The sequence below is a fragment of the Leifsonia sp. 71-9 genome (assembly GCF_001898805.1).
Classification (GTDB): Bacteria; Actinomycetota; Actinomycetes; order Actinomycetales; family Microbacteriaceae; genus Leifsonia.
Genome location: NZ_MKVJ01000017.1, coordinates 223,737 through 279,523 on the forward strand (window position 1 = coordinate 223,737; position 55,787 = coordinate 279,523).

Sequence of the window (55,787 nt, forward strand, 5' to 3'; positions counted from 1 at the left end):
GCGACATCCAGATCGGCGCGCTCACGGCCTTCCTGCAGTACCTGCTGCAGATCCTCACCGCGGTGATGATGGGCGTCTTCATGGCGATGATGATCCCGCGCGCGATCGTCTGCGCCGAGCGCATCGACGAGGTGCTGAGCGCGGTCCCGTCGCAGGGGCAGGGCGCGCACGCCGCCGAGCTCCCCGCCGACGGCCGCGTGGAGATCGAGGGCGTGACCTTCGGCTACCCCGGCGCCGAGAAGCCGGTGCTCAGCGACGTGTCGTTCACCGCAGAGCCCGGGAGGATCACCGCCATCGTCGGCTCGACCGGCTCCGGCAAGAGCACGCTGGTCTCAGTGATCGCCAACCTGTTCACTCCGCAGATCGGGCACGTGCGCATCGGCGGCGTGGCCGTCGACGCGCTCAGCCGCCAGCAGCTGGCCGGCCAGCTCGGCCTGGTGCCGCAGCGGCCGTACCTGTTCTCGGGCACGATCGCCAGCAACCTCCGCTTCGGCCGTCCCGACGCCACGGACGAGCAGCTGTGGGAGGCGCTGCGCATCGCCCAGGCCGAGGACTTCGTCCGCGCCAAGGAGCACGGCCTCGACGAGCGCATCTCCCAGGGCGGCACGAACGTCTCGGGAGGCCAGCGCCAGCGGCTCTGCATCGCCCGCGCGCTCGTCGCCCAGCCGAAGGTGTTCCTCTTCGACGACTCGTTCTCGGCGCTCGACGTCGCGACCGACGCCCGCCTGCGCGCCGCGCTCGCGGAGTCGACTGGCGACGCGACGGTGATCGTCGTCGCCCAGCGCGTCTCGACCATCCGGGAGGCCGACTCGATCGTCGTCCTCGACGACGGCCGGGTCGTCGCCCGCGGCACCCACGACGAACTGCTGGAGACGAGCGAGACGTATCGCGAGATCGTCGAGTCCCAGCTGAGCCTGGAGGTGGCCTGAGATGGCACGCGACAAGAAGACGAAGCGCGGCGCTGCCGCCGCGACCGAGGCCGACCGCGCCGCCCGCGAGAGCGCCGTCGAGGCGACCCTCGAAGAGGTCGACTACGAGTACACGCCGGGGGAGTCGGACGGCGACATGTTCGGCGACGCCACGGCGCGCAAGGCCGAGAACTTCTGGCCGTCGTTCAAGCGCCTCCTGGGGCTGCTCGGCGCCGAATGGGTCGGGATGACCTGGGTCACCCTGCTCGTGGTGATCTCGGTCGCTCTCGTCGTGATCGCGCCGCGGATCCTCGGTCAGGCGACCGACGTGATCTTCTCCGGCGCCGTCGGGACGATCGACGACAAAGGCACACTGATCCCGGGCACCGGGATCGACTTCGTCCAGCTCGGCCGCCTGCTGATGATCGTGCTCGCCATGTACATCGTGGCGTCGCTCCTGCAGTGGTGGCAGGGCTACATCCTGAACGCCCTCGTCATGCGGGTGGTCTACGGCCTGCGCCGCGACATCGAGACGAAGCTCAACCGCATCCCGCTGCGCTACTTCGACGCCCGCCAGCGCGGTGACCTGATGTCGCGCGTGACGAACGATGTCGACAACATCCAGACCGCGCTGCAGCAGGCGTTCTCGCAGCTGATCCAGTCGGTCCTGATGGTCGTCGGCATCGGGATCATGATGTTCATCGTGTCGTGGCAGCTCGCGCTGATCGCGCTGATCTCGATCCCGCTCTCCGGCATCATCGCCGGGGTGATCGGCAGCCGGTCGCAGAAGCTGTTCAAGCAGCAGTGGGCGTCCACGGGCAACCTGAACGGCCACATCGAGGAGTCGTACTCGGGTCTCGACCTGGTGCGCGCCTTCGGCCGCGACGGCGTGATGCTGGAGGAGTTCGACGGCCGCAACCAGAAGCTGTACCGCTCGATGGTCGGCGCGCAGTTCGTCTCGGGCATGATCATGCCGGCGATGAACTTCGTCTCGTACCTGTCGTACGTGCTGATCGCCGTCGTCGGCGCGCTCCGCGTGGTGTCGGGGCAGATGACGATCGGCGACGCGACCGCGTTCATCCAGTACTCCCGCGAGTTCTCGCAGCCGATCGGGCAGATCGCCGGCATGGCCAACATGCTGCAGTCCGGTGTCGCCTCGGCGGAGCGCACGTTCGAGTTCCTGGACGCGGAGGAGCAGACGCCCGACCACGAGACGCAGCACCTCCCCGAGCGGGCGGACGGCCGCGTCGAGCTCGTCGACGTCGAGTTCTCCTACGACCCGGAGACGCCGCTCATCGACGACCTCAGCCTCTCGGTGAAGCCGGGGCAGACCGTCGCCATCGTCGGGCCGACCGGTGCGGGCAAGACCACGCTGGTCAACCTGATCATGCGGTTCTACGAGCTGAACGGCGGCTCGATCCGTCTCGACGGCATCGATACGACGGACCTCTCACGGTCGGAGCTGCGCGGACAGGTCGGCATGGTGCTGCAGGACGCCTGGCTGTTCTCGGGCAGCATCCGCGAGAACATCCGGTACGGCCGCCTCGACGCGACCGACGAAGAGGTCGTGGAGGCCGCCAAGGCCACCATGGTCGACCGCTTCGTGCGCCAGCTGCCGGAGGGCTACGACACCGTCATCGAGTCCGACGGCGGCAACGTCTCGGCCGGTGAGCGCCAGCTGATCACGATCGCGCGGGCGTTCATCGCGAACCCGTCGCTGCTGATCCTGGACGAGGCGACCTCGTCGGTCGACACCCGCACCGAATTGCTCGTGCAGCACGCGATGGCGGCGCTCCGCACCGACCGCACGTCGTTCGTGATCGCGCACCGGCTCTCCACCATCCGGGATGCCGACACCATCCTGGTGATGGAGAACGGCAGCATCGTGGAACAAGGCGACCACGCGACGCTCCTCGAGCGGCGCGGCGCGTACTACGACCTCTACATGACCCAGTTCCGCGGCGCCGCCGCGGAGGCCGAGCCCGAGCCCGAGTCAAGCGCGCAGCCGGCCTAGTCCTCAGCCGCCGAGCACAGCAAAAGTGCGCTGTTCCGATACGGAACAGCGCACTTTTCCTGTGCTCGGCGGCCGGCTAGGCCAGGGCGCCGATGGCGAAGCTGACCGAGCCCTGCTCGTCGACCTGGGCGTCGAGCACCTTGTCGTCGAGCGCGGCGGCGGCTCCCTGCTCCAGGAAGAGGCGCGCGCCTCCCGCGTCGACGATCTGGTCGGCGGGGTCGGGTGTCTCCGACACGGCGGCCGCGAAGGCCGTGTGCTCCGGGTTGCTGCTGCTGATGCGCAGTCCCGCGTCGTCGGCCGGCGACTGGTCGGTGAGGGTCTTGACGATCGTGCTGGCGTTCTCAGTGAGGGTGAGCATGCGCTCTCCTTCCGTTCGATGTCTCCAGGAGCCAGCCACGTTCCCGCGCCTCCGCCGGGCCCGCAACCCCGAGGCGCGCCTTTGCCAGGAAACACTCACGAAGGCTCGGCAGGAGCGCCGATCCGCGCCAGAATGAGGGCATGACGGACTCTCACGACTGCTGTGCGCCGTCCCGGGCCGACCTGTTCCTCGGCGTCCGGGCGCAGTCCGCTCCCGATCCCCACGCCGAGCACGGCCGCCATCCGATCGCCCAGGCGACAATCCCCGCCCAGACCTTCACGATGGGCGACGCCCACGGTGACGACCGCTGGCACGACGGCGAGACGCCGTTGCACGCGGTGACGCTGGAGGCCTTCGCCATCGACACGACGAGCGTCACCAACGCCGCCTTCGCCGCCTTCGTCGACGCGACCGGCTATCGCACCGAGGCGGAGACGTTCGGCTACTCCGCCGTCTTCCACCTCGCGCTCGCGGCCGACGACGCGGACGTGCTCGGGCAGCCTCCCCAGACCCCCTGGTGGCTCGGGGTGGCCGGCGCGGACTGGCGCCACCCGGGAGGCCGTCACTCCGGCATCGAGGGGATGGAGGACCACCCCGCGGTCCACCTGAGCTGGAACGACGCCGTCGCCTACTGCGAGTGGGCCGGCCGGCGCCTTCCGACCGAGGCCGAGTGGGAGGCCGCCTCGCGCGGCGGCCTAGAGAGCGCGCGATACCCGTGGGGCGACGAGCGCGGCGGCGTCGAGGAGGAGCCGGGAGGCTGGCGGGCGAACATCTGGCAGGGCACATTCCCGGAACGGAATACGACTGCCGACGGCTTCCTCACGACCGCCCCCGTCCACACGTTCGAGCCCAACGCGTACGGGCTGTGGCAGACCGTGGGCAACGTGTGGGAGTGGGTCGCCGATTGGTACGACCCCGGCTACTACGCGGTATCGCCCGGCACGGACCCGCGCGGGCCCGAGCGTGGGGCCCAGCGTGTCATGCGCGGGGGCTCGTTCCTCTGCCACGACTCCTATTGCAACCGGTATCGCAACGCGGCGCGGTCGTCCAACACCCCCGACTCGTCCATGGCGAACACAGGGTTCCGCACGGTCGCTCGCTGACCCCCTGATCGTGGGTCGCCGAGCGGCTACGACGCGGGCGCGCGCTCGGCTAGGCTCACCGCAGCGGTGCGTGCGCGCCGCAGTGCCAGTGAGGGCACCGAGGGGGGAGTCGCAGTGGGGGCACATCGCCGTCGCATCATCATGTCGGTCGTGGCGGGGGTCGCGGTCGCTGCGGCCGTCTCGGTCCCGATGCTGCCTGCTGCCGCGAACGTGCTTAACCCGCCGGCCGTCGTCGGTTACATCGACAGCATCGCGATCAGCTACGTGCAGGACTCGCCGTCGCCGTCGCTCCACGTCGCCGGGTGGGCGGGCGACCTCAACGACGGGTGGGAGAACGGGCGCGGCGCGGCAGCGATCGAGCTCGTCGCGACGCCGGCCGCCGGCGGTGCCACCACGACCATCGGGTGGGCGGAGCGCCAGGACTACGACATCCCCCGCGCGGATGTGCGCCGGGCGTACCCGCAGCTGGGCCCGAACCAGGGCTTCGACGTCCGCTGGGCGAAGGCCCCGAGCGTGGGTGCCCTGAACGTGTGTGCGCGCATGTGGAACCTCAACGCCGCGATGCCCCCGGGCGGATGGGTGCTGGTCGGTTGCGCGAGCGTGACCGTGCCCGCGACCCGCCCCTCGATCGCGAAGACGCCGTCGAGCGTGGTGGCGGGAACCCCCGTGACGGTGACGAGTGGGACGACCCAGGGGACGGACTCGTTCGCTTGGTGGGCCTGGAACCCTTCCGCGCCCGACCCGTCCGGCTATCCCCAGCCGATCCCCGGCGCGACCTCGGCCAGCTACATCCCGACGGCGCGGTACATCGGTAACGAGCTCCAGGCGGTGGTGACGACGCGCGTGCCCGGCCGCGCGCCCGTCGAGCAGTATCCGTACATGACCACGGTCGACTACCCCGACCACACCGTGGACCGGGTGGCGGGGAGCGACCGGTTCGGCAGCTCCGTCGCGGTGTCCCAGGCGGCGTTCCCGGATGCGGCCGCCGGTGTGCCCGTCGCGTACCTCGCGTCCGGTGTCGACTTCCCCGACGCACTGTCCGCCGGGCCTGCGGCGGCGGTGAAGCACGGGACCCTGCTGCTCACCATGCCCGGCGCACTCGATCCCCGGATCGCCGCCGAGCTGACCCGTCTGCATCCGCCTCTGGTGGTGGTAGCGGGCGGTCCTGCGGTGATCGCCGACGCTGTGCTCGACGCGGTGCGCGCCCTGCCGTTCGCCCCCGAGGTGCGCCGTGTCGCCGGCGCGGATCGCTTCGAGACGTCGCGGGCCGTGGCCCTGGATGCGTTCGGTGCTGCCGCTCCGTCGGTCTTCGTGGCGACCGGCCGCGGATTCGCCGACGCGCTCACCGCCGGTGCCGCGGCGGCGGCGGCCGGGGCGCCCGTCCTGCTCACCGACGGCGCACGGAGCACCGCCGACGCGGCCACGCAGGACGTCCTCGCCGGCTGGGGAACGCGCACCGTCTCCGTCGTCGGAGGCCCGGCGAGCGTTTCGGCGGGCGTGGCCGCCAGCCTCGGTCCCGCCATCTCGGTGACGCGGCTCTCCGGCGGGGACCGGTTCGGGACGGCGGCGGCCGTCGCGGCGGCCGCACCCGCGTCGTCGACCGCCTACTTCGCGAGCGGATTCGGTTTCCCCGACGCGCTCAGCGTCTCCGCCTTGGCGGGCTCGGCGCACGCGCCGCTCCTTCTGACCACGGGATCGTGCATCCCCGTCGTCGAGCTGCAGACCATGCTCGACCGGGGAGTGGACCGGTTCCGCATCATCGGCGGTGAGACGGTGCAGACGACCGACATCAACTGGGGGCGCCCCTGCTGATCCCGGCCGCCTGCGCGGGCCTCAGCCACCAAGCGCTGCGAGCAACTCGCGGTTGAACGCGGGCAGGTCGTCGGGCTTGCGCGACGAGATCAGGGTGAACGGTCCGTCGTCGACGACGACCTCCTCGTCCACCCACGTCGCTCCGGCGTTGCGGTAGTCGGTCTGGAGGCTCGGCCAGCTCGTGAGGCGGCGGCCGTCGACGACGCCCGCCTCCACCAGCACCCAGCCGCCGTGGCAGATCACCGCGATCGGCTTGCCCGCGGCCGCGAACTCCTGCACCAGTTTCACCGCGCCGGGGAAGGTGCGCACCTGGTCGCCGTTCGCGACGCCGCCGGGAAGCACCAACGCGTCGAAGTCGTCGGCCGAGGCCGCATCCAGCGTCACGTCCACCGGGAAGCGATCCGCCGGCGTCAGGTGCTCGAACGCCTGCACCTCTCCCGAATCCTTCGAGACCAGCCGCGGAGTGCCTCCCGCGTCGGCCACCGCCTTCCAGGGCTCGGTCAGCTCCGCCTGCTCGATGCCCTCGGGGCCCACCAGGAATGCGATCGTTCGTCCGTCTGCAGTCATGTCGTCTCCTTACGTCACCTCCACTGGTACGCCGGGGGAGCGGGAGAATGAACCCATGACGAGCATCCCCCAGGTCACTCTCAACGACGGCAGCAGCATCCCGCAGCTCGGTTTCGGCGTCTACAAGATCCCGGAGGCCGAGACGGTGGATGCGGTGCTCGCCGCGCTCGACGCCGGTTACCGGCACATCGACACCGCCGCGTTCTACGAGAACGAGCGCGGCGTGGGGGAGGGCGTGCGCCGCAGCGGCCTCGATCGGGGCGACGTGTACGTGACCACCAAGGTGTGGTGGACCGAGAACGGCTACGACTCGACCCTGCGCTCGTTCGACGCGAGCCTGGAGCGGCTCGGCTTCGACACGGTCGACCTCTTCCTCATCCACTGGCCGGCCCCGAAGCACGACAAGTACGTCGACACCTGGCGCGCGCTGGAGCGCATCCGGGAGGAGGGCCGCGCCCGGTCGATCGGCGTCGCGAACTTCCACACGCACCACCTCGACCGGCTCGCCGCCGAGACGGACGTCGTGCCTGCCGTCAACCAGGTCGAGCTGCACCCGTGGCTGCCGCAGGAGGAGGTGCGACGCTACGACCGGGAGCACGGCATCGTGACCGAGGCGTGGTCGCCGCTGGCGCGCGGTCGGGTGCTCGGCGACCCCACGCTCGACGGCCTCGCGCGGAAGCACGGGGTCACCCCGGCGCAGGTCGTCATCCGCTGGCAGCTGCAGCTCGGCAACGTCGTCATCCCGAAGTCGTCCACGCCCGCGCGCATCCGCGAGAACCTCGACGTCTTCGGCTTCGAGCTCGACGCGGACGACCTCGCGTCCATCGCCGCGCTCGAGACCGGAGAGCGGACGGGGAAGGACCCGGACGAGCTGGGCTGACCGGACGCCGGCGGCACCGGTCAGGCGACCGCGGAGCGGTGCGGCTTCCGGTCGAAGCGGCGCCCGGCCGGTCATGGACGGCTCAGTAGTCGTAGCCGTAATCGGTGTAGCTGCCGTAGTGCGTCAGGTCGCCGAACGCGGTGAGTGCGATGCCGAACCAGATCGCGACGAAGACGGTGGAGACGACGACGGCGGCGATCGCGGCGTAGCCGAGGATGACGGCGGTCAGGGCCAGGCCGCGGCCGGCCTCGCGGGTGCGCTTGATCGTGCTGAGGCCGATGTGTCCGAGCGCGAGGCCGAGGATCGGGCTCATGCAGACGGTGATGATCGACAGCAGCGCGAACACGTTGTGGCTGGCCAGCGGAGCCGATGTCGGCGCCGGAGCGGCGGGCGGGGCGAACGATGCGTCGGGGGCGACATACGCGGCGGGGGTCGGCTGCGGTTCGTGCTGGGCGGGGGAGTTCGGGGTTTTCATGGGTGATGGTCCTCCTGGGCCGTGTCGGTGGTCGAGGGGACGGCGATGAGTGGGTGGGGGCGGGTCGCCCGTCGCTGCGCCCGCGCCCGGCCCTGAAGCGACCGCGGTGGCTGACCGCGTCCCCGTACGCGCCCCCTCGGCTGTACGGCCCCCGCGGCCTGATCCAACCGTGCCCTACGCCTCGGACGGCCGGTGTGGGCCGTGGGAAATATCGGTAATCGACCGGGCAGAATGCCGTAACCGCCCGAGAGGGACCGGTCTCGAGCTGCGGCGCCAGCGTATCGACCGGCGGCCTCGTCATCTCGGCGGCCTCGCGAGCGCGGCGACCTGGTCATCCCGACGTCGCCGACGGGCGCGCACACTCAGACAGTGCTCGCCGGATACGCAATCGGGCCGCCTCGACCTCGCGTTTTCCGGCCGCGACTTCCGCAATTCGCGACGCCGTCGCCGTGTTCGCCGCAGGGAATGCCTACGCTTCTCGACGTGAAAGACCCGATCCCCGTCGCCCGGACCCGCGAGGCGCTCCTCCGCAGACCCGACGGAGTGAGTCTGCTGCAGGTGTTCCTCGTCGGCGGCGCGGTGCCCCAGACCGTCACGCTGCCGTCCCCTCGGCCGACCGGAGGTTCCGACCGGTATCGGCTCGTGCACAGCTCGCCGATGCGGCTGGAGTACGTGTGCGAGGAGACCGTCCCCGTCGCCGTGTGAGGACGGCCGGAGCGCGCGCGCCCGGCAGGGGCCGATGGATGCCGCCGCTGGTCAGCGAGGCACGTCGGCCGTTCGGCTCCGCGCCCGAGCGTCCGCACGACCTCGGCCGACCGGACGCCCTGCCAGCGTCGTGACCCAGCCTCCGGCGACGATGGCGGCGGCGACGAGCAGGAGCGGTGCTCCGCCGATGCCGTCGAAGAGCAGGCCGCCGGCGAAGGCGCCGACCGCGATGGCGCCGTTGAAGACACCGGACCACATCGCGGAGCTGCGTTCGACGAGAGCGGGGTTGGCGGTGCGGATCCACGCCTGCGTGGCGACGCCGATGGCTCCGTAGCCGACGCCCCAGAGCGTCAGGACCGCGAAGGCGCTCCAGATCGCGGCGACGGAGACGGGGAGGAGCGCGGTGCCCAGCGCGATGGCGCCGAGCGCGATCAGGAGCGCGCTGCGCGGGCGGCCGGCGGCGAGCGGGCCGATGACGGCGTTCCCGGCGATGCCGGCGAGACCGAACACGGCCAGCGCCGCCACGATGAGGGGCGGCGTGATGGCCGGGTTGGTCTCGAGCACGGGCCGGATGTAGGTGTAGGCCATGAAATGCCCGACCACCACGAGGGCGGTGATGGCGAATCCGGTCCGGACGCCGCGGTCGCGCCAGGGGAGCAGCATCCCCGAGAGGCGTGCGCGTTCGACGACGGGGAGTCGCGGCATCGCCACGAGGGCGGCGATCGCGGACGCGGCGCTCAGAGCGGCGACCGCCCAGAAGGCGGCGCGCCAGCCGGCGAGCCCGGCGATGAACGTTCCGGCGGGCAGGCCGAGGACCATGCCGATCGAGGTGCCGGAGAAGATCGCGGTCATCGCCCGTCCGAGGTGCGCCGGATCCGCCAGCCGCGGACCGAGCCCTCCCGCCGACGCCCACACCACACCCATCGAGACGCCGATGAGGACGCGGGTGACGGCGAACATCGCGAAGCTCGGGGAGAGCGCGCTCCCGATGTTCGCGAGCGTCAGCAGCGCGAGGAACCCGACGAGGAGCGTGCGCCGATCCCCGCGACCGGCGATCACCGGAGTGAGGGGAGCGACGATCGCCGCCAGGACGCCCGTGATGGTGAGGGACATCCCGGCGAGCCCGGTGTTCACCGCCAGGTCCGCGGCGATGGACGGGAGGAGCCCGACCGGCATCATCTCGGCGGTGACGACGGTGAAGGTCGACAGCGCCACCGCGAGCACCGGGGCCCACCGGAAGTCGGGGGCGGGAGGCGGGGTGGAGGGCGTCACGGGGTCGGTCCGCTGGGTCGTCATCGTGGGGGAGCTGCTTTCGTCCGGTCGGCGGATACATACGCCGCGTATGTGGATGACCGTATTCACATACGGCGCGTATGTCAATTCACATGCGCCGCGTATGCGAGCTAGACTGGAGGCCCACCCCGGACGACCCCCACCCCTGGACGACCCCACCCCGGACGACGGAGAATCGATGGCCGCGACCTCCACCGCGCAGAAGCCCGACCGCCGTTCGCGCGCCCAGATGATCGACCAGACCCGCGACCAGCTGTTGACCGCCGCGCGGGCGCATTTCGCCGAGCACGGCTACGCGGGCACCTCCATGGACGAGCTGACGGCGTCCGCCGGGCTCACCCGCGGCGCGCTCTACCATCACTTCGGCGGCAAGCAGGGGCTGCTCGAAGCGGTCGTGCGTCAGCTGGATGCGGAGCTGTGCGCCCAGCTGCGGACGATCCTCACCGGCCACGACGACCCGCTCGTCGCGCTCGACGAGCGCAGCCGCGCCTACATCGAGAAGACCCAGTCGGCCGAGTTCCAGCGGATCATGTTCACCGACGCGCCCGCCGTCATCCCGGACGCGGTGGAGGAGACGTCGGCGGCGTGCATCGCGACCCTGGCGGAGGTCGTCGCCGAGGCGCGGCAGCGCGGCATCGTCGCCGAGCACGTGTCGCCGGTGGCGATCGCGACCATGCTCAACGGGGCGCTCGCGGATGCGTCGCGCTGGGTCGCCGCCGCCCCGGAGGCCGACGAGAGCAGGCGCCGCCGGGTCGCGACCGAGTCGGCGTCCGCCCTCATCGGAGGCCTCCGCACGAACCGGTGACCGCAGCGACCCCGCGCTACTCGCCGGTCGGGTGCGCCCCGATCACGTCGAGCATCCACGCCAGCGAGAAGGCGCGCTCCCGCCAGGCGGAGTAGCGGCCCGAGACGCCGCCGTGACCGGCCGCCATCTCGATCTTGAGGAGCGCGTCCGCACCGGCGACGTCCCGCAGCTTCGCCACCCACTTGGCCGGCTCCACGTAGAGCACGCGCGTGTCGTTCAGGCTGGTGACGGCGAGGATGCGCGGGTAGTGCGACTCGTGCACGTTCTCCAGCGGCGAGTACGACTTCATGTACGCGTACACGTCGGCGTCGTGCAGCGGGTCGCCCCACTCGTCCCACTCGATCACCGTGAGGGGGAGGGAGGGGTCGAGGATACTGGTCAGCGGGTCGACGAACGGCACCTCGGCGAGCACGCCGGCGAAGTACTTCGGGGCGAGGTTGGCGATGGCGCCCATGAGCAGGCCGCCGGCGCTGCCGCCCTGGGCGACGAGCCGGTCGGGGGAGGTCCAGCCCTCGTCGATCAGGTGGCGCGCCGACTCCACGAAGTCGGTGAAGGTGTTCTTCTTGTGGAGCTTCTTGCCGTTCTCGTACCAGAGCCGGCCGAGCTCGCCGCCGCCGCGCACGTGCGCGATGGCGAAGACCACGCCGCGGTCCAGCAGACTGAGGCGCGGGATGCCGAACGACGGGTCCATGCTCGCCTCGTACGACCCGTAGCCGTAGAGCACCAGCGGGGCCGGCTCCCCGGGCGTCACCAGGTCGCGGCGGTAGACGAGCGAGATCGGGATGCGCGTGCCGTCCTTCGCCGTCGCCCATTCGCGCTTCTGCTCGAACAGCTCGGGGTCGAATTCGCCGAGCACCGGCTGCTGCTTGCGGAGCGTCAGCTCGCGGGTGCGCACGTCGTAGTCGAAGACGCTCGACGGGGTGACGAAGCTGCCGTACCCGAGCCGCAGCGAGGGTTGCGTCCACTCGGGGTTGCCGCCGACGCCGACGGTGAAGAGCTCCTCGTCGAAATGCAGCTCGTGGAGGGTGTCGTCGCCCGATCCGCCGTCCTCGGGGATGCACGCGACGGCCACGCGGGTGAGGCCCTCGCGGCGGTACTCCAGCGCCACGAAGTCGCGGAACGCATCCACGCCCTCGATCCGGACGGCGGGGTTGTGGGCGAGGATCGTCGTGCGAGGCCCCTGCGGGTCGTCGGCGGAGACGCTCACCAGCTCGAAGTTGACGGCGTCGTCGTTGTGGACGATGAGGAGGCGGTCGTGGCCGTTCACGACGGCGTGCTCGATGTCGTACTCGACGCCGTCCTTGCGCGGCCAGACGACGGTGAACTCGCCGGTCGGGTCGTCCGACGACAGCAGCCACGCCTCGCTGGTGACGTTGGAGCCGGCCTCGATGACGAGATAGCGGCGGCTGCGGGTGAGCCCCACGCCGATCCAGAACCGCTCGTCCGGCTCGTGGAAGACCTGCGCGTCCTCCTCGGCGTCCGGGCCCTGGCCGACGCGGTGCCGCCAGACGGTGTCGGGCCGCCACGCGTCGTCCACGGTCGTGTAGAAGATGTGCTCGCCGCTCTGGTCGAAGAGCGCGCCGGCGCCCGTGCCCTCGATCTCGTCGGGGAAGGCCTCGCCGCCGGCGACCAGGGACCGCACGCGGACCGTGTACCGCTCGTCGCCCTCGGTGTCGACGCCGTAGAGCAGGCGCGTGCCGTCCGCGCTCACGTCGAAGCTGCCGAGCGCGTAGAAGTCGTGCCCCTCCGACTCCACGTTGTCGTCGAGGAGGATCTGCTCGCCCGGGAGGCCGGCGACCTGCGCCGCGTCGTCGAGGGCCGGCGGCTCCCAGTCGTCGGGGGAGGAGATGGGGGCGCGGCAGTGGATGCCGTACTGCTTGCCCTCCACCGTGCGGGTGTAGTACCACCAGTCGCCCTCGCGCACCGGGACGCTCAGGTCGGTCTCGCGCGTGCGGCCCTTGATCTCCTCGAAGATCTGCTCGCGCAGCAGCGACAGGTGCTCGGTGCGCGCGTTGGTGTACGCGTTCTCCTCGTGCAGGTGCGCGAGCACCGCCGGGTCGTCCTTGTCGCGCAGCCACTCGTACTCGTCGATGTACACGTCCCCGTGCTGGACGCGCTCGGTCGGCTTCTTCGCGGTGGTGGGCGGGGTGAGCATGTGCTCAGGCTACCGGGCCGCCCTGGAGCGCGGATGCGAGGGCGACCAGGCGGGAGCGCACCCGTTCGAGGTCGGCCGGGGAGGCGAGGCTGGAACGCGCCAGCCGCAGGGCGTCGCGCAGCCGCTCGCGCTGCTCCGGCGACAGGGGTCCGTGCTCCGCCCCGAGGCGCGTGTCGAGGGCGGGACCCAGTGCGCTCGCCGCGTCGATGCAGTCGGTCGGCTGGACGCCCCTCCCGCCGAGGCGCCGCCGCGCCCGATGGGCGGGGGCCAGCTCCTCGACGCGCCGCAGCGCCGAGCGGAACGCGGCCGCGCGCAGCGCCCGCTCGTCGGGGCCGGCCGTGAGCACCGCGCCGAGCGCGATCAGGAGGTCGGAGAGCCGCCGGCGCAGCACGTCCGTCGACCGCACCGGCAGCACGAACCAGGCCGCGCCGATCCCGAGCAGTGCGCCCACCGCGATCGCGAGCACCCGCTCCAGGAGCACGCCCGCCTCCCCGGCCGTCGGGGCGACGCCGAACAGCTGCTGCAGGATGGTCAGGACCACGGTCACCGCGAGCGCCCAGAAGGCGTAGCTGTACGCGCGCAGCCAGGTGCCGGCGAAGAGCGCGACGAAGACGACGACCACCGCCGCGAGACCGCTCGCCGTCGGTGCGGCGCCGGCGAGACCGAGCGCGAGCACGGTGCCCCCGATCGCACCGGCCACGCGCAGCGCGCTCTTGTGCAGCACATCCGCCCGGCCGCGGTTGCCGGAGTTGACGATGAACGCGGTGAGCACGACCCACATCGCGTGCTGCGGGAAGAGCAGCCAGCCGACGACGAAGGCGGCCGCCAGCGCGACCGCCATCTGGACGGCCATGCGCGTGCTCGCCGGGAGGCGGCGGGACGACGCCCGGGCCGCTGCGGGTGCGCGGGTGGGCGGCACGGCCGTCGGAGGCGCTGGAACGTGCGGCTCCCGGCCGTCGTGCCACGGGCCGACGCGCAGCAGGCCGAGCACCTCCCGCGCCACCGCGACCCAGAGCACCGCGATCGCGCCGGCACCGGCCGTCAGCAGGGCCGCCTCCCACGCGGGGGTCCCGGAGTCCGCGGGAGCGACCGGCACGACCAGCACGGCCGTCAGCGGCAGGGCGATGAGGGCGCCGAGCCGCGCGGCGAACGGGCCGAAGCGCCGCAGCCAGATCGGGATGCTCATCCCGGCGATGTAGAGCAGCGCGCCGACCACGGGCAGCACGACGAGCAGCCAGCCGACTCCCGCCGCCGCGACCCCGATCACCGGCAGGAGGACCGCCGACCGGGCGAACTCCCGGCGACCGGACACGCTGCGGCGGGCGAGGCTGAGGGCGACCACCGTGGCGAGCACGGCGGGGGAGGCGGCGGCGGCCGGTCCGGCGAACGCGCCGACGGCCAGCCAGACCGTCGCGCAGGCGGCTGCGGCGGCGGCCGTGGTGATGAGGGCCGCCAGGCCGAGCCGAAGGTGCTTCACCCGGTCATCCTCCCACCGGGCGCCGACGGGGGCGCGCCGGGTTCAGCGCGCCGCGCCGAAGGCCAGCAGTCCCGCGCCGGTGCGCCCGGCGTCGCCGCCGAGCGCGCTCTGCACGATCGCGGGTGCCGCCCGCCAGGCGAGGCCGGCGCGCACCTTCCGCTCGAGCGGGCCGAACATCGCGTCGCCCGCCTGCGAGACGCCGCCGCCCAGCACGATGACACCGGGGTCGAGCATCAGGGTCATCGTCACGAGACCCTGGGCGAGCACCGTCACGGCCTCGTCCCAGATCCGGTCGGCGAGCGGGTCGGAACCGAGGCGGCTCACGATCGTGCGGGCGCTCAGCGCGTCTCCGCCCGCCTCCGCGTAGCGCCGGGCCACCCCGGCGCCGGACATGTAGACCTCCAGGCAGCCGCGCTGGCCGCAGGTGCACGGCTCGCCGTCGGGGACGACCGGGATGTGGCCGAACTCGCCGGCCGCGCCGGTGGCGCCGGTGATCGTGCCGCCCGCCGTGATGAGGGCCGCGGCGACGCCCGTCCCGATCGGGATCAGCGCGAAGTCGTCGAATCCGCGCGCCGCGCCCAGGCTGCGCTCGGCAAGCCCGGCGGCGCGCACATCGTGACCGACCGCGACCGGCAGCCGGAGCTGCGACTGCAGGATGTCGAGCAGCGGCACCTCCCGCCAGTCGAGATTGGAGGCGTAGTGGACGATGCCGCGCTCCTCGTCGAGGATGCCCGGCGTCGCGACTCCGGCGCCGACGACCTCGTCGGGGGCGACGTCGCGCAGATCGCGCAGCAGGGTCACGAGCGCGCCGAGGATGTCCGCCGCGGGCGTCGGGCGCGTCAGCTCGGCGACGACGGCGCCGGCCTCGGACACGACGGCGCCCTTCATGGCCGTGCCGCCGAGGTCGACGGCGAGGGCGAGCGGACCGCCGCTCACGCCGCGACCCCGCGCACGGCGTCGACGACGGCGGCGACGGTCGCGGAGGAGGTGACCTCGCGGTGTCCGCTGTCGTACGCGCTCAGGACGAGGGAGGCGCTGGGCGCCTGCTCGACGGCCCGCAGGTGCACTTCGCGCACGCCGGAGCGCCGCACGAGGTCGGCCACGTTCGCGGGGCGGACGCCGCCGCCGGCGAGGACGGCGATGCGGTCGCCGGCCTGCGCGACGAGGTCCGCGAGCTCCGCGGCCCCGTCGAGCGCGGTCGCCGCTCCGCCCGACGTGAGCACGCGCCCGATGCCGAGGGCGATGAGCTCCTCGAGGGCGGCGGCGCGGTCGGGAGTCTGGTCGAACGCCTTGTGGAAGGTCACGGAAGCGTCGCCGCACGCGTGCACCAGGGCGCGCGTCGCGTCCGCATCCACCGTGCCGTCCGGCCGCAGCGCGCCGACGACGAAGCCGAGCGCCACTCCCGCCGGGCGCTCCAGGGCGCGGACGGCCCGGATGTCGGCGACCATCGCCGCCAGCTCGTCGTCGTCGACGACGAAGTCGCCGGGACGCTGGCGGATGAGCACGTTCACACCGATGCGGCGGGCCAGCCCGAGCGCGGCGGCCACCGTCCCGATCGACGGGGTGAGGCCTCCCGTGGCGAGGGCGGAGCAGAGCTCGATGCGGTCGGCGCCCGCCTCCTCCGCCCGTCGCACCCCGGCGAGATCGTCGAGGCAGATCTCGACGACGGTCACGCGATGCGCTCCAGCGCGGCGGCCAGGTCGGCGCCGATCTCGATGCGGCCGACGGGCACACCGCCGCCGAGCACGGGCAGCTCGACCAGTGAAACGGCGCCGTCGATGGAGGTGCCGAGCGCCTCGAGCACGCGCAGGGCGATGAGCGTGGTGGCGCGCGGGCTGCCGTCGACGATCTTCATCGAGACGGCGGTGCCGTCCGCGGCGGCGACGCCGATGACGCCCTCGGCGCCGCCCTTGGCGAGGGCGCCGGGCACCTCCTCCATCAGCGAGGAGTTCTGGTGGCCGGAGCCGCCCACGTAGAACGGGTGGGCGCGCATCGCGTCCGCGACCGCGCGCTCGGGCGTGCCGGGCGCGGCCTGCACCAGGCGGCCGAAGGCGCGGGCGACGCCGCGCACGGTGGTCCCGAACAGCGGGGCCCCGCAGCCGTCGACCGCGTCGGCGGAGACGGGGACGCCGGTGAGCTCGGCCATGGTCTCGCGGACATGCTGCTGCAGGGGGTGCGCCGGGTCGAGGTAGCCGGCGACGTCCCAGCCGTTCGTGGCGGCGGCCAGGATCATGGCGGCGTGCTTGCCGGAGCAGTTCATCCGCACCCGGGCGCGCGGCTCGCCGACGCGCACCAGGCGCTCGAACGTGCCCTCGTCCTCCGGCCGGTCGACCGGGCAGCCGAGCGCCTCGTCGTCGACGCCGGCGCGGGCGAGCAGCTCGCGCACCACGCGCACGTGCTCGTCCTCGCCGGTGTGGCTGCCCGCCGCGATCGCGAGCTCGGGGCCGGCGAGCGGGGCGCCTGCGGTCAGGCAGGCGAGCGCTTGGAGGGGCTTGACGGTGCTGCGCGGCAGGATGACCGCGTCCGGGTCGCCGAGCTCGAGCAGGGTGCTGCCGTCGGGGGCGAGGGCGACGAGGCTGCCGAAGTGCCGGCTCTCGATCAGCCCGGAACGACGGACGGCGGCGAGCTCGGCCAGACCCTCTCCGGGGCGGCTGGTGGTGCTAGGCATGGGACTCTTCCTGGTGCGGGGTCGCCGGCAGGGGCGGCAGAGGCGGCTGGGTCGACGGGCGGCGTCGCGACCCGCGCCGCGAGCCGCGCTGCAGCCGGGACGCGAGCGCCGAGAGGCTGCCGTTGACGACGAGGTAGATGACGGTCACCGCGACGTAGGTCGGGATGAGCAGGTGCAGGTACGACGCGAGCACCTGGCCGCGGTAGAGCAGTTCGGTGAAGGCGACGATGTAGCCCAGCGAGGTGTCCTTCAGGAGGCTGACCAGCTGGGTCACCAGCGAGGGTGCGACGTTCCGCAGCGCCTGGGGGAGCACGACGTGGCGCATCGCCTGCACCGGCCGCATCCCGAGGCTCAGCGCCGCCTCGCGCTGACCGCGCGGCAGGCTGAGGACGCCGGCGCGGACGATCTCGGCGAACACCGCCGAGTTGGCGATGGTCAGCGGCACGACCAGCTTCCACAGGGTCGGGAGGTTGATCCCGAGCTGCGGGAGGCCGAACAGCATGAGGTAGATCATCAGCAGCACCGGGATGGTGCGGGCGACCTCGATGTAGAAGCCGCAGAGCCAGCGCACCGGGCGCAGCCGGCTGAGGCGGCCGAGGGCGAGCACGATGCCGAGGGCGCCGCCGAGCACGGCGACGATGGCCGCGGCCTCGAGGGTGCCGAGCAGACCGACAAGCAGGTACTGCCAGATCGCCCAGTCGGTGAACGGCGCCCAGCGCTCGGCGGCGAACTGGCCGTGGGAGGCGAGCTGCCAGATCCCGTATCCGATGATGGCCGCGAACGCCACGCAGCTGATCAGCGAGCCGAGGAGGATGTTGCGGCGACCGCGGGGGCCGGGGGTGTCGTACATGAACGAGGCGGCATACGTCCGCTTGGGGCGGCGCGGGCGCACCGGAGCCGGGCGGTCCGGGATGAGCTGGGCGGTCATCGGGCGATCGCCACCTTTCGTTCGACCCAGCCGGCGGCCAGGCCGATGGTCAGCGCGATCGCCATGTAGACGAGTCCGGCGCTGGAGAAGATCAGGATGGGCTGCGCGGCGACGAGGTTCACCTTGTTGACCTCGGCCGTCAGCTCCACGACGCCGACCGCGGCGGCCAGGGCGGTGTTCATCGCGAGGGCGATCATCACGTTGCCGATGGGCTGCACGACCGCGCGCAGCGCCTGGGGCACGACCACGAGGCGCAGCGTCTTGGCGAGGGTGAAGCCGAGCGCGCGCGCCGCCTCCACCTGCCCGACCGGGACGGTGTTCACGCCCGAACGGACGGCCTCCGCCACGTAGGCGGCCTCGTACACGGTCAGCACGATGATCGCGGTGGGCGTCAGCGGCAGCAGGAGGCCGGCGTCCGGCAGGGCGAAGACGGCCAGCAGCAGCAGCGCCAGCAGCGGCACGTTGATGAAGAACTGCACGTAGAGGAAGGCCGCGGTGCGCAGGATCGGGATCGGGCTCACGCGCGCGATCGTGATCAGCACGCCGAGCACGATCGAGCCGATCCCGGCCACGACCGCCATCAGCAGCGTCGTGCCGAGGGCCTGGACCAGGGGCCCGAGGTTGTCGATCAGAGGGTTCATCGCTCGCTCACTCGTGAGAGAAGTGGGGGAGGGCGGGACCGGCGCACCGGCCCCGCCCGAGGGGGCTCAGGAGCCGGGGACGGAGCCGATCTTCGGCGGGGTGGGGATGGCCGAGTCGGTCACGGTGCCGAGCGTGGTCTTCCACGCCTGGCCCCACTGGCCGCCCTTCTGGATCTTGGTGAGCCAGTCGTTGACGAACGACTTGAAGTCGGAGTCGCCGTGCTTCAGGCCGATGCCGTAGGGCTCCTTGGTGAACGGCTGGCCCACGACCTTGATCTGCTTCTCGCTGGCGGCGTCGCTCGCGAGCAGCGTGTAGTCCTGGACGTACGCGTCGCCGCGGCCCTGGATGAGCGCCTGCACGGCGGCCGGGTCGGTCGCGAACGCGGTGACGGTCGCGGTCGGGGCGATCTTCGGCACCTCGGTCACGGCCGGGGTGTTGGCGCCGACGATGACGGTCTTGCCGTCCAGGTCTTTGGAGCTCGTGATGTCCTTGTTGTCGCTCTTGACGGCGACGGCGAGGCCGGACTCGAAGTACGGGCCGGCGAAGTCCACCTGCTGCGCGCGCTCCTCGGTGATCGTGTACGTGTTGAACACGACATCCACGGTGCCGTTCTGCAGCATGGCCTCGCGGGTCTCGCTCGCGGGCGGCACGATCTCCACGTTCGGCTTGCCGAGGATGTAGATCGCGAGGAGCTTGGCGAGGTCGGCGTCGAAGCCGGTCACCGAGTCCGGGTTGGTCGGGTCCTGCTGCGAGAGCAGCGGGGCGTCGAGCGCCTCGGCGACGACGAGCTTGCCGCGCTTCTTGATCTTCTCCATCGTCGAGCCCGAGATGATCAGGTCGGCCGAGGCGACGGGGGCGCCGGAGAACACGGCGTCGGCGGACGACGTGGAGCTCGAGCCGGAGCCGGGCAGGTTGGTGGAGCCGGACGAACAGGCGGTGACGGCGAGCGTCACGGCCGCGAGCAGGGCGCCGGCGAAGGCGGCCTTCCTGCGGGTCGTGCTGCGGGTCATGGTGCTTCCCTTTCTGGAACGGACGGGTCGTGGTGCGGTGGTGGGGGTGGTGCTGTGGAACCAGTGGTGCGGTGAAGCGGTGAAACCGTGGTGCGGTGGAGCCGGGTGGTGCGGAGGACTCAGTGCGAGAGCACGGAGGCCAGGAACGATCGCGCCCGCTCGGAGCGGGGCGCGTCGAAGAACTCGGCGGGCGTCGCCTGCTCGACGATCTGCCCGCGATCCATGAAGACGACCCGGTCGGCCGCCCGGCGGGCGAAGCCCATCTCGTGGGTGACGACGATCATGGTCATGCCGTCGCGGGCGAGGGAGGTCATCACGTCCAGCACCTCGCCGACCATCTCGGGGTCGAGGGCGCTGGTGGGCTCGTCGAACAGCATCACCTTGGGCTGCATCGCGAGGGCTCGGGCGATCGCGGCGCGCTGCTGCTGGCCTCCCGAGAGCTGGGCGGGGTGGCTGTTCGCCTTCTCGGCGATGCCGACCCGGTCCAGCAGTTCCATGGCCTGGCGCTCGGCGGCCGCCTTCTTCACCCCGCGCACCTTGATGGGCGCGAGGGCGACGTTGTCGAGCACGGTGCGGTGGGCGAACAGGTTGAAGGACTGGAAGACCATGCCGACCTCGGCCCGCAGCCGTGCGAGTGCCGCGCCCTCCTCGGGCAGCGTCTCGCCGTCGACCAGGATCTCGCCGCTGTCGATGGTCTCGAGCCGGTTGATCGAGCGGCAGAGCGTGGACTTGCCGGAGCCGGACGGCCCGACCACCACGACCACCTCGCGGGCGGCCACCTCGAGGTCGATCGTCTTGAGCACGTGCAGATCGCCGAAGTGCTTCTCGACGCGGCGCAGGCTGACCATGGGCCGTGCGTTCGCTGCTTCCATCGTGTTCCTCGCATCATCGTCGGTCGGATTGCGATGAGCGTACTAAGTAATCAAAGTTCATGCAATTTTGATTTTGGTTAGATCGAAATCGAAGAAAGTGGCTACACTATCCTCAACACCAGCAGCGTGGCCGTGACCGCGCAGACGAGGGGGACGCGCGATGCCGAGCAGCACCAGGACCACGCCGCCGGATGCCGCCGTCGCGCTTCCGTCGTCGTCCGGACCGGGTGGCGTCCTCGACCTCGTGCGGTCCGGGCGGGCGGCCTCCCGAGCGGACATCGCCCGGCACACCGGCCTCTCTCCCTCCACCGTCGCCCAGCGCGTGGATGCGCTCCTGGCCGCCGGCTTCCTCCGCGAAGCCGGCGAGGGCGTCTCCCACGGCGGGCGGCGGCCCCGGGCGCTGGAGGTCGATCCCAGCACCGGTGTGGTGCTCGCCGTCGATCTCGGCTCGCACCACGCCACCTTCGGCCTGTTCGACCTCGCGGGCCGCCTCCTGGTCTCGCGCACCGACACGATGGACATCGCGGCCGGCCCCGGCCACGTGCTCGGCTGGATCGCCGCCGTCGCCGAAGAGCTGCGCGTCGCGTACGCCGAACCGGGCCAGGAACTCCGCGGCTTCGGGATCGGGCTGCCCGGCCCCGTCGACTCCACCACCGGGCGCATGGTGTCTCCGTCGCGCATGCCCGGCTGGAACGGCCTCGACGTCGCCTCCGAGCTGCGGGCGCGCACCGGGCTCGTGGCCGTGGCCGACAACGACGCCAACCTGATGGCGCTGGGCGAGCACACCGCCCTCGGCGGCGGCACGGACCAGCTCGTCTTCGTCAAGGCCGGGTCGAGCATCGGCTGCGGCGTCATCGCGTTCGACGGCGTCTACCGCGGTCACCACGGCATGGCGGGCGACATCAGCCACGTGACCGTCCCCGGCGTCCCCGAGGTCCTGTGCTCCTGCGGGCGCATCGGCTGCCTCGACGCCGTCGCGGGCGGCGCCGCCATCGTGCAGGCGCTGCGCCGCGAGGGGGTCGACGTCGCCGACACCCGCGACATCCTGGCCCTGGCGCGGGATGCGCATCCCCTCGCCACCCTCATGCTGCGGGAGGCGGGCCTGCGCACCGGCGGCGTGCTCGCGACCATCATGAACTTCTTCAACCCGCAGCGGCTCGTGCTCGGCGGCATCCTGGGCGAGGCCGAAGCCTTCGTCGCCGGGGTGCGCTCCACGATCTACTCCGACTGCCTGCCGATGATCACCGACCAGCTCGACATCGCGATCACCGTGGCGAAGGAGGAGGCGGGCATCCGCGGCGCCGGGCGCCTCGTGCTCGACGCCCTGTTCGACCCGGCGCAGGTCGACCGGGCCGTGCGATGACGCGCTCCGGTGCGACGACGCACGCCGCGGTCGTCGTCGGCGCGGGGCGGATGGGCCAGGCCCACGCGACGGCGTGGGAGAGCCTCGGCGTCCCCGTGCGCTGGGCGGTCTCGCCCCGGCGCCGACCCGCGCTGGACGCCGCGCCGGAGGCTCGCTGGGCCACCGAGCTGGACGAGGCGCTGACCGATCCGGCGGTCACGATCGTCTCGATCTGCACGCCGACCCCCGACCACGCCGACCTCGCGGTACGCGCCCTCGCCGCCGGGCGGCACGTCCTGCTCGAGAAGCCGATCGCGCTCACCGTCGCCGACGCGGAGCGGGTCGCCGCGGCGGCCGACCGTGCGGCCGGCATCCTGATGGTCGCCCACGTCGTCCGGTTCTTCCCCGGCTATGCCGCGCTCCTCGAGCGTGTGGCCGCAGGCAGCGTCGGTCGTCCGCTCGCGGTCCGCGCCACACGGCTGTCGGCCGCGTCGTCGCCCGACGACGCCCGCTGGCTGCGGGACGAGGAGCGGTCGGGCGGACTGGTGGTGGACTTCGCCATCCACGACATCGACCAGGCGAACGCGCTGCTCGGCGCACCCCGGGCTGTCACGGCCCTCCCGCTGCCGGGCGACGGGTTCGGCGCCCCGGTCGCCGTGACGATCGAGTACGCGAACGGCGGGATCGCCCAGATCCTCGCGACGGCCGACCTCCCGGCGGGCACGCCGTTCCAGACGTCGCTCGACGTCGTCGGCGACGGTGGCCTCGACGCGCTCGCCGACGCTCCGGGTGACCCGTTCGAGGAACAGGCGCGGTACTTCCTCGGATGCGTCGAGTCCGGAGTCCGACCCCGGCGCGCCCCCGTCGCGGCCGCGGTCGACGCCCTGCGCGTCTCCCTCGCGGCGCGGGAGTCGCTCCGCACCGGCGCGCGGGTGGTCCTCGCCGAGTAGGGTGGCGTGCGTGAACGACAAGTGGTGGCAGTCGGCGGTCGTGTACCAGGTCTATCCGCGGAGCTTCGCGGACAGCGACGGGGACGGCATCGGCGACCTGCGCGGCATCATCCAGCACCTCGACCACCTCAAGGAGCTCGGCGTCGACGTCGTCTGGCTGTCGCCGATCTACGCGTCCCCGCACGACGACAACGGGTACGACATCAGCGACTACCAGCGCATCGATCCGCTGTTCGGCACGCTCGACGACTTCGACGAGCTGCTCGCGGGCCTCCACGAGCGCGGCATCAAGCTGGTCATGGACCTGGTCGTCAACCACACCTCCGACGAGCACCCGTGGTTCGTGGAGTCCGCCTCCAGCGCCGACAACCCCAAGCGCGACTGGTACTGGTGGCGCGGTCCCCGCGACGGCGCCCAGCCGGGGGAGCACGGCGCCGAGCCGACCAACTGGGGCTCGTTCTTCTCGGGGTCCGCCTGGCAGCTCGACGAGCGCACCGGCGAGTACTACCTGCACCTGTTCTCGCGCAAGCAGCCGGACCTCAACTGGGAGAACCCGGAGGTGCGCGACGCGGTCTACGAGATGATGAACTGGTGGCTCGACCGCGGCGTCGACGGCTTCCGGATGGATGTCGTCAACTTCCTCTCGAAGGACGTCTCCCTCCCCGACGGCGTCATCCCGCCCGGCGCTCTCTACGGCGACGCCTACCCGTTCTTCGCGCAGGGCCCGCGCATCCACGAGTTCCTGCACGAGATGCACGAGCGCGTGTTCGCCGGCCGTGACGACCGGTACCTGACGGTGGGCGAGATGCCCGGCGTCGACATCGCCGAGGCCCGCCGCTTCACCGACCCGGCCCGGGGCGAGCTGGACATGGTGTTCCAGTTCGAGCACGTCGACCTCGACCACGGCCCCGGCGGCAAGTGGGACCACCGCGACGCGAGCGTCCTCGACCTGAAGCGCAATCTCGCCCAGTGGCAGGAGGGCCTCGCGGAGGTCGGCTGGAACAGCCTCTACTGGAACAACCACGACCAGCCGCGCGTCGTCAGCCGGTTCGGCGACGACGGCGAGCACCGCGTCGCGTCGGCGAAGGCGCTCGGCACCGTGCTGCACCTGATGCGCGGAACGCCCTACGTCTACCAGGGCGAAGAGCTCGGGATGACGAACGTCCCGTTCTCCACCATCGACGACTTCCGCGACATCGAGACCCTCAACCACTACGCCGAGGCCGTCGACGTGCTGGGGCAGCCCGCCGACGAGGTGCTGGTCGCGCTCCGCCGGACGAGCCGCGACAACGCGCGCACCCCGATGCAGTGGACGGATGGTCCGAACGCCGGGTTCACGACCGGGGAGCCGTGGATCACGGTCAACCCGAACTTCTCGCAGATCAACGCCGCCGCTGCCCGCGCCGACGCCGGCTCGGTCTTCGCCCACTACCGGGCCCTGATCGACCTCCGGCACCGGTCGCGCCTCGTCTCGGCGGGTGGCTTCGAGCTGGTGCTCCCCGAGCACGAGCAGGTCTTCGGCTACGTCCGCGAGCTCGACGGCGAGGCTCTGCTCGTGCTGGCGAACCTGACCGGCCGCACCGCCGAGTACGACCTGGCGGCGCTCCCGGGGTGGGACGCCGCGGAGGTCGTGCTCGCGTCCGGCGGCACCGGCACCGGCACCGGCACCGGCACCGGCACGGGCACGGCCGGGCTGTCGGGGGTGCTCGGCCCGTGGGAGGCCGTGGTCCTGCAGCGCTGACGGGCTTGCGCGCCGGATCGCTCCGGGTGTGTGATGGCCGCGAGACGCGGGAGGCGATCATGGGCGACTTCGTGGCACGGGCGGAAGCGACGGTGCGGGCGCCGCGCCGGACGGTGTGGCGGGTGCTGACGTCGAACGGCGCGCATCCCGAGATCATGTTCGGCGCCGAGGTGCGCTCCGACTGGCGGCTCGGCTCGCCGATCACCTGGAGCGGCGAGTGGGAGGGCCGGTCGTTCGAGGATCACGGCCGCGTCATCGAGCTCGAGGACCGCGAGGAGCCGTGGCGCATCGTCCTGACGCATTTCAGCCCGCTGACCGGCCTGCCGGACGAGCCGGATAACTATCACACCCTCCGCTTCGAGCTGGAGGAGACGGCCGGCGGCACCAGGGTGACCCTCGACCAGGACAACAACCCGACGCGGGAGGCCGCGGAGCACTCGCAGCGCAACTGGGCGCAGATGCTGGCCGGCGTCAAAGCCGTGGCCGAGCGCGACGCGTGAGCCGGGCTCAGTCCCCGAGGGCCTCGCGCAGGTAGGCGTCGAGGAAGAGGTCGAACGCCGAGACGGTCGCGGCGCGATCGCCGGCGAGCAGGTAGCCGAACTGCAGCCCGGCGGCCGAGTCGACGAGCCAGTGGGCGAGCACGCCCGCGCGCCGGCCCTCCACACCCTGCTTCTTGAGCCAGGAGCGCACCGTCTCGCGCCACGCGGTGAACGCGGTGGTGATGCGCTTGCCCAGGTCGGGCTCGATCGGCTCGAGCACGCCCGCCTCGAACTGCAGGCGCAGCCCGGTGCGGTTGGCCTCGCGCAGCGAGTGCCGGAATGCCTGGCGGTACCAATCGCGGAACTGCTCGCGGTCGAAGGCGGTGACGTCGACCCCGGTCTGCGACTCGTTCTGCTGGCGGACGCCCTCCTCGAGGATGGCGTCGATCATCTCCTGGCGGGAGCCGAAATGGTAGACGAACGAGTACGTGCTCACGCCGAGGGCGTTCGCGAGGCTGCGGAAGGTCATGCGGGAGAGCGGCTCGGTCGCCACGTGTTCCATGATGCGGCTGAGGAGCTCCGGTTTCCGTGTCGGATCAGGTGTGCGTCCCACGCGCTAACGATAACGGAGTTTTCGTCATTTGCGGGGGGTCAATCCTGCGGATCCTGTCACCCTCGGCCAGGCGGGTTCGCCCCGGTTCCGGTGCCGGTGCCGGGGCCGGTCCCGGTCCCGGGCTGCGCCGGTGTGGTCGGGGTCGTCTGCTTGGGCGCGGTGCCGGACGACAGGTACTTCGACGGAGGAGTCGGGAAGGCGCTGCCGCCGTAGGCCGCGTTGAGCGCCGCCACGATCGGCTTCACGATCGAGAACTTCACGTTGCCGCCGCCGACGCCGTTGAAGCTCTGGCTGCGGAGCGCGACGTCGCCCGACACGTTGCCGACCCAGGTCGCCTGCGCCGTCTTGGTGGTCGACGTCACGAGCCAGTTCTCGAGGGAGTCGTCGGTCGTGCCGGTCTTGCCGAAGATCGGGATGCCGTCGCCCGGGTTGGCCGACGAGGCCGTGCCGCCGCCGCGCAGCACGCCCTGGAGGGCGTAGATGGCGGCCGCCGCGACGCCCGGGTCGATCGGGGTGGTCGAGCACTGCGTCTTGGGCACGGCGTGCTCGCTCCCGTCGGCGTCCACGATCTTGTCGATGGCCACCGGGCTGCAGGCGACGCCGTTGTTGGCGATGCCCGCGTACGCGGTCGCCATCGTCAGCGGGGCGATGTAGTTGGTGCCGAGCACGGAGGACGGGTTCGCCATGAAGCGGTTGATCGACTCGTCCGCGCCGTGGACGAGCAGGTCCTGCGCCCGCTCCTTGATGCCGCAGAGGTCGAGCTGGGTCGCCATCTTGGCGAAGATCGTGTTGATCGACTGGGCGGTGGCGTTCATCACGGTGGTGCTGCCGACCGTCTCCCCCTCGTCGTTCGAGACGTTCCAGGGCGCCCCGCCGATGTCACTGCACGGATCGCTCTCGTGGAACGCGCTCTGCGGGAAGCTGTGCTGGGTGCCGCTCACCGTCTGGTAGAGCGAGTGGCCCTCCTGCAGCCACTCGAGCAGGTCGAACGCCTTGTATGACGATCCGGTCTGGAAGCCCTGGGACCCGCCCATGTCGCTGTCGGTGTTGTAATTGACCGCCGTCGTCCCGGGCGCCGGTTGGGCCGTGTTGTCGTACGGTCTGTTCTGCACCATCGTGATCACCCGGCCGGTGCCGACCTCGACCGCCACGTTGGACGAGCCGAGGTCGAGATGGGGGCTCGTCGGGGGGATGTACGCGCTGAGCGCCGACTGGGCCTGGTTCTGCAGGTCGAGGTTGAGCGTCGTGTAGATCTTCAGGCCGCCGCGGGTGAGGAAGCTGGAGCGCTCGTCGTCGGTCTTGCCGAAGGTCGGATTCTGCTCGATCGTCCGCTCGACGTAGTCGCAGAAGAAGGCCGCGTTGTACTGCTGGGCGGTCATGCAGCCGTTCTGGACGGGCGTGATCTTCGGCTCGACGGGAGTGGCGCGGGCGGCGTCGTGCTCCTCCTTGGTGATCTTGCCGTTGACGAGCATGCGGTCGAGCACGTAGTTGCGGCGGTCGAGCGTCTCTTTGTAGCCGTTGGCCGCGCCGTTCTCCTTGCTGTCCGGCTGGTCGATGCGCAGGTTGTCCGGGTTGTTCAGGATGGCGATGAGCGTCGCCGCCTGCTGCAGGTTCACGTCCTTCGCGGAGACGCCGAAGTAGTACGAGGCCGCCGACTGCACGCCGTAGACCCGGCCGCCGAAGAGCGCGATGTTCAGGTAGCTCTGCAGGATGTCGTTCTTCGAGTACTCCTTCTCGAGACCGATGGAGTAGCGCATCTCCTTGAGCTTGCGCACCGGGTCGACCTCGGTGGCGTCGTTGTAGCAGGCGTTGTAGGCGGCGAGTTGCTTCTTCTGCACCTCGGCCGTCGCTGTCAGGTCGGGCTGCTTGTTCTCGCAGCGCTGCACGAGGATGTTCTTCACGTACTGCTGCGTGATCGACGATCCGCCCTGGACCGACTTGTGCAGCGCGGTCAGCACCGCGCCGCGCAGCGTGCCCGTCACGTCGATGCCTCCGTGCTCGTAGAAGCGCGGGTCCTCCGTGGCGATCGCCGCGTCTTTGAGGTTCTGCGAGATCGCATCCCAGCCGACTTCGACGCGGTTCTGCGAGTAGAAGGTGGCGATCGGCACCTGCTGGCCGTTGGAGGTGGCGTACATGGTGGACGCCTGGGCGAGGGGCTCGACCTTGATGTACTCGGGGAGGCCGTCGAACACGTCGATGGTGGAGTCGGCGGCCGAGCCGGTGAGGGCGACGGCCGGTGTGACGGCTGCGGCGGCGAGGATCCCCGCGATGCCGCTCAGCGCGACGAATCCGACGAGCGCAGGCGCCCATTTCCATCTTCTGCGTGTCGTCGAGGCCATGGGCGTCATGATACGCGGAGGATGCAGGACCTTCCCGGGGGCGACGCTCAGTTTGGGGAGAGTCGACCCGGAGGCGCGCCTGTGGATGAGGTCAGGCCGCGCCGCGGAGTTTGTCGCAGAGCGCGGCGAGCGTCTCCAGCTCGTCCGGGTCGAGGCGGCCGCCCACCCGGTCGGTGATGGTCTTCATGTGCTCGACGGCCACGCTGCGGAACATGTCGAACCCGGTGTCGGTCAGCATGATGAGGGTGCCGCGCGCGTCGACCGGGTCGGGGCACTTGGCGACGAGCCCGCGCGCGACCAGGCGGTCGACGAGGCGGCTGACGCTGGGCTGCGTGAGGAGGACGTGCTTGTTCAGCTCCCGCAGGCGGAGCCGCCGGTCGGGCTGGCGCGAGAGGTTGAAGAGCACGTCGTACTCGTTGAACGAGATGTCCTTCGTGGGGAACTCGGCGGCGAGCGACCGCATGACCGACACCTGCGCCCGGAACAGCGACTCCCACGCCGAGACGGCGTTGATGCGGTGTCGGGCCGGAGCCGTTCCGGTGGCGCTGCTGCTCATGACGCCTGCCTCCCAAGATCGAACGCGTCTCAATGCATTCGCATCTTCTCATCATCCGCCGACAGGGCCATCCGTGCCAGCACGGGAGAGGCGGGAGATCGCGGCGCCGGGACAGATTGAGGGCCGGCCGCAGAGGCTAGCGGCCGGCCCTCTCCCTTGCACCAAGAGTGTCCTGCAATCACATTCCGCGATGGCTGCCACAGCAAACAACCATTGCTCTTGAACTATATAACGAAGAGGTAACGGGATCTAGTTATCAAGTCGTTATTTTTGCTGCGAGTTCGCTATGGGTGTGTGTCGATTCTCGAGTGACGTGGCCAGTTCCCACTTGGCTTGTCAAAGTTCTCACCACGTTGGCCACGTTCTCGTTGTGGTGGCAACGGTGCGCCTCATCAGACTCCTGCCCCTCTCGAAGAACGACTCGATCGGAGTGGCCGCGGTCCCGATCATGTCAGGTCAGGTCAGGTCAGGTCAGGTCAGGTCAGGTCAGGTCAGGTTGGGTTGGCCGGGAGAGCCTTGACGAGGAGCGCTGTCATGTCGATGGGCTGCGTGGGTGGGAGTTCGATGGCGGCGGGGTCGATCGTGCTCATGGGCGGGTCTCCTTTCGGGGTGGATGTCACACTTGTGTGCAGCCGGTCCCGGTTCTGATTGCCTCGGGTCGGTAGGTGCCCGCCGCTGCCTCTCCCCAGGCGCGAAGGCGGCGGGCACCGCCTCTAGCCGCACGGATGTTCTACTTGTTCATTCGTGCGGGCGTGTCAGGCCGAGTTGCGAGCACAGCTCGTTCGCGGCCAGCTCGGAGGGGAAGACGGCCAGGCGTCCGTCGGGCAGCTGGCAGGTCTCCAGGTTGGGGACAGGGAAGTCCTGGTCGGCGGTGGAGCCGCCTGGTGAGAAGGTGCCGATGCGCCAGGTCGCCGCGCACATATCTTCGGCCAAGCTGATGCGTTGCTGAAGGGGGGTAGGGGTCTTCGCGCTCTGATCCCCGGGCAGGTATGCGGAGGTGGCGTGGCGGGCGCCGAGATCGGTGCTGGCGTAGCAGTCGGCGACATAGTTGATCTGGCCCTGCGGCGCCTGGGCGATCGCGACGGCGCCGGCCGTGGTGCCCAATGCCAGGCTCCCAGCGATGCCAAGGGCGATCAGGCGGTGCTTGCGGGTGCGGCGGCGGTCATCGTCGCCAATCGTGTCGAGGATACGGTGCTTGATCTGGTCGAAGCGCTCGTCGTTGGGTAGCAGGTCGTGGTGGGTCATGGTGTCCCCCTGAGCGTGTGGAGTTCGTTGCGGAGGCGGGCGCGCAGCCGGGAGAGCCGGTTGCGGACAGCGCCGGGGGTGATGCCGGCCTGTGCGGCGGCGTCCTCGTAGCTGTGGTCGCCGCGGATACAGAGTTCGAACACGGTCCGGTCTGGCTCCGGAAGGGCGGAGGCCGCTGCCTCGACGTAGGCGAGCAGCTGGTCTCTCTCGACGAGCTCGTCCGGGCCGGGTTTCGAATCTGGCGTCGCTTCATCGACCGCGGCACTGGCGCGTCGTTTCCCTGCGGCCAGCAGGGAGCGGCGCCGGTTGGCGATCAGGTTGCGGCTGGTGACGAGTAGCCAGGGCAGGAGCGAGTCTCCCGCGATCGTGATCGTGGACCGTTTGCGCCACAGGGTGACGAACGCGTCCTGGCTGATCTCCTCGATGTCCTCTCGACCCTCGAGGCGGGCGGCTGTGTATGCGTAGACGACGCGGCTGTGCCGGTCGTAGAGCGTCGCGAGAGCGCCGCGGCGACCCTCGACGAGGGCGCGCAGCAAGTCGCGGTCCGACTGTTCGGATCGCGATAGCACCCCCGTCTCGGGACTCGTCTCGGTCTGGTCTCTCATACCTAGGAAATGTGCCTCCCCGCCGAATCCTCTCAACGAGATCGCGTATTCGGCTCTTGCGGCTCTGGCGATGCGCCGACAGACTGACCCTGCCTGACATCGGGCCGGGTGTATGTACTTCTGGGGAGAAGTCAAATGGCAATCAAAACCTCTACTCGCGCGCGCCGTTTTCTGGCATCGGCACTCGGCGTCGCCGCCCTCTCGATCGGCTTCGTGTCGGTCGGCAGCGCCGCAAACGCAACCACCGCTGACGCCGCGGCCGCACCCGTCCAATCGTGTTCGTACGACCTCGGCACGAAATCCCTGGTGTGCGTTGACGCCGGGCAGGACCTGAACGCGGCCGTCCTCGAGCAGGCTCATCTCCAGGTCGTCGCACCCAGCGGCGCCCGAGGAGCCACCGCGGCCACCGCTCTGGCTCCTGCCGGGGTGCAGGCCACGTTCGTGCAGAGCCAGCTCTACGACGACGCCAACTACGGCGGGTCGTTCTTCCAGATCACCAATTCCGCCGCCTGCAACGGCAGCACCACCTGGTACTACGGCCCCTCGGCAACGTGGGCTGGTCGGGTCGGGTCAGCTCCTTCAAGAGCTTCTCCAACTGCACCACGAAGGTGTGGCAGGGAACCAACTACACCGGCGCCGCATACGGTTACGCCGTCAACGCCGCCAACCTCGGCGCAATGAACGACCAGGCCAACTCCGTGACCATGAAGTAACCCGATCGGCTGCGAGGTCGCGCGCCACATCGCGGCCTCGCAGCTGGCAACGGGCAAGAGCACCCGTTCCGCTCGATCTCGACGAGGGTGAAGAAATAGGCTTCGCGGAGCGGCCGACTTATCTGAGACGCCCGGACCGGCGGTTACACCGTCGGTCCGGACAAATCCCTGGTCAGGTCGGCGTCATTGGCCACTCCGCCTGAGAATCGACAGGTGCTCTATCGATTCTCGAGTAATCCGGCTTTTTCGAACTTGACTTGTCAAGTTCTCACTCGTTGCGGTGGCAACGCTGCCCGAGGCTATGGTTTTGCTTCAGGAGTGAGCTGCAGTTTGACGGTAGATCCGTCCGATTGGCACGGGTTAGCTCGGGCGGTGCTGCTAAATCGGCAACTTTGTACGGGCTGGTCCGCAGCCGCACCGAAGAACGCGAGAGGATCGCATTTCGAGTGCTCCGTGAGACGTGGGCGCCTGGCGCCCCCGACTGCTGCTATTTCTGTTTCGTGCCAGATCGTCTTCACTCGAAGCGACTGGGAGTTGTATACGGTGCGCTTGCTCGATCCGACGACTGAGCGAATCCCCCTACTTCCCATCAGGGTGCTTGATTCATCATGTCGACAGCGCGCAGAAGCCGCGGTTTCAACCGAATGGCTGTCAGCCTGTGGTGACGCTTCTGATGCGCGGCGGGCCGTGCGCCAGATGCGGCGGGCCAGCCGCGAAAGACGTCCCTCACCAGGCCGTGAGAAGTGGATCGTCGGGGTCCGATATGACGAATGATTCAATGGTTTCTATGGCGTGCAGTTCTCGGATCAATTCTGCGGCGCCTCCGACAAGCGTGAAGTTCGCGTCGATCTCCGTCCCGATAGCCCAGGTGTGATCGGTCGACCAGTACAGCTGCGGCATCAGGCCGTCCCGGGAAGCGGTCCATCCCAGACCGGATTGTGCGGGCCAGTCCGCACTACTCAGTGCAGTCATCGTCGTTGAGCCCAACACGTAGTCACGCCAACCAGTGGTGAACAGATGGCCGGTTAGCAGTGACGAGGGGCCACTGGAGGCCAGGCCTAGCTCGGGATCTCGGGTCACGCTCCGCGCACGATCGAGCTGAATGAAGCGCTCATCCAGTGCCACCCTGCTGGTGGGATGCGCGGCATCGGTGCCCGCCAGCTGTGCGAAGCCGCGACCGGCCCAGACTGCGACCACCGCTTGCTCGTCCGGCGTTGCGAACCCGCGGATGGCTTGCGTCATCACGCTCAGAATCCACGGCTCGAGCAGGCCGAGGGTGGGTTCCCCCACCCTCCACTCGCCCAGCCGGCCAGGAAGCCCGGCATCACTGAAAAGCGAGTCCCAGTCTGAGGACGCCGCAACGCTGCCAACGCCGGCCTGACGCGCTGCGTGGGCCCATGACCACCACGCGCTCTCGTATTCATCTGGGCTCTGACTGGGGCGCAGCGCCGGGATCGGGTGGAGAACTTTCAGATACGATTCGAAACCGAGGGGGATGCCACCGACAGACATACCCCTCGTCTGAACCCACCTGGCAAGGCTGGGGTCTTGAAACCATTCCATAATTTCTAGCCAATCCACTCTGAATCATCACGTGGCGACTGGGATCTCACGCCGTCATTTAGTGAGGTTGGCCCACTTCATCATGGTCTTCGACGCGACGTTGGACATCTTCCCGTTCACGGTAAACCAGAACGTCGCTGTCGCTGACCAGTAACCGATGCCGATCCCACCGCCAGAGTTGCCCTTGGAAGGCGTGATGAAGTCGACACCTCGTGAGCTGTTGACGGTGACCCATTTGGCCTGCGATTCAGCCACCCGCGTCGTGAAACGTGTGTTGGTGACTCGGTCGTTGGCCGCCGGGGCGAATGCCAAAGCCCCGCTGACACGAACGAGCACTTGTACGCCTCCTTCGCGGAGCGGGCCGACTTATCTGAGACGCCCGGACCGGCGGTTACACCGTCGGTCCGGACAAATCCCTGGTCAGGTCGGCGTCATTGGCCACTCCGCCGAGAATCGACACGTGCGTGACGGGACTTTCAGTTGAGCTGGAACGTCTGCGCCGGTGCCCCGTTGCAGACCCAGATGCGCAGCTGCGTGCCGTCGGCGGTCGCCCCGTTCGGGGCGTCGAGGCAGTAGTTCGACGCGGGGTTGAGGAGTGCCCCGTTGGCCTGCGGCACCCAGTGCTGACCGCCGACGCCGTTGCAGTCGTGCAGCTGGATGCCCGCGCCCATCGTCGTCGAGTTGTCGATGACGTCGAGGCAGCGGCCGATGGTCCGGACGCTCTGGTCGGCGGGGGAGTACGTCCACTGCTGGTCGCGCGCCTCCGCGTTGCCGCCGGGCGCCCCCGTGACGATGTTCTGGCAGGTCCAGAGCTGCACGCGCTGGTTGTTGACGTTCAGGTCGTTGCCTGCGACGTCGACGCACGTCGAGGGCGCACCGGAGACGGGGTGGAGGATCGGCGTCGTGACCGTGAACTTCTGGGCGGCCGCGCCGTTGCAGGTCCAGATCCGCAGCGGCGTCCCGTTGGCGGTGGCGCCGTTCGGGGCGTCGAGGCAGAGCCCCGAGGCCGGGTTCTTGATCGAGCCGTCGGCCTGCGGAAGCCACTGCTGGCCGCCGACGCCGTTGCAGTCGTAGAGCTCGACCCCGGTGCCGAGCGTCGTGACGTTGCCGTTCACGTCGAGGCAGCGGCCGAGCGTGCTGAGCGTTCCTTCGCCGATGATGCTGCCGGCCCAGTGCTGATCGGCGGCGAGGGCCTTGCAGTCCCACAGCTGCACGACCGCGAGGTTGCCCCCGGTGTCGTCGCCCGCCACGTCGACGCATTTGCCGCCGGGGCCGACGATCTGACGGCCGGGGCCGCCACCGGTGCTCACGCCGTCGTAGTGCTGCGCGACGATGTTCGCCTGCACCGCGTTCTCGGCCACGTTGGTGGCGTAGCCGCTGGTCATCACGCCCTCGAAGAAGGACTGGGTGCCGCGGTTGGAGTTGTCGCCGCCCGCACCCAGGCCGATCGAGCCCTCGAGCTTCATCGGCTTCCACGTGCTCCCGAACCGGTCCACGCCGTCCGGGAGGGCGCCGTCGTACCAGGTGGAGAGGGCGCCGGACTGCGCGTTGCCGCCCTTCAGGGCGAAGGTGTTCACACCGTTGTTCTTCAGCACGGCGGTGACGAACTTCGAGGCGTTGCCCTGATTCGGCGTCCACACGGCGGTCTTGCCCTGGAACACGCCTTCCTCGAGGTCCGCCTGCACCCAGGGGCCGTGTCCGGTCGCGCCCTTGGCGCCCAGGGTGGAGAGGTTCAGCGTGTCCATGTGTCCGGCGCCCGTGTCGACGGTGTCGGTCTCGACGTTGCCGAAGTCGGAGCAGCAGGCGCTGTTGACGTTCGTCCCGCTGGCGACCTCGTACATCGATTCGGGGTTGGCGCCGCGCGCCGTTCCGATGGTCACGGTGCTGGAGCGCCGGTAGGCGACGCCCGGAGGCAGGTAGAGGCCGTACGCCTTGCTCCCGCCGACGGTGATCGGCAGCGCTGCCGCGTCGGCCGGGGCGTTGGCCGCACCCTGCTCGCCCGCGGGGGCGGGGGTCAGGTCGTTGTGGTTCGCCGACTGGTCGTAGACGATCGGGATGACGCAGCTCGTCCCGGCGCAGAAGGCGTCCTGCTGCGCGGCGTCGGCGGACCCGCCCGCGGAGAGCAGCCCGATGTTCCTGGTCGCGCCGTCCGAGGCGCGCTTCACCTGGTAAAGCGGTCCGTTGTACGCGGCGTAGAGCGCGCGGGCCGGGCTGTACGCGGCCACGCACGGGGTGCCGGCCGCGGCGTAGATGTCGCAGGGGCCGTCCGTCGCGGCCTGCGCCGGGCTCGCCGTGAGCAGCGGGCCGGTGAGCAGCGTGAGGGCGAGGGCGAGGATCCCGAGGGCGGCTGTGAGAGCCCGCCTGCGGGTGGGAGGCGAATCGGTGTGCACGGTGACCTTCCTTTCGAGCGTCGTTGCTACGGTCCGGAAGTGCTCAATCGTTAAAACATGCGGCCGAGAAGATCGTTCGGCACCGTTGCTTTATCGTTTAAACACTCCCCACCTCGGGAGTGTAGAGGATCGCGCCGACCGGCGGAAGAGTGGGCCCGGCCCGGCCGGTCAGACGGGGAGGACCGCCGCCTCGTCGGCCGTGGAGTCCATCGGCTGGCAGCCGCAGGACTGGCGCAGCACCAGCTCCACCTCGACGACGTGCCGCCTCCAGCCGCCCTCGTCGCCGGCCATGATCTCGAACAGCCGGGCCGTCGCGAGGCGCGCGAGCCGCTGGGCGGGGACCCGCACGGTGGTGAGGCTCGGCGTGGTGACGCGTGCGAGCCCGAAGTCGTCGAAGCCCGCGATGGAGAGAGCGCCCGGCACGTCGACGCCCGCGGCTCGGAGCAGCGTGAGCGCCCCGAACGCCATGTCGTCGTTGGCCGCCACCAGACCGTCGATGCCGGAAATGCGCGGCCCGAGCTCGCGGATGGCGGCGGCGCCCGACTCCTCGCTCAGATCGCCCTCGACGATCAGGGCGTCGGCCTCCAGACCGTGCGCGCGCACCGCGTCGAGGAAGCCGTCGCGGCGGTCGACGCCGGTCTGGTGGTCGAGCGTGCCGGAGATGTGGAGCAGGCGCGTGCGGCCGTGCACGGCGATGAGGTGCTCGGTGACGGCGCGGGAGGCGGCACGGTCGTCGACGCCGACGGTGACGGCGCCCGGGAGGTACGGGAAGCTCCCGATCATCACGACGGGGAGCCCGCTGTCGATCAGCCGCTCGACGGTCGGATCCTCGATCGCCGCGCTGGTCAGGATGGCGCCGTCCGCGCTGTGCGAGCGCATCACGCGCTCGTAGGCCGCGAGGCCGTGGTCGTTGTCCGGGTTGGTCGAGACGAGCAGCTGCACGTCGTGCTCGTTCGCGACCGACGACGTGCCCTCGAGCACGTGCATGAAGTAGCTGTGGCCGAACACGTGCGTCGCCGTCGTCGGCACGATCAGCGCGATCGTGCCGGCGTGCTGGTTGCGCAGCGCCCGGGCCGCGGAGCTCGGCACGTAGCCCAGCTCGCGCGCGGCCTCCTGGATGGTCTTGCGGGTGTCGACGCCGATGCGCGGGTTGTCCGCGAGCGCCATCGAGACGGCCGACGCGGTCACGCCGACCTTGTCGGCGATGTCTCTGAGGGTGACGCGACGCACCCGCCCCCGCTCCACCATTCCTCGACTCCTCCCGTGCCCGGGCGATCCCGAGTGTTCCTTACCGTAGCTCATGCCTCAGGCGGTGCCGGCGTCCTCTCCCCGGTCACGATCGCGCGGATGACCGGCACCGGGAGCTTGGGCCTGCGGTCCTCCGTCAGCAGGCCGTTCGCCTCCTGCATCGTGTCGGTCAGCTGCGTGTAGCAGGAGCCCGCCAGCACCGTGCTCGCGCGCAGCGCGTCGTAGAGCGCGCGCAGCGTCTCCTCGAACTGCTCGGCCGACCCGGCCGTGGAGTATCCCCAGCTGTCGCCCGGGGCGCCGGAGCGGTCGAGCAGGAACTCGACGCCGCCGAACTCCGTCAGCATGAGCGGCGCCCCGGGGTCGAAGGCGTCGGTCAGGACCATCGCGCGCCCGGCCGGACCGGTCCCGGCGCGCAGGGCGGCCGCGGCCGCCTCGTCCCGGTACCGCGCCCGCACGGCGACGGGATCGTGGTCGTAGTCGTGCACGCTGAAGACGTCGGACTCGAGGTGCTCCCAGCCGTCGTTCGAGATCACCGGGCGGGACGGGTCCACCGCCCGCGTCAGCTGCACGAGCGCGCGGGCGAACGCGCGCTGCGCGGGGTCGGCGGCGACGTCCTGGATGCCCCAGCTCTCGTTCATCGGCACCCACGTGACGATGGAGGGGTGCGAGCGGTCGCGGTCGAGCGCCTCCAGCCACTCCCGGCTCAGACGCTCGACGGCCGTTGCGCTGAACCGGTAGGTCGCCGGAGCCTCGCCCCACAGCAGCAGGCCGAGCCGGTCGGCCCAGTACAGGAAGCGCGGGTCCTCGATCTTCTGGTGCACACGCGCCGCGTCGAAGCCGAGGGCGAGGATGAGCTCGACCTCCTCGCGGAGTGCCGCCGCGCCGGGGGCGGCGAGGTGCGACTGCGGCCAGTACCCCTGGCTCAGCACCGAGCGGAGCGTGCGGGGGAGGCCGTTGAGCACGAAGCGCCCGTCCCGCACCCCGGTCGTGCGCAGGCCGAGGTATCCGGCGACCGTGTCGACCGTCCCGCTCGCGTCCTCGACCGTGACCGTCGCGTCGACGAGCCGGGGCGACTCCGGCGACCAGAGGAGGCCCTCCCGGTCCTGCCCGTTGAGCAGCCGGGGGATCGTGACCGTGCCCGTGTGCCGCTGGGTGGTCACGACGGCGGCGGCCTCGGCGATCGGCTCCTCGCCGTCGAACAGCTCGACCCGGCAGCGCGTCCCTGGCGCCGGCGGCCGGTTGAGCCGCACCTCGTAGGTGACGGAGCCGCGCGCGATGTCGGTCGTGAAGTGGAGCTGCTCGACGAACGTCTCGGGCGTCGCCTCCAGCCACACCGGCTGCCAGATGCCGGTCGTGCGCCGGTACCAGATGACGTGCGCGTCCTCCTGCCAGTCCTGCTTGCCGCGCGGCTGCTCGACGTCGGCCGCGCGGTCCTCCGCCCGCAGCGCGACGTGCTGGGTGCGTCCGGGCAGGAGCGCGTCCGTGACGTCGAAGGAGAAGGGGGTGTGGCCTCCCTCGTGCTCGCCGACGAACCGCCCGTTGACCCACACGCGGGCGCGGTAGTCGACCGCACCGAAGCGGAGGTGGAGGCGCGGCCGCTCTGCGCCGTGTCCCGCCTGCAGCACGGCGTCCCAGGGGACGTCGCGCTGGTACCAGACGACGTCGTGGAAGCGGTCGTCGGCGATGCCGGACGCGGCGCTCTCGGGCGGGAACGGCACCACGATGGTGCGCTCCAGCCGGTGCTCCGGCTCGAACCACGCCTCGCGCTCGCCCACCTCGCCGTCGTCGTGCGCGAAGCGCCACGGTCCGTCGAGGGAGGTCCAGTGCTCGCGGACCAGCTGCGGGCGCGGTCGCGCCTCCTCCAGCCGGCTCGCACGGAGCGGTGCGCCGCTCACTGCGCGCTCTCCGCGGGGGCGGTGCGCGCCGCGGCCCGCGGGAAGACCGCGGCGGCGACCGTGGGCGTGCGGCGCAGCTCGCCGCCGGCCTCCTCGGACAGCTCGACGAGACCCATCCGGCGGAAGAACGGCGTGAGGCCGCGCCCGGTCTCGGCGAACGTCTCGCTCGTGGCGTCGCTCGACGTGGCGGGGTCGAGCACGAACTCCTCGACGTTGCGGCCTCCGGAGGCGTACGACCAGTCGACGAAGTCGAGCAGCGGCCACCAGGTCAGACCGCGCACGTCCATCCCCTCCTGGTGGAGGTCGCGGACCGTGGCCGTGGACGCCTCCAGCCAGTCGCGGCGCACCTCCGGCGTCCCCTCGATGCTGGTCTCGGTGACGAGCATCGGCAGGCCGTACCGCGTGTGCCAGTCCGTCAGCACCGCGCGGAGCCCGTCGCTCCACCGATTGGCGGTGACCTGGCGCACCGTCCCCTCGGCCAGCTCCAGGACCCGCGGGGTGAGGTCCGGGTAGTAGTTGACGCCGAGCAGGTCGATCCGTGCCCCGCCGGCGCGCAGCTCGGCGAGGTGCTCGGGCCGGGCCCCCTGCTCCCGCAGCCACGGGTCGAGCGGGTGGAGGTCGTCCACCCGTCCCAGCACGAGATCGGTGGGGAGGGTCGCCAGCGAGCGGAGCAACGCGACCTCCTCGGCCAGCACCGTCTCGGTGGTCTCGTAGATGGCGGAGGCCTCGACGTGCACGATCACCGCGTCCGGATTGGCCAGGCGGATGGCGGCGACGGCCCGCTGCACGCCGCGCGCGATGGCGACGGTCACCGTGGTCCAGCCGTCCCAGCCGGTGAGCGCGGGAGGCCACACCCCGCGCAGGCCGCAGAACGACGCCGTGGTGAGCGGCTCGTTGAGCGGGGTGATGTGGTCGACGACGCCGCGGTACCGCTCGGCGAAGGCGCCGGCGAACTCGGCCAGCGCCTCCGGGAACCCGGGGTCCGCGAACGAGCCGTCCAGCCAGGTGGGGGTGCCGTAGTGGACGAGGTCGGCGATCACCGTGAGCCCCTCCTCCCGCACCGCGTACTCGATGCGCTCGTCCAGCGCGCTCCAGTCGAACGTGCCGGGAGCCGTGTGCACGAGCGGCCAGCTGACCCCGTAGCGGAGGCCGGTGGCGCCCAGCGCGGCTGCGGTCCCGATGTCCGAGCGCCAGTTCGCGTCGTGCGCGGTCAGCTCGAACTCGTTGAGCGGCCCCATCGACGATCCGGGCGCCGGGTAGACGCAGGTGTCCTCGATCCCGATCAGCCAGTGCAGGCGGTCGTGCGGGAAGCCGTCGATGTGTGTCGTCACTTGAGTCCTGTCGTTGCGACGCCCGCGACGAAGTACCGCTGGGCGAGGAAGAATGCGATCGCGATGGGCAGCAGCGAGATCACGGCGCCGGCCATCAGGACCGCGTGGTCGGTCACGTGCTGGCCGCCGAACAGCGCGAGGCCCGCCGGCAGCGTCCGCATCTCCGGGGTGCTCGTGACCACGAGCGGCCACAGCAGGTCGTTCCAGAGGGCGGTGAAGTTGAGCACCGCGACCGTGGCGATGGCCGGCTTGGCCAGCGGCAGGATGATCTGCCAGTAGATGCGGAAGTGGCCGGCTCCGTCGATCCGGGCGGCCTCGTCGAGCTCGCGCGGGATCGAGACGAAGAACTGGCGGAAGAGGAAGATGCCGAACGCGCTGGTGGCGCGCGGGATGATCAGCCCCTGGTACGTGTTCAGCCAGTCCAGGTGGAAGAGCTCCACGAACACCGGGATCAGCGTCACCTGGAACGGCACCATCAGGGTCACGAGCACCAGCCAGAAGGCGATGGTGCGCCCGCGGAAGTCGATCCGGGCGAGCGCGTAGGCGCACATGGAGTCGAACAGCAGGGTGAGCAGTGTCGTGACGCCGGCGAAGACGATGGTGTTGAACACGAGCAGCAGGAACGGGAGCTGCTCCCACACGCCCTGATAGCCGTGCAGCGTCCACTCGGTCGGGAAGAGGCTCGCCGGGTTGCCGAACAGGTCGCGTTCGGTGCGGAACGAGGCGGACAGCATCCAGATGAACGGCACGAGGGCGAAGACCAGCCCGACGCCGACGAAGACCCAGCGCGAGACGGTCCCGAGCGTCGAGGAGCCGGAACGGCGCCGGTCCCGGCGCGCGGACGTCCCAGCGGTCGGCCGGCGGAGCGTTTCAGTCGACATCGTTGTACCTGAAGATTCTGAGTTGGAGGGCGGAGATGATCACGATCACCAGGAACAGCGCCCACGAGATCGCGGCGGCGTAGCCGGTCTGGAAGTTCACGAAGCCCTCGCGGAACAGCATCGTGACGAGCGTGTCCGTCGAGAACAGCGGGCCGCCTCCCGTCATCACGTAGACGAGGTCGAACAGCTGGAACGACTGGATGGTCATGATGAGCGTGCCGAAAAGCATCGTCGGGCGCAGGGCGGGCAGCGTGATGTAGCGCAGCAGCGCCCACGACCCGGCGCCGTCGAGACGGGCCGCCTCGTACCGCTCGGCGGGGACGCCTTTGAGGCCGGCGATCAGGATGATCATCACGAACCCGGCGTTCTTCCAGATGTTGACGAAGATGATCGTCGGCAACGCCAGCTGGGGCGACTGCAGGAACCCGACGTTCCCGAGGCCGAGGGCGGAGGTGATCGCGCCGACGAGACCGAGATCCGGGTCGAGCAGGAACCGCCAGACCAGGCCGATGGAGGTCAGCGAGACCACGGTCGGGAAGAAGAAGGCGGAGCGGATGATCCGGCTGCCGAGGTTGTCGCGGGCCAGGGCCAGCGCCAGGGCGAGCCCGAGGACGACGATCCCGGCCACCGAGATCACCGTGATCTCGACGGTGTGGAGCAGCGCGCCCCAGAACTTCGGATCCTGCGTGAGCGCGATGTAGTTGCCGAGACCGACCCAGGGCTGGTCGTCGGCGCCGATCGTCCACTCGTGCAGGCTGTACCAGAAAGAGACCAGGATCGGCCAGAGGACGAACACGCCCAGGATGAGGAAGCTCGGGGCGAGGAACAGCAGGGCGGGGGAGAGGCGGAACCGCCGGCGGCGCCGCCGCTCCCCCCGGATCCCGGTCCGGGAGCCGTCCTGCGGCTCCCGGACCTTGGTCAGAACGGTCATTTGGCGGAGCAGCCCGTCAGATCGTCGATCGTCTTCGTCGCGCTCTGCGTGCCCTCGGCCAGCGGCGTGCCTCGCGTGAGCGTCCCGATCATCGGCACGTAGCCGTCGGAGTCGACCTTCGTCGCGTTCGGCACCTGCGGCAGGTACAGGCGCGAGCCGGGAACCTGGGCCGAGAACACCGACACCACCGGGTCGGCCTTGAGGTCGGCGTCGTCGGCCAGGTCGGTCCGCAGCGACGGGAAGCCCGTCGAGAGCGAGAACTTCTTCTGCGCCGTCTTGCCCGTCCAGTACGCGAGGAACTCCTGCGCCTCCTGCGGGTGCTTGCTCTTGGCCGAGATGGCGAGCGGGGCGGTGGAGCCGAGCGTCACCGGCTTGCCCGCGGAGTCGAGCGGAACGGAGACGATGCCGAGGTCGATGCCGGCCTTCTTGTAGCCGGGCGCCGCCCAGGGCCCGTTGATCTCCATCGCGGCCTTGCCGGCCGAGAAGAGCGCGTCGGCCTCGGCGCCGGTGAGGCCCACCGGGGAGATCTTGTCGTTCACGACCAGGTCGACCCACGGCTTCAGGCTGCTCTGGCCCTTCTGGCTGTCGAGCACGCTGCAGTTCTTGCTGTCGACGATGTCGCCGCCTTCGAGCCACTGCAGCACCGGCCACATCTGGATGGTGTTGTTGTCGGCGAGCACGAGGCCGTAGGTGCCGCCGGAGGTCAGCTTCTTCGCCGCCTCCTTGAGCTCGGCGACGGTGGTGGGCGGCGTGACGCCCGCCGCGGTGAAGAGGGCCTTGTTGTAGTAGAGGCTCAGCGTGGCGTAGTTCGCCGGCACGGCGTAGAGCTTCTTGTCGTACGTGAACTCGTCGACGAGGGCCGGAGCGAAGTCGTCCACGTTGATCTTGGTGTCGCCCGAGCCGGTCTGCGTGATCGGGAGGACCGACTTGGTCTTGACGTACTGGGCGATGACGTTCGGGTCGGAGGCCGGGGCCGCGATGTCGGGGCCCTGTCCGGTCATCCAGGCGGAGGGCAGCTTCTGCTGGATCGTGTCCCACGGCTCGGCCGACATGGTGACCTTGATCCGCTTCTGCGACGCGTTGAAGTCCTTCACGATCTGCTCGTAGCCGGGGGCGTCGCCGCCGGTGAAGCCGGTCCAGACGGACAGTTCGACGGGGCCGGAGGAGGTGCCGCCTCCGCCGGAGCAGCCGGTGGCGAGCAGTCCGACCGCCGCAGCGACGGCCACGACGGCGAGCTGTTTCTTGTAGTGCATGGAGACTCTCCCTTGAGCGATGGGTAACGATGCTCGGATTGGGTGCTTCATCGTTAAAGCAGATCGTAGACGACGAACCTCGTCGAGCGCAATCCATGTCCCGCGACGTCGGAGCGGCCGTCTGGACAGATTGCTCGCAATCGAATACTCTGAGCAAAGTATTCGGAGGTGAGCAATGTCGAAGCGCGCGATCGCGAACCCGCTGGCCCTAGCCGTCCTGGCCTGCCTGTGGGAGAAGCCGATGTACCCGTACGAGATGACGACGACCATGCGCGAGCGCGGCAAGGAGGACAGCATCCGGCTCAACTTCGGCTCCCTCTACGCGGTCATCAAGTCGCTGGTGAAGCACGGCTTCATCGAGGTGGCGCAGACCGAGCGCGAGGGCAACCGCCCGGAGCGCGTCGTCTACCAGATCACGGAGAGCGGCCGGCGGGAGGCGATCGACTGGCTCGGCGAGCTCATCGAGATCCCGGCGAAGGAGTACCCGGCGATCGAGGCCGGGCTCTCCCTGCTCCCGCTGCTCCCGCCGGCGACCGCCGCCGACCTCCTGGCGAGCCGGCTCGAGCGGCTCGACGACGAGATCGCCGAGCGGCGGGCCGTCGCGGAGGCGAACGACACCGCGCTGCCCGAGCTGTTCATGATCGAGTCCCGCTACCGGCAGGCCGTGCTCGACGCCGAGCGCGCCTTCGTCGCTGACCTGCTCGCGCGGCTGCGCGACGGCACGCTGGGCGGCTACGAGTGGTGGGAGCAGCTGCACGTGCTGCTCGGCCAGGGCCTCAGCATGGCCGAGATCCAGCAACGGGTCGCGGCCGGCGCCTTCGGCGAGGAGGTGGCCGAACTGCTGGGGAACTGATCCGAGCGGCATCCCGCCGCACACAAGACGATGGCCGGAGAGCGGCAACTCCCCGGCCATCGGAAACCTTCAGTCGTTCCTTACGGAACCTGCGTCAACAGTCACCGAGGGTCGTATCCGATGATATGCCCCTTCGGTGACCTCTCAGAGAGGAACCATCGTGGCATCATCCACCGGTCCGGCGCTCGTCGCCGACCAGCTCGTCAAGTCCTATCCCGGCGGGAGGGGCGCCCCGCCCGTCCGCGCCCTCGACGGCCTCGACTTCACCGTCGAGGCGGGCACCGTCTTCGGGCTCCTCGGCCCGAACGGCGCCGGCAAGTCCACCACCATGAAGGTCCTGTCGACCCTCGCGCGCGCCGACTCCGGCCGCGCGTCCGTCGCCGGGATCGACGTGCTCCGGCACCCGGGGCGCGTGCGGCGCGCCATCGGCTTCGTCGCGCAGAAACCCGTCTCCGACCCGATGGACACCGGGGTGGAGAACCTCGTGCTCGCCGGCCGGCTGCAGGGCATGAGCGGTCGGGATGCGCGGGCCCGCGCCCGGGAGCTGCTCGAGCGCTTCGGCCTCGCCGAGCACGGCCGCCGCCAGGTCAAGACGTACTCGGGCGGCATGGCGCGCAAGCTGGATGTCGCCCTCGGCCTCATGCACCGGCCCGAGGTGCTCTTCCTCGACGAGCCCACCACCGGGCTCGACCCGGAGGCGCGCACGGAGCTCTGGCTCGAGATCGAGCGGCTCACGGCCGCCGAGCACATCACCGTGCTGCTGACCACGCACTACCTGGACGAGGCCGACCGTCTCGCCGGCCGGCTCGCGATCGTCGACCACGGCCGGGTCGTCGCGGGCGGCACCCCGGAGGAGCTGAAGAGCGGCCTCCGCGGCGACACCGTGATCGTCGAGGTCGCGCCGGACGGCGACCCGACCGCCGCCCTCGCCGCCCTGCAGCGGGTGGAGGCGCTCCGCGACATCGGCGGAGACGGCCGCACCCTCCGCGCCCGCGCCGACAACGGAGCCGCGACCCTCCCGCTCGCCCTCGTCGCGCTCGAGGCCGCGGCCGTCGCGGTCGCGTCCGCCACCGTCGCCCGCCCCAGCCTCGACGACGTCTACCTGCGGCACACCGGCCGCACCTTCACGCGGGCGCAGGCGTCCGCCGAGCACGCCCTGGAGAACGCATCATGACCGCCGTCACCGCACCCGCACCGTCGCCCGCGCGCACCGCCCGCACGGGAGGGGGACCGACCTTCCTGACGCACACCCTGCTCCTCACGGGGCGGCAGCTGCGCTGGGCCATCCGCATGCCCGCGTTCCTCGTGATGAACCTGGTGCAGCCGGTGATCTGGCTGCTGCTCTTCGGGCAACTGTTCAAATCGGTCGTCGACATCCCCGGCTTCGGCGTCGGGGAGAGCTATCTGGAGTACCTGACCCCGGGCGTCGTGATGATGCTCGCGCTGTTCGGCAGCGCGTGGTCGGGGACGGTCTACATCCAGGACATGGAGCGCGGGGTGATGGACCGGATGCTCACGTCACCGGCGAATCGCGGCGCGATGATCGTCGCGACGCTCGTCTACCAGTCGATCCTCGCGGTGTTCCAGTCGCTGATCGTGCTGGGCATCGCGTTCTGGGCCGGCGCCCGGTTCGACGGCGGCGTCGGCGGCATCCTGCTGCTCCTGCTCGCCGTGGTGCTGCTCACCGCGGTGTTCTGCTCGCTGTCGAACGCGGTCGCGCTGCTGGCGCGCGACCAGACCGCGCTCATCGGCATCTCGCAGCTGATCACCCTGCCGCTGATGTTCCTCAGTTCGGCGATCATGAACACGAAGCTGTCGCCGGAGTGGGTGCGGAACGTCGCCGCCTACAACCCGTTCGAGTGGGCGGTGATCGTCGGCCGGGAGGCGCTCAGCGCGCATCCCGACACCGCCGCCCTCTGGGGGCACGTCGGCCTGCTCGCCGCCCTCGCGGTCGTCATGGCCGCCCTCGCGACCAGCGCCTTCCGCGTCTACCAGCGCAGCGCCTGACCGCAGCCGCCGAGCACAGGAAAAGTGCTGCTGTTTCGAGCGATTCGGAGCACTTTTCCTGTGCTCGCGGGCTTCGGGCCGCGGGCGCGGGGCTCAGAACAGGTCGGGGGAGGGGGCGCTTGCGTGGCGGATGGAGACGTCGGCGTGGCGGTCGAACCGGTAGCCGACGCCGCGGACCGTGCGCACGATGTCCTCGTAGCGGGCCAGCTTGGCGCGCAGGCGGCGCACGTGCACGTCGATCGTGCGCTCGTTCGGCACGTCCTCCTCGTCCGCTCCGCTCCACAGCGACGAGATCAGCTCGGCACGCTCGATGGTGCGGCCCTCGCGCAGCACCAGGTACTGCAGCAGCTCGAACTCCTTGTAGGTCAGCGCGACCGTCTGGTTGTCCAGGATGAGGCGCTTGCGGGAGATGTCGACGACGACGCCGGACGCGGCGCGGTCCTCGTCCTCGTCGATCGCGGCCGTGTGGCGGTGCTTGGCGATCGCGGACGGGTCCTGCAGGGCGAGGCGGACGACATCCACGTCGCGGCCACCGGCGCCGGCCGGGGCGATCGCGACGGCGGCGTAGGTCTCGGAGGCGGGTGCCAGCTCGGCGGTGAGCGCCTTCAGCGCCTCCACGATGCGACCGAGGTCGGTTCCGGCAGCGGCGGCCTTGGCCTCGTCGATGCCGACGTAGAGGACGAAGCCGCGGGCCTCCGTGCCGGTCGGGACGGCGCGGATCTTCGGAGCGGCGGGAGCGGCGGGAGCGGCCTCGGCGGGGCGGAGGGCGGTGGGGGCGAAGGTGTCGATGGTGGCGAGAGACATGGGAGGAGTCCTTAGATGATGTCGCGATCCCGATCGTCCACCGACGCTGCGGGACGGTCGTCCCGGCGAGAGAAAGGCGCCGGATGGGGCGGTGATTCGCGGAGTTTTCGTGTTGGCCGTGTCAGAGACGGCTGATGCGCGGGAGCGTACGTGTGGCGTTCCCGGGGAGCTCTCGCCCGATCACGAGGTGGTGGTCGGAGGGCGTTCGGCTCGGCGAAGTGTCGTCAGATCAGCGGCACATTCGGCAACACATGACGGAGTCGCGGCCGGCCATCATCATGCCGGCATCCCCAAGGGCCTCGAAGGAGGTCAGGGTACGCGAGTTGTCAGTCATGGAGTCAGTAAAGCGAACCATGACTCGCGATGTCAAATCATTACGGAATATTGCAGGCGTTCACACAGTGCCGTAGAGGCGGTCCCCGGCGTCGCCGAGACCCGGGACGATGTAGCCGTTCTCGTTGAGGCGCTCGTCGAGGGCGCCCAGCACGATCGTCACGTTGCGGCCCTCGGTCGCCTTCTCCAGCGCCGCCAGGCCCTCCGGGGCGGCGAGGATGCAGATGGCGGTGACGTCGACCGCGTTGCGCTTGAACAGGAAGTCGATGGCCGCGCCGAGCGAGCCTCCCGTCGCCAGCATCGGGTCGAGGACGAAGCACTGGCGGTCGGAGAGGTCCTCCGGCAGGCGCTCGGCGTACGTCGTCGGCTCGAAGGTCTCCTCGTTGCGGGCCATGCCGAGGAACCCGACCTCGGCGGTCGGCATCAGGCGGACCATGCCCTCGAGCATCCCGAGCCCGGCGCGCAGGATGGGCACGACGAGCGGGCGCGGCTTGCTGATCGCGACGCCGGTGGTGGTCGTCACGGGGGTCTCGATCTCGATCGGCTCGACCCGCACCGCGCGGGTGGCCTCGTAGGCGAGCAGGGTCACGAGCTCTTCGGTGAGCGCGCGGAACACCGGCGACGGCGTGGTCTTGTCGCGGAGCACGGTCAGCTTGTGGGTGATGAGGGGGTGGTCCGCTACGTGCACTCGCATAGGCTCAAGGCTAGCCGACATCCCGCCTGGAGGATCCTGTGCCCCTGTCCGTCCCCGCCGACTACGAGCAGTGGATGCGGCGCGCCGTCGCCGACGCGCGCCTCGCGTTCGACACGGGCGACGTCCCGGTCGCCGCGCTCGTGCTCGACGAGCGCGGCGAGGTCATCGGCACGGGGCGCAACGAGCGCGAGCTGCACCACGACCCGACCGCGCACGCCGAGGTGCTCGCGCTGCGCCAGGCCGCGGCGGCACGCGACGACTGGCACCTCGAGGGCTGCACCCTCGTCGTGACGCTGGAGCCCTGCGTCATGTGCGCGGGGGCCGTGCTCGCCGCGCGCGTCCCGACCGTCGTATTCGGCGCCTGGGACGAGAAGGCCGGCGCCGCCGGATCGGTCTACGACGTGCTGCGCGACCGGCGGCTCAACCACCGGGTCGAGGTGTTCGCCGGGGTGCTCGCCGAGGAGTGCGCCGAACTGCTGCTCGACTTCTTCCGCGCCAAACGCTGAGCGGAGCGCGGGCGGGGCGGGCGGCTCAGCGCGGCAGCGCCTCCAGCCACTCCGAGAACGCCGCGCGCGAGGCCTCCTGCATCCGCGCCGAGTACAGCTCGCGGTCGCGGCGCAGCGCGTCGGGATCGATCGCCTGCTCGTCGAGCTCGTTGTACCCGTCCGACACCCACGACTCGTGCATCTCGTCCGTGACCTCGGGATGGAACTGCACCGCCAGCGCGAACCCGCCGATGGCGAACGCCTCGTTCGAGTAGTCGCTCGACGACGCCAGCCGCGTCGCCCGGTCGGGCAGCTCGAACGTGTCGCCGTGCCACTCCACGACCGGCACGCCCTCGAAGTGCCGGATGGGGGAGCTCGCGCCCGCCTCCGTCGTCTCGACCCGGCGGTAACCGATCTGGGTGGTGTCGCCCTTGTAGACGCGCTCGCCCAGCGCGCCGGCCATCAGCTGCGCGCCCAGGCACACGCCGAGCGTCGGCCGCTCGGCGTCGAGCCGCTCGCGCAGGAGCGCCTTCTCCGCCTCCAGGAACGGGAACTCGTCGGTCTGGTACGCGCCCATCTCGCCGCCGAGCACGACCACCAGGTCGGCGTCGGTCGGATCGACCGCCGCGACGTCCTCGGGCGTGCGCACCTCGACCACGCGCAGCTCGTACCCGTGCTCCTCCAGCGTGGGGCCGATGTTGCCGAGGTGGATGGTGGGGTCGTGCTGCAGGACGAGCGCGGTCCGCGTGGCTGTGCCGGTCAATCCAGGCCCTTCAGGATGATGGTGTCGGTCGCCGGGTGCTTCTCGTTCGGGTCGATCCAGACGTCCGGCTCGATGTAGATGACCCGGGCGGCGGGGACGGCGTCGCGGATGCGTCGCTCGACCGTGTTGATCGCGGCGGCGACGTCGGCGAGCCGCTGCTCGCCCGGCAGCGCCAGCTTGGCCGCGACCATCAGCTCGTCGGGGCCGAGGTACAGGGTCTTCATGTGGATGATGCGCTCGACCTCGTCGCCCGCCAGCACCGCGCGCTCGATCGCCTCGGCGTCCGCGTCGCTGGCGCCCTCGCCGACGAGGAGGCTCTTCGTCTCGATGCCGAGGATGATCGCCACCACGATCAGCAGCGCGCCGATCAGGAGGGTGCCGACGGCATCCCAGATCCCGTTGCCGGTGAGGACCGTCAGGCCGACGCCGATGAAGGCGAACACGAGACCCGTGAGGGCGGCCACATCCTCCAGCAGCACGACCGGCAGCTCGGGGGCCTTCGCCCGCCGCACGAACTGCGGCCACGACATGCCCTTCTTGTGCGGGCGCGACTCGTGCACCGCCGTGCGCAGCGAGAACGACTCCAGGCCGATCGCGATCAGCAGCACCAGGACCGGCAGCCACCAGTTGTCGAGCGGATGCGGGTGGGCCAGCTTCTCGAAGCCCTCGTAGAGCGAGAACACGCCGCCGACGGAGAACAGGATGATCGACACGACGAACGCGTACACGTAGCGCTCGCGGCCGTAGCCGAACGGGTGCTCCTTGTCCGCCTGCCGCTTCGCCTTGCGGCCGCCGAGCAGCAGGAGCAGCTGGTTGCCGGAGTCGGCGAGCGAGTGGACGCCCTCGGCGAGCATCGACGAGGAGCCGGAGAAGAACCAGGCGATGAACTTCGTCAGCGCGATGCCGAGGTTCGCGGAGAACGCCGCGACGATCGCCCTGGTGCCTCCTGATGCGCTCATGGACTCATCCTAGGATGGCCGCATGACCGACACGCAGAACGTGACGCTGCCCACCATCGCGATGCTCGGAGCCGGCTCCATGGGCCGCGCGATCCTCTCGGGCCTGCTCGCCCCCGGCGTCTCCGTCGCCGGCGGGGTGCGCGTGACCAACCGCTCCGCCGCCCGCGCCGCCGAGCTCGCCCGCACCCCCGGCGTCACCGCGTTCGCGACCGACGACGACCCCGAGGCGAACCGCCGCGCCGTCGAGGGCGCCGAGATCGTCATCGTCGCCGTCAAGCCCGGGATGGTGCCCGACCTGCTCCGCGAGATCGCGGACTCCCTCACTCCCGGAGCCGTCGTCGTGAGCGTCGCCGCCGGGGTCACCGTCGCGACGTTCGAGTCGCTGCTGCCCGACTCGATCTCCGTCGTCCGCTCGATGCCGAACACCCCCGCCGTCGTCGGCAAGGCCGTCACCGGGATCAGCGCCGGCACCCGCACCGAGCCCGAGGACCTCGCCCTCGTGCGCGCCCTGTTCGAGACCGTCGGCCAGGTCGTGGAGGTGCCCGAGTCGCAGCTGGACGCCCTCAGCACCATCTCCGGCTCCGGCCCCGCGTACGTGTTCCTCCTCATCGAGGCGCTCACCGACGCCGCCGTCGCCAAGGGGTTCACGCCGGAGCAGGCGGCCATCCTCGTGAACGGCACCTTCCTCGGCGCGTCGACCATGCTCGCCGCCTCCGACGACGGCCCCGCGGAGCTCCGCCGCCGCGTCACCAGCCCCAACGGCACCACTGAGCGCGCCGTCGCCGTCCTCGCCGACGCCGACCTCCCCGCCCTCTTCGCCCGCGCCACCGACGCCGCCCTCGCCCGCGCCCGCGAACTCGCCGCCGGCTGACCGCCGCGCCCGCCCGCCGTCCGCCCGCAGCCCGCAGCCCGCGAGCACAGGAAAAGTGCTCGGATTCGGCCGCGATCAGAGCACTTTTCCTGTGCTCGCGAGCAGGCGCCGCAGCCGGACGAGGAGGAAGGCGGGCGTGTGCAGGTCGTGGGCCGTGACGAAGAGGGGCGCCCAGCCGTGTGCCGTGAGGCGTTCGCGTCGCAGGATGTCGTCCCGGTAGGTGTGCGGGTCGGTCCGGTGGTGGTCGCCGAGGTACTCGATCGCCACGTGACGGTCGGGATACGCGAGGTCGACCATGGCGACCAGCTCGCCCGCGACGCTCATGATGCGATGGTTGAGCGCGGGCTCCGGGAACCCTTCGTCCTGGAGCAGGAGGCGGAGTCTCGTCTCCTGTGGTGACAACGACCCGTAGCGCGCGCGGTCTCGCGCGACGCGCAATGTCTTGACTCCGCGCATCCGTCCTCTGCGGGCGATTGCGCGATCGAGCGCTTCGATGGTGGTGGGCGGCGGCTCACCCGAGTACGGCTCGCGCCCGGTCACGAGCCAATCCGCGACGACCACCAGGTCCGTCGGCGAGAGCGACGAGGCCAATTGCGCCCAGGTGTCCTCGACGCCCATGACGGCGAGTCGCTCGATCGACGTGACCAGCTGGCCGGTGGCTTTCAGCTCGTGCGAGACGACACCCCTGAGCTGTGGAGCGCGCTGCGGCTCGAAGACGCTGATGTGCAAGTCGGCCTGAGGATCCGTGTGGCGCACAGGGAGCGGGAATCCGTGAAGCGCTGCCGCTGTCAGGTGGGAGAAGACCTGGCCCGGTTCCATCCGCACGCTCAGTGCGTGGGCACGTGCACGAAGGTCGGCGCCCTCGCCGGATCCCTCTACACGAACGCCATGAAACGGTCGCGCGAATCGTCGATTGCGCAGCGCCCCGCGCCCCATTCCCGCGGCGCTCGCATCCCGAACGGTGAACGCACGACCTAATCGCTGATCCTCCATCCCCACATCGTCCCCGAACCACCCAGACCCCGCCGGCGCTCTCCACAGTTGCCGCCGAGCACAGGAAAAGTGCTCTCGGATGTGCTGAAAACGAGCACTTTTACTGTGCTCGCGGGCCGGTGGCCGGTGGGCCGGTGGGCGGCGCGCGGGCGGGGCGGGTCAGGAGTCGAGGGCGGCGAAGCGTTCGATGTCGGCGGAGGTGCCGGAGATGATGATGAGGTCGTGGTTGGAGACGACGGTCTCGGCGGTGGCGTAGGTGAAGGGCTTGCCGGGGCTCTTCACGCCGACGACGGTGATGTTGTACTTGCTGCGCACGCCGGACTCGGTGAGGTTGAGGCCGCGGATGGGCTTCGGCGGGTACATCTTGACGAGCGCGAAGTCGTCGTCGAACTCGATGAAGTCGAGCATCCGGCCCGAGACGAGGTGGGCGACGCGCTCGCCGGCCTCCGCCTCCGGATAGATGACGTGGTTGGCGCCGATGCGCTCCAGGATCTTGCCGTGCGACTGCGAGATCGCCTTCGCCCAGATCTGGGGCACCTTGAGGTCGACGAGGTTGGCGGTGATGAGCACGCTGGCCTCGATGGAGGATCCCACGGCCACGACGCCGATGGAGAAGTCCTCCGCGCCGATCTGGCGCAGCGTCTCGATGGAGCGCGCATCCGCCTGCACGGTGTGGGTGACGCGGTCCGCCCACTTCTGCACGAGCCCGCCGTCGGTGTCGATGGCGAGCACCTCGCGGCCGAGGCGGTCGAGCTGGCCGGCCGTCGCGGCTCCGAACCGGCCGAGGCCGATCACCAGGACGGGGGCGTTGTGCTTGATCCGGTCAACCAACGAGCGGCCTCTCCTCGGGGTTCTGGTACAGCTGCTTGCGCTGGCTCTGCGCCAGCGCCGCAGCGAGTGTCACTGTACCAACGCGGCCGCAGAACATGGTGGCCGCCATCACGAACACCCCGGGGTCCGGGAGGGAGGCCGTCAGCCCGGTGGACAGGCCGCACGTCGCGAACGCGGAGATCACGTCGAAGAGCACATGGTCGAGCGGAGCCTTGGTCATCTGCGTCAGCACGATGGTCGACACGGCGACGATCGTGGCTCCCCACAGGGCGACCGCGACCGACAGCCGCAGCACGTCGATCGGGATGCGGCGGCGGAAGGCATCCATCGTCTCCACCCCGCGCGCCTCGGCGAACGCCGCCAGGAACAGCACCGCGAGCGTGGTGACCTTGATGCCGCCGGCCGTGGAGGCCGACCCGCCGCCGATGAACATCAGCATGTCGGTGACGAGCAGGCTCGACCCGTGGAGGTCGCTGATGTCGATCGTCGAGAACCCGCCCGATCTCGCCATGGTCGACAGGAAGAACGACTGGAACACGGTATGCCCGGCGTCGAGGTTCCCGAAGGTCTTGGGGTTGTCGAACTCGAGCACGATGTACATGACCGCGCCGGCGACGAGCAGGATGACCGACGTCAGCAGCGTCAGCTTGACGTGGATGGACCAGCGCCGCCGCTTCTTGCGCAGGTTGGAGGCGATGGCCAGGATGACCGGGAACCCGATGGCCCCGAGGAACACGCCGATCATGAGCGCGCCGAGGAACCAGAAGTCCTCCTTGAACGGCGTCAGCCCCTCCGCGTTCGGCGCGAACCCGGTGTTCGTGAACGCCATTGCCGAGTAGTAGAGGCTCTCCCAGAGCGCCGAGCCGAACGACATCCCGGCGATCAGCATCCGGGGCAGGAGCAGCAGCGCGACGAGCCCCTCGATGACGACCATGCTGAGCGCGACGGTCGTGAGCAGCTTGCCCACCTCGCCGAGCCGCACGGCCTGGCCCTCGGCGACGGGACCGGCGTGGATGCGCAGCGGGTTGCTGTCGCTGGCGGCCATGAGCTTGGCGCGCAGGCCGAGGCGGCGGGAGATGACCAGGCCCAGGATGCTCGCCATCGTGAGCACGCCGACCGCACCGATCTGCACGCCCAGGTAGACGAGCAGATGGCCGAAGACCGACCAGTGCGTCGCCATATCGACCGTCGACAGGCCGGTGACGCAGATGACCGAGACGGCGGTGAACAGAGCGTCCGCGAGGGGAGTGACCGTCTGCTTCACCGAGGCGATGGGCAGCGAGAAGAGCAGGGTGAAGATCAGGATGAGGAGCGTGAACACCAGGATCGCGAAGCGCGACGGGCTGCGGGAGGCGAAGCCGTTGATCGCGCCGCGCACCCGGTTCATGGGAACCGCGGTCCCGCGCCGGGCCGCCGGGGTCGTAGCCATGGTCCGTTCCCTCCCACCGAAGCTTCGGACATGGTACTCCGGGTGCGGAGTGACTAGCCTGGGGGGATGGCCGACATCTTCGACGTGATCGCCGACCCCACGCGGCGCGACATCCTCCGCGTGCTGCTCGACCGACACTCGGAGTCGGCGGACGGTGTGGGCGAGATCTCGGTCTCGGAGATCGTGGCGACGCTCGAGCTCAGCCAGCCGACCGTGTCGAAGCACCTCAAGGTGCTGCGGGAGGCCGGCCTCGTCTCGGTCCGCGAGGAGGGCCAGCACCGCTACTACCGGCTGGATGCGACCCCGCTCGAGCTGGTGGAGGACTGGATCATCCCGTTCACGACCGCCGACGTCGACGCCGCCGCCCTCTCGGCGCAGCTCGCCGAGGAGACCCGGGAGTTCGCCAGCACCGTCGGCAAGGTGCTCGCCGACACCCGCCACGCCGTGTCGAACGCGACCGAGCGCGTGACGAAGTGGCGTCGCGACTGACGTCCCGGTGCTTGCCGCGGGATCCCGCGCTCGCATAGAGTTCCTGTCACCCGCCGGCGGAGCCGAGTACCATGGCGGTCGGAAAGGTACGACGATGGCACACGATCTGCGCGACGTGCGCTTCTTGACGGTCGCCGAGGTGGCCGACATGATGCGCGTCTCCCGGATGACCGTGTACCGGATGGTGCATTCCGGCGAGCTTCCCGCGATCCGTTTCGGGCGCTCGTTCCGGGTCCCGGAGTCGGCCGTCGACCAGGCTCTGGAGGCTCTCGTGCCCTCCGAGAAGGGCGGCGTCGCCGATACGGCGTGACGTCGGGTAAACTGGTTGCTTGTGTCGCCGCGCACCCCGCGGCAAACCCCCCTAACTTTGTGAGGTCTACGTGGGTTCCGTTATCAAGAAGCGTCGCAAGCGTATGGCGAAGAAGAAGCACCGCAAGCTTCTCCGCAAGACGCGCCACCAGCGTCGCAACAAGAAGTAGACCTCAGAGTCTGCGGCTCAAGCGTCGGTCCGTCATGGCCCGGCGCTTTTTGCTGTGCTCGGGAGAGCTAGGCTGGACGCCGTGTCCGCCGTCTCCCTGACCCTCATCGGCAAGCCGGGCTGCCACCTGTGCGACGACGCCCGCGAGGTGATCCGCACGGTGGTCGACGGCCTCCCGGACGGCTCTCCCGCCGTGGAGGTGGAGGAGCTCAGCATCCTGGACGACCCGGCTCTGCACGAGAAGTACGTGGAGGAGATCCCGGTCGTGCTGGTCGGCGGGCGGATGCACACCTACTGGCGGGTCGATCCGGCCCGGCTGCGCACCGCGATCCTGGAGGACCGATGACCATTCGCCACGTCGTCACGTGGAAGCTCGCTGCGACCGACGAGTCCGAGCGGGCCGAGCACGCCGCCGCCGTCAAGGCGAAGCTGGAGTCGCTCGTGGGCGTCGTGCCCGAGATCGAGCGGCTCGAGGTGGGCGTCAACGTGCTCCCCGGCAACTTCGACCTGGTGCTGATCGGCGACTTCGCCGACCTGGATGCCGTGGCGCGCTACCAGGTGCACCCCGCGCACGAGGAGGTCGCGGCGTACATCCGCTCGGTCGTGGACGGCCGCAGCGCGGTCGACTTCGAGGTCTGAGCCGCGGTTCCCGCGCCCCTGTACGACGAAGCGCCCGGCCCCACAGGGGACCGGGCGCTTTCGCGTTGCTCCGGGTGACGTGAGCCGTCAGTAGCCGGGGGTGTCGTCGATGTCGCGGTCGCTGCGCCGGTACTCGGCGAGGAACTGCGTGAGCGTCGGGGCGTAGAGCTCGGCGACGAGGTCGCCGGCCTTCTGCCCGTCGCGGGCCTTCGCGGCCTCGAAGATCGCGGTGACGCGGGCCGGGAGGTCGTCGACGCCGAACGGCTGTGGCCACACGGCGATGTAGCGCAGCAGCTGCGGGCTGAGGCCCTCGCTCACGCCGAGCAGCACCGCGTTGTCCGCGCTGCGACCGAACTCGAGGAAGAAGTCGTTGAGGGCCCGGCCGAGGGCGGGCTTGTCGCCGGCCTTCGCG

General features: G+C 70.6%; 57 protein-coding genes (2 of these 57 cut by a window edge). 22 read left to right on the top strand and 35 right to left on the bottom strand.

Annotated elements, in window-relative coordinates; translation table 11 throughout:
* Both BGO91_RS10785 and BGO91_RS10790 read left to right on the top strand, forming a co-directional pair.
* On the top strand, window positions 1-929 hold the 3' portion of the coding sequence (locus tag BGO91_RS10785; protein WP_290472764.1) for an ABC transporter ATP-binding protein. It extends 802 nt beyond the left edge of the window; only the last 929 of its 1,731 coding nucleotides appear in the window; the start codon falls outside the window, past its left edge; it ends in the stop codon at window positions 927-929.
* Between the two features lies 1 nt (window position 930).
* Window positions 931-2,922, top strand: a complete 1,992-nt coding sequence (locus BGO91_RS10790; protein WP_290472765.1) for an ABC transporter ATP-binding protein — start codon at window positions 931-933, stop codon at window positions 2,920-2,922.
* 76 nt (window positions 2,923-2,998) lie between these two features.
* Here BGO91_RS10790 and BGO91_RS10795 read toward each other — a convergent pair whose 3' ends face one another.
* Complete coding sequence (locus BGO91_RS10795; protein ID WP_025155983.1) at window positions 2,999-3,280, bottom strand: Fe-S cluster assembly protein HesB; 282 nt, start codon at window positions 3,278-3,280, stop codon at window positions 2,999-3,001.
* Window positions 3,281-3,420: 140 nt separating this feature from the next.
* Here BGO91_RS10795 and BGO91_RS10800 point away from each other — a divergent pair, with 140 nt between their 5' ends.
* Together BGO91_RS10800 and BGO91_RS10805 are read left to right on the top strand one after the other, a co-directional pair.
* Window positions 3,421-4,383, top strand: a complete 963-nt coding sequence (locus BGO91_RS10800) for a formylglycine-generating enzyme family protein (protein ID WP_290472766.1) — start codon at window positions 3,421-3,423, stop codon at window positions 4,381-4,383.
* A gap of 114 nt (window positions 4,384-4,497) precedes the next feature.
* Window positions 4,498-6,195, top strand: a complete 1,698-nt coding sequence (locus tag BGO91_RS10805) for a cell wall-binding repeat-containing protein (RefSeq protein ID WP_290472767.1) — start codon at window positions 4,498-4,500, stop codon at window positions 6,193-6,195.
* A gap of 21 nt (window positions 6,196-6,216) precedes the next feature.
* Here BGO91_RS10805 and BGO91_RS10810 read toward each other — a convergent pair whose 3' ends face one another.
* Entirely contained in the window at window positions 6,217-6,762 is a 546-nt protein-coding gene (locus BGO91_RS10810) for a type 1 glutamine amidotransferase domain-containing protein (RefSeq protein WP_290472768.1), read from the bottom strand.
* 55 nt (window positions 6,763-6,817) lie between these two features.
* Between BGO91_RS10810 and BGO91_RS10815 the strand changes: the two genes are divergently transcribed.
* On the top strand, window positions 6,818-7,642 hold the full coding sequence (locus BGO91_RS10815) for an aldo/keto reductase (protein ID WP_290472769.1): 825 nt from the start codon (window positions 6,818-6,820) through the stop codon (window positions 7,640-7,642).
* An 82-nt stretch (window positions 7,643-7,724) separates the two neighbouring features.
* On the opposite strand, the gene BGO91_RS10820 is transcribed toward BGO91_RS10815, so the two are convergent.
* The gene (locus tag BGO91_RS10820) at window positions 7,725-8,117 is read right to left on the bottom strand and encodes a DUF4190 domain-containing protein (RefSeq protein WP_290472770.1); all 393 of its coding nucleotides are present in this window, start codon (window positions 8,115-8,117) and stop codon (window positions 7,725-7,727) included.
* A 483-nt stretch (window positions 8,118-8,600) separates the two neighbouring features.
* On the opposite strand from BGO91_RS10820, the gene BGO91_RS10825 reads away from it, so the two are divergent.
* Entirely contained in the window at window positions 8,601-8,822 is a 222-nt protein-coding gene (locus BGO91_RS10825; protein WP_290472771.1) for a hypothetical protein, read from the top strand.
* A 51-nt stretch (window positions 8,823-8,873) separates the two neighbouring features.
* Here BGO91_RS10825 and BGO91_RS10830 read toward each other — a convergent pair whose 3' ends face one another.
* A complete protein-coding gene (locus tag BGO91_RS10830; protein WP_290472772.1) occupies window positions 8,874-10,118 on the bottom strand; it encodes an MFS transporter in 1,245 nt (414 codons plus the stop codon).
* Window positions 10,119-10,293: 175 nt separating this feature from the next.
* Here BGO91_RS10830 and BGO91_RS10835 point away from each other — a divergent pair, with 175 nt between their 5' ends.
* Window positions 10,294-10,920, top strand: a complete 627-nt coding sequence (locus BGO91_RS10835) for a TetR/AcrR family transcriptional regulator (RefSeq protein WP_290472773.1) — start codon at window positions 10,294-10,296, stop codon at window positions 10,918-10,920.
* Between the two features lie 16 nt (window positions 10,921-10,936).
* On the opposite strand, the gene BGO91_RS10840 is transcribed toward BGO91_RS10835, so the two are convergent.
* From BGO91_RS10840 to BGO91_RS10880, 9 genes are all read right to left on the bottom strand, one after another.
* Window positions 10,937-13,075, bottom strand: coding sequence for a S9 family peptidase (locus BGO91_RS10840; protein WP_290472774.1), 2,139 nt, complete (start codon window positions 13,073-13,075; stop codon window positions 10,937-10,939).
* 4 nt (window positions 13,076-13,079) lie between these two features.
* Window positions 13,080-14,552, bottom strand: coding sequence for an FUSC family protein (locus BGO91_RS10845; RefSeq protein WP_290472775.1), 1,473 nt, complete (start codon window positions 14,550-14,552; stop codon window positions 13,080-13,082).
* Window positions 14,553-14,594: 42 nt separating this feature from the next.
* Complete coding sequence (locus BGO91_RS10850) at window positions 14,595-15,488, bottom strand: ROK family protein (RefSeq protein ID WP_290472776.1); 894 nt, start codon at window positions 15,486-15,488, stop codon at window positions 14,595-14,597.
* The gene (locus BGO91_RS10855) at window positions 15,485-16,225 is read right to left on the bottom strand and encodes a copper homeostasis protein CutC (protein WP_290472777.1); all 741 of its coding nucleotides are present in this window, start codon (window positions 16,223-16,225) and stop codon (window positions 15,485-15,487) included. The genes BGO91_RS10850 and BGO91_RS10855 overlap by 4 nt, the downstream gene beginning before the upstream one ends.
* Window positions 16,222-17,220, bottom strand: coding sequence for an asparaginase (locus BGO91_RS10860; protein ID WP_290472778.1), 999 nt, complete (start codon window positions 17,218-17,220; stop codon window positions 16,222-16,224). Before BGO91_RS10860 ends, BGO91_RS10855 begins: the two co-directional genes overlap by 4 nt.
* Complete coding sequence (locus BGO91_RS10865) at window positions 17,213-18,148, bottom strand: amino acid ABC transporter permease (protein WP_290472779.1); 936 nt, start codon at window positions 18,146-18,148, stop codon at window positions 17,213-17,215. The genes BGO91_RS10860 and BGO91_RS10865 overlap by 8 nt, the downstream gene beginning before the upstream one ends.
* Complete coding sequence (locus BGO91_RS10870; protein WP_290472780.1) at window positions 18,145-18,789, bottom strand: amino acid ABC transporter permease; 645 nt, start codon at window positions 18,787-18,789, stop codon at window positions 18,145-18,147. Before BGO91_RS10870 ends, BGO91_RS10865 begins: the two co-directional genes overlap by 4 nt.
* Window positions 18,790-18,855: 66 nt before the next feature.
* Window positions 18,856-19,800 (bottom strand): glutamate ABC transporter substrate-binding protein, encoded by a 945-nt coding sequence (locus tag BGO91_RS10875; protein ID WP_290472781.1) that lies wholly within the window; start codon window positions 19,798-19,800, stop codon window positions 18,856-18,858.
* A gap of 119 nt (window positions 19,801-19,919) precedes the next feature.
* The gene (locus tag BGO91_RS10880) at window positions 19,920-20,672 is read right to left on the bottom strand and encodes an amino acid ABC transporter ATP-binding protein (RefSeq protein ID WP_290472782.1); all 753 of its coding nucleotides are present in this window, start codon (window positions 20,670-20,672) and stop codon (window positions 19,920-19,922) included.
* A gap of 160 nt (window positions 20,673-20,832) precedes the next feature.
* Between BGO91_RS10880 and BGO91_RS10885 the strand changes: the two genes are divergently transcribed.
* The 4 genes from BGO91_RS10885 to BGO91_RS10900 are packed head-to-tail and all read left to right on the top strand — an operon-like array spanning window position 20,833 to window position 25,205.
* Complete coding sequence (locus BGO91_RS10885; protein WP_290472783.1) at window positions 20,833-22,035, top strand: ROK family transcriptional regulator; 1,203 nt, start codon at window positions 20,833-20,835, stop codon at window positions 22,033-22,035.
* Window positions 22,032-22,964: a Gfo/Idh/MocA family oxidoreductase gene (locus BGO91_RS10890; protein ID WP_290472784.1), complete on the top strand. Its 933-nt coding sequence runs from the start codon at window positions 22,032-22,034 to the stop codon at window positions 22,962-22,964. Before BGO91_RS10885 ends, BGO91_RS10890 begins: the two co-directional genes overlap by 4 nt.
* A 10-nt stretch (window positions 22,965-22,974) precedes the next feature.
* Complete coding sequence (locus BGO91_RS10895; protein WP_290472785.1) at window positions 22,975-24,705, top strand: alpha-glucosidase; 1,731 nt, start codon at window positions 22,975-22,977, stop codon at window positions 24,703-24,705.
* A gap of 59 nt (window positions 24,706-24,764) precedes the next feature.
* The gene (locus tag BGO91_RS10900) at window positions 24,765-25,205 is read left to right on the top strand and encodes an SRPBCC family protein (RefSeq protein ID WP_290472786.1); all 441 of its coding nucleotides are present in this window, start codon (window positions 24,765-24,767) and stop codon (window positions 25,203-25,205) included.
* 7 nt (window positions 25,206-25,212) lie between these two features.
* On the opposite strand, the gene BGO91_RS10905 is transcribed toward BGO91_RS10900, so the two are convergent.
* The 5 genes from BGO91_RS10905 to BGO91_RS10925 form a co-directional block, all read right to left on the bottom strand.
* Window positions 25,213-25,797, bottom strand: coding sequence for a TetR/AcrR family transcriptional regulator (locus BGO91_RS10905; protein ID WP_290472787.1), 585 nt, complete (start codon window positions 25,795-25,797; stop codon window positions 25,213-25,215).
* Window positions 25,798-25,853: 56 nt separating this feature from the next.
* Window positions 25,854-28,136, bottom strand: a complete 2,283-nt coding sequence (locus BGO91_RS10910; protein WP_290472788.1) for a transglycosylase domain-containing protein — start codon at window positions 28,134-28,136, stop codon at window positions 25,854-25,856.
* A gap of 91 nt (window positions 28,137-28,227) precedes the next feature.
* Window positions 28,228-28,692, bottom strand: coding sequence for a MarR family winged helix-turn-helix transcriptional regulator (locus BGO91_RS10915; protein WP_290472789.1), 465 nt, complete (start codon window positions 28,690-28,692; stop codon window positions 28,228-28,230).
* A gap of 738 nt (window positions 28,693-29,430) precedes the next feature.
* Window positions 29,431-29,937 (bottom strand): hypothetical protein, encoded by a 507-nt coding sequence (locus BGO91_RS10920; RefSeq protein ID WP_290472790.1) that lies wholly within the window; start codon window positions 29,935-29,937, stop codon window positions 29,431-29,433.
* On the bottom strand, window positions 29,934-30,542 hold the full coding sequence (locus BGO91_RS10925) for a sigma-70 family RNA polymerase sigma factor (RefSeq protein WP_290472791.1): 609 nt from the start codon (window positions 30,540-30,542) through the stop codon (window positions 29,934-29,936). The genes BGO91_RS10920 and BGO91_RS10925 overlap by 4 nt, the downstream gene beginning before the upstream one ends.
* Window positions 30,543-30,677: 135 nt before the next feature.
* Between BGO91_RS10925 and BGO91_RS10930 the strand changes: the two genes are divergently transcribed.
* Window positions 30,678-31,223: a hypothetical protein gene (locus BGO91_RS10930; protein ID WP_290472792.1), complete on the top strand. Its 546-nt coding sequence runs from the start codon at window positions 30,678-30,680 to the stop codon at window positions 31,221-31,223.
* A 758-nt stretch (window positions 31,224-31,981) separates the two neighbouring features.
* On the opposite strand, the gene BGO91_RS10935 is transcribed toward BGO91_RS10930, so the two are convergent.
* From BGO91_RS10935 to BGO91_RS10975, 9 genes are all read right to left on the bottom strand, one after another.
* A complete protein-coding gene (locus BGO91_RS10935; protein WP_290472793.1) occupies window positions 31,982-32,545 on the bottom strand; it encodes a hypothetical protein in 564 nt (187 codons plus the stop codon).
* A gap of 327 nt (window positions 32,546-32,872) precedes the next feature.
* Window positions 32,873-33,154, bottom strand: a complete 282-nt coding sequence (locus BGO91_RS10940; RefSeq protein ID WP_290472794.1) for a hypothetical protein — start codon at window positions 33,152-33,154, stop codon at window positions 32,873-32,875.
* 140 nt (window positions 33,155-33,294) lie between these two features.
* Window positions 33,295-35,208, bottom strand: coding sequence for an arabinofuranosidase catalytic domain-containing protein (locus BGO91_RS10945; protein ID WP_290472795.1), 1,914 nt, complete (start codon window positions 35,206-35,208; stop codon window positions 33,295-33,297).
* A 168-nt stretch (window positions 35,209-35,376) separates the two neighbouring features.
* Window positions 35,377-36,456 (bottom strand): LacI family DNA-binding transcriptional regulator, encoded by a 1,080-nt coding sequence (locus BGO91_RS10950; RefSeq protein ID WP_290472796.1) that lies wholly within the window; start codon window positions 36,454-36,456, stop codon window positions 35,377-35,379.
* A gap of 50 nt (window positions 36,457-36,506) precedes the next feature.
* Entirely contained in the window at window positions 36,507-38,351 is a 1,845-nt protein-coding gene (locus BGO91_RS10955) for a glycoside hydrolase family 2 protein (RefSeq protein WP_290472797.1), read from the bottom strand.
* A complete protein-coding gene (locus tag BGO91_RS10960) occupies window positions 38,348-39,682 on the bottom strand; it encodes a family 1 glycosylhydrolase (RefSeq protein WP_290472798.1) in 1,335 nt (444 codons plus the stop codon). The genes BGO91_RS10955 and BGO91_RS10960 overlap by 4 nt, the downstream gene beginning before the upstream one ends.
* Complete coding sequence (locus BGO91_RS10965) at window positions 39,679-40,563, bottom strand: carbohydrate ABC transporter permease (RefSeq protein ID WP_290472799.1); 885 nt, start codon at window positions 40,561-40,563, stop codon at window positions 39,679-39,681. Before BGO91_RS10965 ends, BGO91_RS10960 begins: the two co-directional genes overlap by 4 nt.
* On the bottom strand, window positions 40,553-41,494 hold the full coding sequence (locus BGO91_RS10970) for a carbohydrate ABC transporter permease (protein ID WP_290472800.1): 942 nt from the start codon (window positions 41,492-41,494) through the stop codon (window positions 40,553-40,555). The genes BGO91_RS10965 and BGO91_RS10970 overlap by 11 nt, the downstream gene beginning before the upstream one ends.
* Complete coding sequence (locus tag BGO91_RS10975; RefSeq protein ID WP_290472801.1) at window positions 41,491-42,747, bottom strand: ABC transporter substrate-binding protein; 1,257 nt, start codon at window positions 42,745-42,747, stop codon at window positions 41,491-41,493. The genes BGO91_RS10970 and BGO91_RS10975 overlap by 4 nt, the downstream gene beginning before the upstream one ends.
* Before the next feature lie 175 nt (window positions 42,748-42,922).
* On the opposite strand from BGO91_RS10975, the gene BGO91_RS10980 reads away from it, so the two are divergent.
* The 3 genes from BGO91_RS10980 (at window position 42,923) to BGO91_RS10990 (ending at window position 45,607) form a co-directional block, all read left to right on the top strand.
* On the top strand, window positions 42,923-43,600 hold the full coding sequence (locus tag BGO91_RS10980) for a PadR family transcriptional regulator (RefSeq protein WP_290472802.1): 678 nt from the start codon (window positions 42,923-42,925) through the stop codon (window positions 43,598-43,600).
* A gap of 160 nt (window positions 43,601-43,760) precedes the next feature.
* Window positions 43,761-44,774 (top strand): ATP-binding cassette domain-containing protein, encoded by a 1,014-nt coding sequence (locus BGO91_RS10985; protein WP_290472803.1) that lies wholly within the window; start codon window positions 43,761-43,763, stop codon window positions 44,772-44,774.
* Entirely contained in the window at window positions 44,771-45,607 is an 837-nt protein-coding gene (locus BGO91_RS10990) for an ABC transporter permease (protein WP_290472804.1), read from the top strand. The genes BGO91_RS10985 and BGO91_RS10990 overlap by 4 nt, the downstream gene beginning before the upstream one ends.
* A 93-nt stretch (window positions 45,608-45,700) precedes the next feature.
* Here BGO91_RS10990 and BGO91_RS10995 read toward each other — a convergent pair whose 3' ends face one another.
* The gene (locus BGO91_RS10995; RefSeq protein ID WP_290472805.1) at window positions 45,701-46,411 is read right to left on the bottom strand and encodes a winged helix-turn-helix domain-containing protein; all 711 of its coding nucleotides are present in this window, start codon (window positions 46,409-46,411) and stop codon (window positions 45,701-45,703) included.
* Between the two features lie 394 nt (window positions 46,412-46,805).
* Window positions 46,806-47,438 carry a uracil phosphoribosyltransferase gene (upp, locus tag BGO91_RS11000; RefSeq protein ID WP_290472806.1) on the bottom strand — a complete coding sequence of 211 codons (633 nt, stop codon included), beginning with the start codon at window positions 47,436-47,438 and terminating at the stop codon, window positions 46,806-46,808.
* Between the two features lie 38 nt (window positions 47,439-47,476).
* Here upp and tadA point away from each other — a divergent pair, with 38 nt between their 5' ends.
* Entirely contained in the window at window positions 47,477-47,944 is a 468-nt protein-coding gene (gene tadA, locus BGO91_RS11005; RefSeq protein WP_290472807.1) for a tRNA adenosine(34) deaminase TadA, read from the top strand.
* A gap of 25 nt (window positions 47,945-47,969) precedes the next feature.
* Here the strand turns inward: tadA and BGO91_RS11010 are convergent, their stop codons facing one another.
* Window positions 47,970-48,686 carry a gamma-glutamyl-gamma-aminobutyrate hydrolase family protein gene (locus BGO91_RS11010; protein WP_290472808.1) on the bottom strand — a complete coding sequence of 239 codons (717 nt, stop codon included), beginning with the start codon at window positions 48,684-48,686 and terminating at the stop codon, window positions 47,970-47,972.
* Window positions 48,683-49,645: a cation diffusion facilitator family transporter gene (locus BGO91_RS11015; protein WP_290472809.1), complete on the bottom strand. Its 963-nt coding sequence runs from the start codon at window positions 49,643-49,645 to the stop codon at window positions 48,683-48,685. The genes BGO91_RS11010 and BGO91_RS11015 overlap by 4 nt, the downstream gene beginning before the upstream one ends.
* 22 nt (window positions 49,646-49,667) lie before the next feature.
* On the opposite strand from BGO91_RS11015, the gene proC reads away from it, so the two are divergent.
* Window positions 49,668-50,516 (top strand): pyrroline-5-carboxylate reductase, encoded by an 849-nt coding sequence (proC, locus tag BGO91_RS11020; protein ID WP_290472810.1) that lies wholly within the window; start codon window positions 49,668-49,670, stop codon window positions 50,514-50,516.
* Window positions 50,517-50,591: 75 nt separating this feature from the next.
* Here proC and BGO91_RS11025 read toward each other — a convergent pair whose 3' ends face one another.
* The 3 genes from BGO91_RS11025 to BGO91_RS11035 form a co-directional block, all read right to left on the bottom strand.
* Complete coding sequence (locus tag BGO91_RS11025) at window positions 50,592-51,509, bottom strand: hypothetical protein (RefSeq protein ID WP_290472811.1); 918 nt, start codon at window positions 51,507-51,509, stop codon at window positions 50,592-50,594.
* Window positions 51,510-51,668: 159 nt separating this feature from the next.
* Window positions 51,669-52,340, bottom strand: coding sequence for a TrkA family potassium uptake protein (locus tag BGO91_RS11030; protein ID WP_179700238.1), 672 nt, complete (start codon window positions 52,338-52,340; stop codon window positions 51,669-51,671).
* Window positions 52,333-53,727 (bottom strand): potassium transporter TrkG, encoded by a 1,395-nt coding sequence (locus BGO91_RS11035; protein ID WP_290473136.1) that lies wholly within the window; start codon window positions 53,725-53,727, stop codon window positions 52,333-52,335. The genes BGO91_RS11030 and BGO91_RS11035 overlap by 8 nt, the downstream gene beginning before the upstream one ends.
* A 108-nt stretch (window positions 53,728-53,835) precedes the next feature.
* Here BGO91_RS11035 and BGO91_RS11040 point away from each other — a divergent pair, with 108 nt between their 5' ends.
* The 5 genes from BGO91_RS11040 to BGO91_RS11060 all read left to right on the top strand — a co-directional run bounded on the left by BGO91_RS11040 (window position 53,836) and on the right by BGO91_RS11060 (window position 55,375).
* Window positions 53,836-54,258: a metalloregulator ArsR/SmtB family transcription factor gene (locus BGO91_RS11040; protein WP_290472812.1), complete on the top strand. Its 423-nt coding sequence runs from the start codon at window positions 53,836-53,838 to the stop codon at window positions 54,256-54,258.
* 94 nt (window positions 54,259-54,352) lie between these two features.
* Window positions 54,353-54,568, top strand: a complete 216-nt coding sequence (locus tag BGO91_RS11045; protein ID WP_290472813.1) for a helix-turn-helix domain-containing protein — start codon at window positions 54,353-54,355, stop codon at window positions 54,566-54,568.
* 70 nt (window positions 54,569-54,638) lie between these two features.
* Window positions 54,639-54,737: an AURKAIP1/COX24 domain-containing protein gene (locus tag BGO91_RS11050; protein ID WP_003792170.1), complete on the top strand. Its 99-nt coding sequence runs from the start codon at window positions 54,639-54,641 to the stop codon at window positions 54,735-54,737.
* Between the two features lie 81 nt (window positions 54,738-54,818).
* Window positions 54,819-55,082, top strand: a complete 264-nt coding sequence (locus BGO91_RS11055; protein ID WP_290472814.1) for a glutaredoxin family protein — start codon at window positions 54,819-54,821, stop codon at window positions 55,080-55,082.
* On the top strand, window positions 55,079-55,375 hold the full coding sequence (locus BGO91_RS11060; protein ID WP_290472815.1) for a Dabb family protein: 297 nt from the start codon (window positions 55,079-55,081) through the stop codon (window positions 55,373-55,375). Before BGO91_RS11055 ends, BGO91_RS11060 begins: the two co-directional genes overlap by 4 nt.
* Before the next feature lie 87 nt (window positions 55,376-55,462).
* On the opposite strand, the gene BGO91_RS11065 is transcribed toward BGO91_RS11060, so the two are convergent.
* Window positions 55,463-55,787, bottom strand: partial view of a GntR family transcriptional regulator gene (locus BGO91_RS11065; RefSeq protein ID WP_290472816.1) — the 3' portion only. The gene runs 377 nt beyond the window's last position; the window shows 325 of its 702 coding nt (coding positions 378-702); its start codon lies off the right edge, out of view; the stop codon is at window positions 55,463-55,465.

Coding starts and splice junctions, on each gene's coding strand:
- BGO91_RS10915 (WP_290472789.1), bottom strand. CDS start 28,692: ATGAGCAGCAGCGCCACCGGAACGGCTCCGGCCCGACACCGCATCAAC.
- BGO91_RS10950 (WP_290472796.1), bottom strand. CDS start 36,456: ATGGTGGAGCGGGGGCGGGTGCGTCGCGTCACCCTCAGAGACATCGCC.
- BGO91_RS10790 (WP_290472765.1), top strand. CDS start 931: ATGGCACGCGACAAGAAGACGAAGCGCGGCGCTGCCGCCGCGACCGAG.
- BGO91_RS10835 (WP_290472773.1), top strand. CDS start 10,294: ATGGCCGCGACCTCCACCGCGCAGAAGCCCGACCGCCGTTCGCGCGCC.
- BGO91_RS10970 (WP_290472800.1), bottom strand. CDS start 41,494: ATGACCGTTCTGACCAAGGTCCGGGAGCCGCAGGACGGCTCCCGGACC.
- BGO91_RS11045 (WP_290472813.1), top strand. CDS start 54,353: ATGGCACACGATCTGCGCGACGTGCGCTTCTTGACGGTCGCCGAGGTG.
- BGO91_RS11015 (WP_290472809.1), bottom strand. CDS start 49,645: ATGAGCGCATCAGGAGGCACCAGGGCGATCGTCGCGGCGTTCTCCGCG.
- BGO91_RS11060 (WP_290472815.1), top strand. CDS start 55,079: ATGACCATTCGCCACGTCGTCACGTGGAAGCTCGCTGCGACCGACGAG.
- BGO91_RS10930 (WP_290472792.1), top strand. CDS start 30,678: ATGGCAATCAAAACCTCTACTCGCGCGCGCCGTTTTCTGGCATCGGCA.
- BGO91_RS10860 (WP_290472778.1), bottom strand. CDS start 17,220: ATGCCTAGCACCACCAGCCGCCCCGGAGAGGGTCTGGCCGAGCTCGCC.
- BGO91_RS10795 (WP_025155983.1), bottom strand. CDS start 3,280: ATGCTCACCCTCACTGAGAACGCCAGCACGATCGTCAAGACCCTCACC.
- BGO91_RS11035 (WP_290473136.1), bottom strand. CDS start 53,727: ATGAACCGGGTGCGCGGCGCGATCAACGGCTTCGCCTCCCGCAGCCCG.
- BGO91_RS10830 (WP_290472772.1), bottom strand. CDS start 10,118: ATGACGACCCAGCGGACCGACCCCGTGACGCCCTCCACCCCGCCTCCC.
- BGO91_RS10975 (WP_290472801.1), bottom strand. CDS start 42,747: ATGCACTACAAGAAACAGCTCGCCGTCGTGGCCGTCGCTGCGGCGGTC.
- BGO91_RS10995 (WP_290472805.1), bottom strand. CDS start 46,411: ATGTCTCTCGCCACCATCGACACCTTCGCCCCCACCGCCCTCCGCCCC.
- BGO91_RS10900 (WP_290472786.1), top strand. CDS start 24,765: ATGGGCGACTTCGTGGCACGGGCGGAAGCGACGGTGCGGGCGCCGCGC.
- upp (WP_290472806.1), bottom strand. CDS start 47,438: ATGCGAGTGCACGTAGCGGACCACCCCCTCATCACCCACAAGCTGACC.
- BGO91_RS11025 (WP_290472811.1), bottom strand. CDS start 51,509: ATGGAGGATCAGCGATTAGGTCGTGCGTTCACCGTTCGGGATGCGAGC.
- BGO91_RS10910 (WP_290472788.1), bottom strand. CDS start 28,136: ATGGCCTCGACGACACGCAGAAGATGGAAATGGGCGCCTGCGCTCGTC.
- BGO91_RS10800 (WP_290472766.1), top strand. CDS start 3,421: ATGACGGACTCTCACGACTGCTGTGCGCCGTCCCGGGCCGACCTGTTC.
- BGO91_RS11040 (WP_290472812.1), top strand. CDS start 53,836: ATGGCCGACATCTTCGACGTGATCGCCGACCCCACGCGGCGCGACATC.
- BGO91_RS10865 (WP_290472779.1), bottom strand. CDS start 18,148: ATGACCGCCCAGCTCATCCCGGACCGCCCGGCTCCGGTGCGCCCGCGC.
- BGO91_RS10875 (WP_290472781.1), bottom strand. CDS start 19,800: ATGACCCGCAGCACGACCCGCAGGAAGGCCGCCTTCGCCGGCGCCCTG.
- proC (WP_290472810.1), top strand. CDS start 49,668: ATGACCGACACGCAGAACGTGACGCTGCCCACCATCGCGATGCTCGGA.
- BGO91_RS10880 (WP_290472782.1), bottom strand. CDS start 20,672: ATGGAAGCAGCGAACGCACGGCCCATGGTCAGCCTGCGCCGCGTCGAG.
- BGO91_RS10815 (WP_290472769.1), top strand. CDS start 6,818: ATGACGAGCATCCCCCAGGTCACTCTCAACGACGGCAGCAGCATCCCG.
- BGO91_RS10810 (WP_290472768.1), bottom strand. CDS start 6,762: ATGACTGCAGACGGACGAACGATCGCATTCCTGGTGGGCCCCGAGGGC.
- BGO91_RS10870 (WP_290472780.1), bottom strand. CDS start 18,789: ATGAACCCTCTGATCGACAACCTCGGGCCCCTGGTCCAGGCCCTCGGC.
- BGO91_RS10820 (WP_290472770.1), bottom strand. CDS start 8,117: ATGAAAACCCCGAACTCCCCCGCCCAGCACGAACCGCAGCCGACCCCC.
- BGO91_RS10840 (WP_290472774.1), bottom strand. CDS start 13,075: ATGCTCACCCCGCCCACCACCGCGAAGAAGCCGACCGAGCGCGTCCAG.
- BGO91_RS10885 (WP_290472783.1), top strand. CDS start 20,833: ATGCCGAGCAGCACCAGGACCACGCCGCCGGATGCCGCCGTCGCGCTT.
- BGO91_RS10925 (WP_290472791.1), bottom strand. CDS start 30,542: ATGAGAGACCAGACCGAGACGAGTCCCGAGACGGGGGTGCTATCGCGA.
- BGO91_RS10920 (WP_290472790.1), bottom strand. CDS start 29,937: ATGACCCACCACGACCTGCTACCCAACGACGAGCGCTTCGACCAGATC.
- BGO91_RS10990 (WP_290472804.1), top strand. CDS start 44,771: ATGACCGCCGTCACCGCACCCGCACCGTCGCCCGCGCGCACCGCCCGC.
- BGO91_RS10980 (WP_290472802.1), top strand. CDS start 42,923: ATGTCGAAGCGCGCGATCGCGAACCCGCTGGCCCTAGCCGTCCTGGCC.
- BGO91_RS10890 (WP_290472784.1), top strand. CDS start 22,032: ATGACGCGCTCCGGTGCGACGACGCACGCCGCGGTCGTCGTCGGCGCG.
- BGO91_RS10965 (WP_290472799.1), bottom strand. CDS start 40,563: ATGTCGACTGAAACGCTCCGCCGGCCGACCGCTGGGACGTCCGCGCGC.